This window comes from Mesorhizobium sp. GW821-FHT04C10 (assembly GCF_059420305.1).
Window position 1 is genome coordinate 792,961 of the sequence record NZ_JBWKTL010000001.1, and the last position, 57,671, is coordinate 850,631.

The following is a 57,671-nucleotide window of genomic DNA, read 5'->3' on the forward strand; positions in this document are numbered from 1 at the left end:
GCGCGATCGGCAAGCTCGGTCGCCTCGACCGGGCCAGCCTCGCTCAGCACGCGCAGCACACGCCACTGCTGTTCGGTCACGTCATGGGCCGCAAGCATTGGACGAAACCGCGCCATCACCGCTTCGCGGGCGCGCAGAAGCGCCATCGGCAAGGAACGACGGGAGTTTTCCGGCAGCAAGTGACGTTTTCTCCAATGCTGACTGCGACCAGCGGCAGGCTTTGCCAGCAGGCTGTTCTCAAAGCCCGTCACCGTCATCCCGTATCGTCGCCTCAGGCAGGATGCAAGGTTTGACCTCGGCGACTTCACTTGTACTTAATGCGTTAATTACAGCAAGTGAAGCTCCCCTACATGCGCCGACGCTTTTCGAGATTGTGCGTGCCGTCGATGCGGGCGTCGTCCACATCAACACCTATGCCCACAGGATCGCAGCGCGGTACCGCCGCGGTCGGTTCGGTGGTGTCCTGTGCTCCCTTCCCTGGAATTTTTGAGAGAATATTCCCGGCTTCGCCGAGAACAGCGAAACACGTTCTTTGATAAAACCGATAGAATTTCTGAGGATGTGACCAAGCCTGGGTAATCCGCCTTGGCACCATGACTTCACAACCGCAGAGATCAATCATGTCCAACGTCAACAACACTTTGCCATCTTCCCTTTGGTCAATCATCAACCGGCGCGGTGGCCTGGCTCTGCTGTTCGCATCAGCCGTCGCGGTCGGCGGCCTGATGGCGCCGCATGCGGCCTTCGCCGAAGACAAGAAATCGATCAAGGTCGGCATCATCAGCGGCGAGGACGAGGATGTCTGGCGCGTCGTGGTCGCCCAGGCGGCCGAAAAGGGCCTGACCGTCGAGACCGTGGTGTTCAACGACTACACCCAGCCCAACGAAGCGCTGGAGCGCGGCGAAATCGACGCCAACGCCTTCCAGCACCAGCCCTATCTCGACAACCAGATCAAGACGCAAGGCTATCATATCGTGCGTGTCGGCTACACCGGCGTCTGGCCGATCGGCCTCTATTCGAAGAAGTACACGAAAGTCGCCGACCTGCCCGAGGGCGCGGTCATCGGCGTGCCGAACGACCCGTCCAACGAAGGCCGGGCGCTGCGCGTTCTGCAGAACGAGGGCGTGATCAAGCTGAAGGACGGCACCGGCATTCTGGCCACGACCGCCGACATCGCCGAGAATGCGAAGAAGGTCGAGATCAAGGAACTTGACGCCGGCATCGTCGGCCGCTCGGTCGAGGATCTCGATGCCGCCGTGGTCAACACCGACTGGGCGCTGAAAAGCGGCCTGACGCCGGAAAACCGCATCGCCCAGGAGCCGATATCCGACAATCCGTACCGCAACTTCATCGCGGTCAAGGTCGGCAATGAGAACGAAGCCTGGGTGAAGACCCTGGTGGCTTCCTACCAGAACGACGCGGTCAAGGCCGAATTCGACAAGGTCTACAAGGGAACCGGCCTCAGCGCCTATTGATCGCCGGACGTCCAGTTCGAGAGCAAAAGCGGTCCGCGCTTGAGCGCGGGCCGCAATTGCGTTTTGCGATGGCGAGAACAGGGAACCGCATGAACCAGCATATCACGGCGTCCGGGGAGATCGCCGATCCGACCCACGCCCGACCCGACGCGCTACAGGACGTGGTGCGCCTTGTCGATTTGAAGCGCCGCTTTGGCGCCACCGCGGCGCTCGACGGTATCTCGCTGACGGTGCGCAAGGGCGAGATCCTCGGCATTATCGGCCGCAGCGGCGCCGGCAAATCGACGCTGATCCGCTGCCTGAACGGGCTGGAGCGGCCGGACTCCGGCGAGGTGTTCATCGAGGGCCGCGAAATCAGCCGGCTCGGCGAACGCGACCTGCAGCCGCTGCGGCGGCGTATCGGCATGATCTTCCAGCATTTCAACCTGCTGTCGGCCAAGACCGTGGAGGACAATGTCGCGCTGCCGCTGAAGATCGAGGGCCGGCCGAAGGCCGAGCGTCTGGCAAGGGCGGCGGAGCTGCTTGAACTTGTCGGCCTGTCGGACAAGGCCAAGGCCTATCCAGCATCGCTGTCGGGCGGCCAGAAGCAGCGCGTCGGCATTGCCCGGGCGCTGGCCGCGCGGCCGGCGCTGTTGTTGTCGGATGAAGCGACCTCGGCCCTCGACCCGGAGACGACGCGCTCCATTCTCGCGCTGCTGAAAGACATCAACCGGAAACTTGGCCTGACCATCCTGTTGATCACCCACGAGATGGAGGTGATCCGCTCCATCGCCGACCGCGTGGCGGTGATCGATGCCGGGCGCATCGTCGAGGACGGGCGGGTGTGGTCGGTGTTCGCCGAGCCGCGGTCCAACGTCACACGCAGCCTGCTTGGCGCCATCCGACCGCAATTGCCGGCGGAGTTGTCGGCGCGCCTGCTGCCGGCGGCCGGCGCAGAGACGATCCTGCGTGTCGATGTGGCTGGCGAGGTCGCGCGTGGACCATTGCTGTCCGACCTTGCCACTTCTGTTCCGGGCTCCTTCCGCCTCGTCCATGGCGGCATCGACCATATCCAGCAGCAGCCCGTCGGCACGCTGTTCCTCTCTGTTCCCGGCAGCGACGCAAGCCACCTCGCTGAAATCATCACATTCCTGAAATCCCGCCAGGCGCGGGTGGAGGTGCTTGGCCATGTCGCCGATCCTGTTTGAGCTTCTGCTGCGATCTATCTGGGAAACGGTGCTGATGACGGCCGCCTCCGGCCTTATCTCGCTGGTCTTCGGCCTGCCGCTCGGGCTGGCACTGATCGCCACCGAACGCGGCGGCATCGCCGAAAGCCTGTGGGTCAATCGCGTGCTCGGCGCCGTCATCAACGGCTTCCGCTCGGTGCCATTCATCATCCTCCTGGTGGCGCTGATCCCGCTGACGCGGCTGATCGTCGGCACCTCGATCGGCACCTGGGCGGCCATCGTGCCGCTGTCGATCGCCGCCACACCCTATTATGCGCGCATCGCCGAAGTGTCGCTGCGCGAGGTCGATCACGGCCTGATCGAGGCGGCGCGCGCCATGGGCGGCAACCGCTGGACGATCATCCGCGAGGTGCTGGTGCCCGAGGCGCTCCCCGGCATCGTCGCCGGCTTCACGGTGACGCTGGTGACGCTGATCGGCGCCTCGGCCATGGCCGGCGCCATCGGCGCCGGGGGCCTCGGCGACCTCGCCATCCGCTACGGCTATCAGCGCTTCGAGACGTCGGTGATGATCGCCGTGGTCATCGTGCTGATCATCCTGGTGTGCGGCATCCAGTGGGCGGGTGATCGTCTAGTGGCGCGGCTGGACCGGCGGGGGTGACGTACAGGCCAGCGAATGTGACGCCTGTGTCGCGGCGTTCGGCCGAAGACGTTCAGTAGTTGTCGAGGTCCTCGTCGGAGCGCGGCCCGGGACTATTCTCATCGAGACCGGTCGCTGCGCTGTAGGCCTTCCAAATCGCTGAGGCGTATGCCTCGGCTATACTGAACAAGAAGCGACCCAGACGGAATCCAGGCCACTTCAAGAGCCCCTTCTTGAGAGTCCCGCCTGCCTTTCCCAGAAACTCTGCGACGACCGACATTGGTGTTTCCTCTCAGATGTTGTTTAGTTGCGAGAGGCAGCATCGAATTCGAGGCGTGAGACGGCTGTGAAAAGCTCGTGAATATCGCGAAAAAGCTGAAATTCAGAGTACATCGTGATGAGTCTGGCGCGGCTCGATCTCCTGGGTGGCTTTCATCTGACGTTCCCGCAGGGGAAAACCTTGGAGGTGGCCGCCAAGAAGAACAGAGCACTTCTAGGCATTCTCGCCGTGGCGCCGAACCAGGAGGCGACGCGTCACAAGCTGGCCGCTCTTCTATGGAGCGATCGAGGTGAGGAACAGGCAAGGGACAGCCTGCGGCAGGCCCTGGCCGCTATCCGCAGGGACCTTGCCGGATTGGGAGCGGATGCCTTGGCCCTGGTCGGGGATCGTGTCGCGCTCAATCCGAAATTCTTCACCGTCGACGTGACTGAATTCGTGGCTGCATCCGCGAGCCGGGACACGGCTGAGCTGCGGCGGGCTGCCACCCTCTATGCCGGCTCTTTTCTTGATGGGTTGAGCACGTTCGACAACGCTTTCGAGGATTGGCTTCGCGAAGTCCGTGCGGGCCTGTCCTTGCGGGCAATCGATGTGTTCCAAGCTTTGGCAGAATCGGAGAGCGGCAGCGAGCGCGTTGCAATTTGCGAACGGCTGGTTGCTCTTGATCCGCTGCGGGAGCCGTCGCATGTCGCGTTGATGCGGGCGCATATCGCCTTGGGTCAGGCCGCGCTCGCCATCAAGCAGTATGAGACGTGCAAATTGTTGCTGAAGCGCGAACTGAACCTGGAGCCAGGTGACGAGCTTCGGCTATTGCGCAGGAGCATGGACGAGACGTCCAAACCGCAGAACGGTGGCGCATCAAGCCGCGGGCCAGTCGTTGCGGTCCTAGCATTCGACAATATGAGCAGCGACCCCAATCAGGAATATTTCAGCGACGGGGTCACCGAGGACATCATCACCGAACTGGGGCGATTCGGCGAACTTCATCTCATAGCCCGCAATTCCTCCTTCGTGTTCAAGGGAAAGGTTGTCGACGCCGTCTCCATCGCGAAAGAGTTGTCCGTCGACTATCTGCTTCGGGGCAGCATTCGCCGTGCCGGCGACAGGGTCAGGATCTCATCGCAACTCATAGAGGCCAGATCCGGCAATCAAATCTGGGCCGATCGATTCGATCGGGAGCTGACGGATATTTTTGAGCTTCAGGAAGACATCGCCAGAAGTGTCGCCATCACCGTCGTCGGCACAATCCGAACTTCGGGTGTGGAGAAGATACGGCGCCTTCCGATCACCCAGCTCGATGCCTACGATCTGTATCTTCAGGCTCGCGTTCGGATGGTTCGCTATGACACCACTCTGGAAGCAGAGCCCTATCTTGCCAGGGCGATTGAGCTCGACCCGAATGTCGCTACCATCCATGCGATGATGGCGACCGTGCTCACAAGCAAATGGCTGCTCGAGGGGGACGGGAACACGCTCAAGATCGCTCTTGCCCACGGTCGGCGTGCTCTAAAACTTGAGCCGAAACAGGCATGGAGCCATACAGCGGTGGGTCACACGCTCATCTTCATGGGACAATTGGAGGAGGCGTTGCTGCATCTCGAGCAAGGTGTGAACCTCAATCCGAATGAAACCCGGGCGAGAGCAATACGGGGCTTGTGCTGGAGCTATCTCGGTCGGCATGAGGAAGCTTTGTCCGACCTGGACGTCTGTATCGCCCGTGATCCCCTGAATTACGATTGGTTCTGGGATCTACGCGGACAGGTTCTCCTGGTTCTCGGACGGTATCCTGAGGCGATAGCCTCCTACCGGAATCTCAATTCCTATGCATTTTGGGCCTATGCGTTTCTGGCGGTCTGTCATTTGAGAATGGGTGACGGGCATCTCGCCGCTCAAGCAGCCAGACAGTGCCTGGCGGCAAGGCCCGGTGCGACCGTAAGCACCATCTTGATCGATCCCTATCGTGACCCGAAGATCCTGGAGGATCTTCGAAGAGACCTGCTTGCCGTCGGTATACCCGATGGATGAGGTCGATCTTCCGATAAGCAGCACTAGCCTCTCAACCTAACCCCTTCCGGGTCAAAGAAGGGGATCGGCGCCACGACCGCGCGGGTCGGCTTGCCATCGATATCGACGCTGAGTTCAGTGCCGATGGCCGTGAAGGGTAGCCGCAGATGCGCCGTCGCCAGTACCTTGCCAAGGGAATAGCCGTGGTCGCTGTAGGTGACGATGCCGGCATCCTCGCCTTCGGCCAGTACACGCGCATCTGTCGCGGCCGGTCTGTCGCCGTCCAGGATCAGGCCGGTCCAGCGTTCGTCGAGGCCCTTGTCGCGGATTTTGAGCAGCGCCTCGCGGCCGACGAAATCGCCCTTGTCGAACTTGATCCAGCGATCGAGGCCGACATGGAACGGTGTGCGGCTTTCATCCATGTCGATGCCATGCGCCGGATAGGCCTTTTCCAGGCCAAGCGTGAACATCGCCAGCACGCCATAGGGTTGCAGGCCGAAGTCGGCTCCTGTCCGCATCAGCACGTCCCAGACAGAGACCGCCTCGTCGGCCGGGACAAACAATTCGAAGCCGAGTTCACCGGTCACGCCGGTGCGCGAGATCAGCACCTTTGTCTCGCCGACGCGCCCCGAGGTGAACGCCCAGCGCTTCAGGCCGTCCAGATCGGCATCGGAGACCAGCGCCTTCAACAATTCGCGCGAGCGTGGACCCTGGATGGTCGGGAAGGCGATCGCGGCGGTGATGTCGGTGACATAGGCCTTGCGCCCCTCGGCATGGTGCTGCAGCCAGGGCAGCATCTTCAGGCGGTTGACCGAGCCGGTGACCAGCATGAAATGCTCCGGTCCCAGCCTGAACACGGTGAGGTCGTCCATGATGCCGCCATCCTCGCGGCAGACCGTGGAGTAACGGACCTGGCCCGGTTTCATCGCGGCCGCGTCGTTGACGATGACATGGTAGACCAGCGCCTCGGCGTCCGGCCCCTTGATATCCATCTTGCCCATGGTGCTGAGGTCTTGCACGCCGACATTCTTGCGGGTGTTCAAATGCTCGTCGGCGATGCCGGAATAGTATTTGGCCGAGATGAAATCACCGCCGACCCGGCCCATGGTCGCGCCCAGCCCGACGATGCTGCTGTAGAAAGGGGAACGCCGCTCAGCCAAGGATATCTCCATCGTTCATAAAAAATCGGCAGCGCCGGGTGGCGCCGCCGAGGTCGATTGGTGCCGGGATTAACTCCCGTAGACGTCGAACGAAAAGTACTTGTCGTTGATTTCCTTGTACTTTCCGTTGGCGCGCAGCGCGTCGATGGCGGTGTTGAACTTGTCGGCCAGTTCCTTGTTGCCCTTCTGCAGCGCGATGCCGACGCCGGGTCCGTGAATGGCCGGATCGGCCGTCAGCGTGCCGAGCAGCTTGCAGCAGGCGCCGTCCGGTTTCTTCAGCCATTCGGTCAGGATGATCGAGCCGTCCATCATCGCATCAAGCCGGCCATTGGCCATGTCGGTGCGGGCATCGTCGCCGGTCGGGTAGGCCTTGACGGTCGAGCCCGAATATTTCTGCTCGGCGAATTTCTGGTGGATGGTCGCGGTCTGCACGCCGAGCGCCTTGCCTTTCAGATCGTCCGGCGAGGTGCCCGCAATGGTGGAATCCTTCGGCACGGCGATGGCCGGCGGCGTCTGGTAGTATTTGTGGGTGAACTCGACCTTCTCGGCCCGTTCCGGCGTGATGGTGATGTTGATGATGGCATCGAACTTGCCGGCCTGCAGCGCGGGAATAGAGCCGTCGAAATCCTGCACGGTGAATTCGCACTCGACCTTCATTTCGGCGCACAGCGCCTTGCCGAGATCGATGTCGAAGCCGCCCAGCGTGCCGTCGGCGCTGGCGTAGTTGAAGGGCGGATAAGCGCCCTCGGTGCCGATCCTGAGCTTCTTGTCCTGCGCGGAAGCAGCCCCGGCAGCAAGGGTAAGGGCGACGGAAGCGGCAAGCACGAAACGACCGAAAAGACGCATGTTCCAGATCTCCGTTGACTGCGGAAGTCTACGGGCTTTCGTGCAACCGGCGGTGACGGAAACGACATGTGCTGCGGCGATCACGGCGCTGTGACCGCTCTGCGCCATGGCGTGTGGCGGTGTTTAGCCGGCGCGCTGCCTGTCCGTGGCCTTGCGGTCAATTGTCAGACCGTCCGCCGACAGGACCACGCCGAATTTTTGGGCGGCTTCCTCAGAGGTGTAGTACCCCAGCGCCACGTCGCGCTGCACCTGATCGGCGTCACGCTCGCGCGGATCGCCATAACCGCCACCGCCCGGGGTGCCGACGCGCACGCGGTCGCCGGCCTTGAGCGGGATGTCCTGCTCCTTGGAGAGATGCGGCGGCACATGTTCCTCGCCATTGCGGAAGACGGTCACCGTGTTGACCGCGCCATCCCCACCGCCGAGCGCGCCTTGCGGGCCGAAGCGGCCGTGATCCATGACGAAGGAGGCCCGCGCGTCGCCGCGCAGGATCTCGACCTCGTAGGCGAGGCCGAAACCGCCGCGATGCCTGCCGGCGCCGCCGGAGCCTTCGCGCAAGGCATAGTGGCGATAGAGCACGGGAAAAGCCTGCTCCATGATCTCGACCGGCGGCGATTTGGAAATGCCGATGGTCGAGCAGCCATTGGTCAGGCCGTCATGGCCGGAATTGCCGCCATAGCCGCCGCCGGAAATCTGATACATGACGTAATCGCGGCCACGCACGGGATCGTTGCCGCCAAGCGCGAAATTGCCGCTGGAGCCGGCGGGGGCAGCCGTCACCTTGTCCGGCAGCGCCTGCACCAGGGCCGCGAACACCGCCTCGGCGATCCGCTGCGAGACTTCCGCCGCACAGCCAGAGACCGGGCGCGGGTATCTCGCGTCGAGGAAGGTGCCTTCCGGCCGCTTGACGATCAAGGGTTCGAAGGCGCCGGCGCTGATCGGCACATCCGGGAAGATGTGACGCATGGCGAGATAGACCGAGGACAGTGTCGTCGCCAGCACGCTGTTCATCGGCCCGGCGCAGGGCTTTGACGAACCGGCGAAATCGAAGGTCAGCGTATCGCCCTGCTTTTCGACGGCGAGCGCGATGGTCAGCGGTTCGTTGACCACCCCGTCGGAATCGACAAAGGCTTGGGAATGATAGGTGCCATCCGGAATGGCCGCTATGTTGGCGCGCATCTGCTCGGCGGCGCGGCGGCGCAGTTCGGCGATCGCCTCGACAACGGTTTCGTCACCGTAACGATCCAGGATTCCATTGAGCCTGTCCTGGCCGATCAGCAGCGCCGCGGCCTGCGCCCTGATGTCGCCGATGCGCTGGTCGGCGACGCGGATGTTGGAGCAGATGATGGCGTAGATCTCGGGATCGAGCACGCCCTTCTTGAACAGTTTTACCGGCGGCAGCCGCAGGCCTTCCTGTTCGACCGCCGTGGCGGAGGCGGAAAAACCGCCCGGCACCGAGCCGCCAATATCGGGCCAGTGGCCGGTGTTGGACAGCCAGCAGAAGATTTTTCCGCCCCGGTAGACCGGCATGACGAAGCGCACATCCATCAGGTGCGTGCCGCCGAGATAGGGGTCGTTGACGATGTAGATGTCTCCCGGCTCCGGCGCCAGGCAGCGGCCATCGGCGATCATCTCGATCACCGTTTTGGTCGAATACTGCATGACGCCGACGAACACCGGCAGGCCCTGGCTGCCCTGTGCAATCAGCGAACCGTCGACCGCCGAATAGATGCCGTCGGAGCGGTCATTGGCCTCGGCGATGACCGGGGAGAAGGCGGCGCGGGAAAAAGTCAGGTCCATCTCGTCGCAGACCTGCTGCAAGGCGGCCTGGAGAACCGAAAGCGTGATGGCGTCGAGCTTTGCCATATCCATGTCAGGCATCTCAGGCCTCGCCAATGTCGATGATGATGTTGCCGTCGGCATCCGAACGGGCGCGATCGCCGGGTTCAAGCACGGTCGTGGCGTCCATCTGTTCGAGGATCGCCGGGCCTTGGATAACCGCATCGAGCGGCAGTTTTTCCCTGATATAGACCGGCGTGTCGTGCCAGCGCCCGGCATACCAGACCGGGCGGATCTCACGCCGTGCCTCGTCGAGCGTCTTTGCGCGCCCCGCCGGATCGATCAGGCGCGACAGGTCGATCGCGGGGCGCACGCCTGTCACCGAGGTGTTGAGGTTGACGAGGTTGGCGCGGATCTCCGGCAACTCGACCTTGAAGCGGGCAAAATAGGCCTTTTCGAACAGGGCCTGCAGCTCTTTGCGGCTCACTGTCGAGGACGGCAGCGGCACGTTGATGATGTGGGTCTGGCCGACGAACTGCATGTCGGCGGAATGGGTGACGCGGATCGTCTCCGGCTTGACCGCTTCCTTGCCGATCAGCTCCTCGCCTTCGTTTCGATGCCGTTCCAATATTTGGTAAAGCTGGGTTTCATCAAGCACGGCCACGGGCTGGTTGACGGTGTTGACGAAGTCGTGGCGCAGGTCCGCGACGACGCAGCCGAGCGCGTTGGTGATGCCGGGGCGCGCCGGCACCAGCACCTTGGGCAGGCCGAGTTCGCGCGCCAGCGCCGTGGCGTGCAGCGGACCGGCGCCGCCGAAAGCGAACAGCGCGAAATCGCGCGGGTCATGGCCCCGCGAAACCGACACCATGCGGATGGCGCCGGCCATCTTCATGTTGCCGAGCCTGAGCACCGCGCCCGCCGCCTCGACGCCGGACAGGCCCGTCGCCTTGCCGATCCTCTCTTCGAAGATGCCGGTGACGCGCTCCACGGTGACCGGGTTTTCGACGGCCAGCAGTTTCTTCGGCGCCAGCCGGCCGAGCACCAGATTGGCGTCGGTGATGGTCGGTTCCAGGCCGCCGCGGCCGTAACAGATCGGGCCGGGATTGGCGCCGGCGCTTTCCGGGCCGATCTGGATCAGGCCAGCGGCATCGACGCGCGCGATCGAACCGCCGCCGGCTCCCACCGTGTGCACCGCCACCATCGGCACGTGGATCGGCATGGCATATTCGATCTCGATCTCGTTCGAGACCGCCGGCTCGGCGTTGCGGATCAGCGCCACGTCGGTCGAGGTGCCGCCCATGTCGTAGGTGACGAGGTTTTCGAAGCCGGCGCGCTTGCCCGTATAGGCAGCGGCAATCACCCCGGAGGCCGGACCTGACATGACGGTCTTGGCCGATTCACGTGTGACGAAGCGGGCCGAGATCATGCCGCCATTGCCGTTCATGATCAGGAAGTCGCGGGCATAGCCCTTGGCGGCCAGTTCCTTGCGCAGCCGCTCGACATAGCGCTCGAGGATCGGCTGCACCGAGGCGTTCACGGAGGCGGTGACGCCGCGCTCGAATTCGCGCGCTTCCGACAGCAGCGCATGACCCGTGGTGATGTAGCCATTCGGCCAGAGCTCGGCGGCGATCTCGGCGGCGCGCCGCTCATGCGAAGGGTTGGCGTAGGCGTGCAGGAAATGGATGACGAGGGATTCGCAGCCGGCCGCGATCAGCGTCTTCACCGCTTCACGCATCCCGGCCTCGTCGAGCGGCGTGCGCACCGTACCCGAAGCCTCGACGCGCTCCGACACTTCGAGCCTGAGATTGCGCGGGATGACGGGAACGAAGGTGCCGGTCATGCCATAGGGTTGCGGCCGTGTGCGCCGGCCAAGCTCGATCACGTCGCGAAAACCGCGTGTGGTGATCATGCCGGTCCTGGCCAGCCGGCGTTCGAGCACCGCATTGGTGGTGGTGGTGGTGCCATGCACGATGAGGTCGATGCCGCCGATCGGAAATCCGGTGGCGCCGAGTGCCGAAACCACGCCGAACGCCTGGTTGTCGACCGTGGTCGGGGTCTTAGCGATGTGCACCTTGCCGCCGTGCTTGCCGTCGATCAGAAGCAGGTCGGTGAAGGTTCCGCCGACATCGATGCCGGCCACGACGCTGCCCAGGGAATCCGGCGGCTGCACCGAAAAATTCTCTTTCATTGTCGAAACCCGAAATGCTGGGACTACGGATACGGCACAGTTTGGAAAGGTGTTTCGCGACGGTATCTTGACGCAAATATCGTTTGTATACTAATAAATTCCGGACACAAGAGCTTACCGCCTTGGAGTGTGCGAGCAGCACGCCGGAACCTGAACGGTTCGGGCGCGCAGGAAAAGGTTTGGCGCCCGCGTCCCCGATTGGGCCAGAAAGTTGGATTTGATGAACACCACATCCGCCTTCAACACCGCCGGCGCCCGCCCGCTTCAGTTTCCGATTCCGGCCAATGTCTATGCCGAAACCGTCGTCTCGGTGAAACACTACACCGACCGGCTGTTCTCGTTCCGCATCACCCGACCGCAGTCGCTGCGCTTCCGTTCCGGCGAGTTCGTCATGATCGGCCTGCCCAATGCCGAGAAGCCGGTGTTCCGCGCCTATTCGGTGGCAAGCCCGGCCTGGGACGAAGAGCTGGAATTCTTCTCGATCAAGGTGCCGGACGGCCCGCTGACCTCGGAACTGCAGAAGATCCAGGTCGGCGATACAGTCATCATGCGCCAGAAGTCGACCGGCACGCTGGTGGTCGATGCGCTGACGCCCGCCAAGCGGCTGTTCATGATCTCGACCGGCACCGGCATCGCGCCCTTCGCCAGCCTGCTGCGCGATCCCGACACCTACGAGAAATTCGATCAGCTGATCCTGACCCACACCTGCCGCGACAATGCCGAACTCACCTACGGCCAGGAGTTGGTGGCGGCGCTGGAAAGCGACCCGCTGATCGGCGAACTGACCGCCGGGCGCGTGACGCTCTACAATTCGACGACCCGCGAAGAGTCGGCCTGCATGGGCCGCATCACCGCGCTGATCGGCTCCGGCAAATTCTACGCCGACCTCGGCATTGAGAAGCTCAATCCCGAGACCGACCGCATCATGATCTGCGGCTCGATGCATATGCTGAAGGACGTCAAGGAACTTGCCGAAAGTCTCGGCTTCCAGGAAGGTTCGCTCAGCCATCCCGCGACTTTCGTCGTCGAGCGCGCCTTCGTCGGCTGAGGCCTGCTGCCCCCTTTCCTTCCAGGCGAACGCCTGATCTGGGATGCCCTGCTGGGACAGGTCGGACCGCTCGATCCCGACCGAAGGCACCGAAATCGCGCGCCTGTCAGCGCATACCGTCATATCTGATTTCAGGCCAGGCACGGTCGTGCCGGGAACGGCAATGTCGACGTCCGCCGCGTCGACCGGGCCCGCATGGCCGTGTGCGGTTGAGGCGCTCCTCGAGCCCTGGCTCGGACGGACCCTGGAAGTCACTTTATTGCGATGCAGCATTCAAGGCGGCCTCACGCATCCTTGAATGCCGCAGCGCAACATGACCGACTTGTAACCTGACAGGGCCGGGCCATCGGGACTACTGTCCCGGTGATCGACGCGGTCGGTCCTAACCTCCCAACCATCCTGAAAAGGCTTGATATTCTTGCCAGCCAGGTGGACGGCACCATGAGCATTTCATCAACACAGCAAACCAGTCGCAAACGGCCGAAGCGCTCCCGGAGCATCGTCCTGTTGACCACACTCCTCCTGCTCGCCGGCGGCTACGGCCTATGGCGCAGCCACGCCGACGGCGTGGCAAGAGCAGCCACCCAAACGGCGCAACCCTCGCCCAGGGTCCCGGTCACCGTGGCCACGGCAGAGAAGACCGATTTCCCGCTTTATCTCTATGGGCTCGGCACGGTGACGCCGCTGAACAACGTCAGCATCTCGAGCCGCGTCGCCGGCGTCGTCAACCAGGTTCCGGTCGAGCAGGGGCAAATGGTCAAGCAGGGCGACCTGCTCGCCGAGATCGACCCTCGTCCCTATCAGGCGGTGCTCGACCAGGCGAAGGCCAAGGAGGCGGAGGACGAAGCGACGCTCAAGAATGCGCAGGTCGTCCTCGATCGCCTGTCCACGCTCCTGAAAAAGACGTTCGAAACCCAGCAGGATGTCGATAACCAGCAGGCTGTCGTCACCACGACCGCCGCCACGATCGAGGGTGACAAGGCAGCGATCGAGGCGGCGCAGCTCAACCTCGATTTCACCCGGATCACGGCGCCGCTGACCGGCAAGACAAGCTTCCGCACCATCGATCCGGGCAACATCGTGCAGGCCGGCCAGAGCCCCGGGCTTTTCACGGTCGTGCAGCTCCAGCCCATCTATGTGTCGTTCACGCAGCCGCAGGACGAGGTTTCGACCATCAACAAGGTTTTCGCGGCCGGCCCGGTTGCGATCGATACGCTTGGCGCGGACATGAAGACCGTGCTGGCGAGCGGCAGACTGGAAGCGATCCAGAACGCGGTCGACCAGGCTTCCGGCACGATTTCGCTCAAGGCGACGTTCACGAACCAGGACAATGCGCTGTGGCCGGGCCTGTCCGTCAACACGCGCATACGCATCGGCACGATGGTGGGCGCGATCGTGGTGCCGGACGAAGCCGTCCAGCACGGCCCTGACGGGCTCTTCGCCTATGCCGTCGGCGACGACGGCAAGGTCCGTCGGCAAGCCGTCAAAACGGGTCCTTCGGACGGCGGGCAAACGGTCGTCACCGACGGCCTCGCCGCCGGACAGCGTGTCGTGGTTGCCGGCCAATACCGGGTGGTCGATGGTGCAAGCGTCGATCCAACGCCGGCTCCTGGCGGCGGACAGGCGCAGAACGGCGCTGCCGGAGGTGCAAGCTGATGGCACAGATCGGTGTTTCCACGCCTTTCATCCGCTATCCCGTCGCCACGTCGCTGTTGATGATCGGCGTGCTGTTCGTCGGCGTGGTCGCCTATCTCAACCTGCCCGTCGCGGCGATGCCGAACGTCGACTTCCCGACGATCCAGGTGTCGACCAGCCTGCCGGGCGCCGACCCGATCACGATCGCATCGTCGGTGACCCAGCCGCTCGAGACGCAGTTCGCGCAGATACCGGGCATTGCCGAAATGACATCGAGCAGCCTGTCCGGCTCGAGCCAGGTCACCCTGCAATTCGCGCTCGACGTCGATATCGCATCGGCCGCCGGGCTGGTGCAGTCGGCCATCAACGCCGCCGGCGGACAGCTGCCGAAGAACCTCCCCAATCCACCCACCTACAGGGAGGTCAACCCGACCGATTCGCCGATCATGCTGATCGGCGCAAGTTCGACCGACTTGCCACTGACGACGTTGAGCGACGACGTCTACACCAAGCTGGCGCAAGTGATCAGCCATGTCGACGGCGTCGGCCAGGTGCTGGTCGGCGGCCAGCAGACGCCTTCGATCCGTGTCCAGCTCGATCCCGCCAAGCTCGCGGCAAGGGGCCTGTCGCTGGAAGCGGTGCGCACCCCGCTGTCGATCGGCACGGTGGACCTGCCCAAGGGCAACATCCAGGGCGAAGTGCGCTCCTTCACCATCTTCTCCAACGACCAGATGACGGCGGCCGATGACTGGAACAACGCCATCATCGCCTATCGCGATGGGGCGCCGGTGCGGGTCAAGGATGTCGGCCGGGCCGTGCTCGACGCGCAGGACTACACCCAGGCCGGCTGGACCGACACGACACGCGGCGTCGTGCTCGTCATTTTCAAGGAGCCGGGCGCCAACATCATCGACACGGTCGACAAGATCAAGGCGGAGCTGCCGATGCTGACCGCCTCGATGCCGGCCTCGCTGAAGCTGCAGGTGCTTTCCGACCGCACCCAGACCATCCGCGCCTCGGTGGCGGATGTGCAGTTCACGCTGATGCTCACCATCGGGATGGTGGTGATGGTGATCTTCCTGTTCCTGCGCAATGTCTGGGCGACCGCCATCCCGGCCTTCACCGTGCCGCTGGCGCTGCTTGGCGCATGCGCCCTGATGTGGTCCGCCGGCTACAGCATCGACAATCTGTCGCTGATGGCGTTGACGATCTCGATCGGCTTTGTCGTCGACGACGCCATCGTCATGCTGGAGAACATCGTCCGCTATATCGAGCACGGTGAGAAACCGATGGATGCCGCGATCCGCGGCGCCAGCGAGATCGGCTTCACCATCATGTCGATCTCGATTTCCCTGGTGGCGGTGCTGATCCCGCTGCTCCTGATGAGCGGCATTATCGGCCGCCTGTTCAAGGAGTTCGCGGTGACGCTGGCCATGACCATTCTGGTCTCGGCCTGTGTCTCGCTGACGCTGACGCCGATGCTGGCTTCGCGCTTCATCAAGCCCGCCAACGAGGAACATCACGGCAGGCTCTACCGGTGGAGCGAAAGCGTTTTCGACGGCATGCTGCGCGCCTATGAGCGCGGCCTCGACCGGGCGCTCGGGCATCGTTTCATCACGCTGCTGGTATTCCTGACCTGCGTCGGGCTGACCGGTTATTTCTTCACGCTGGTTCCAAGCGGCTTCTTCCCGCAGCAGGACACCGGCCTGATTTTCGGCCAGGTGATCGCGGGCCAGGACGTCTCCACCGGCCAGATGCAATCCTACATGGCGCAATTTGCCGGGATCGTCTCCAAGGATTCGGCGGTGGCGCATTTCGCGGCATCGACGGGCGGCAATGGCAACACGCAGAACACCGGCCGCATGTTCATCCAGCTGAAGCCGCGTGACGAGCGCGACGTTTCGGCCGACCAGATCATCCGGCGGCTGCAGCCGAAGCTATCGGCCGTCCAGGGCGCGCGCCTGTTCATGCAGGCCTCGCAGGACGTGCGCGTCGGCGGCAAACTGTCGGCCTCGCAATACCAGTATGTGCTGGAAAGCAGCGACCTCGACTCGCTCGATGACTGGGCGCCCAAACTGTTGACGGCCTTGCAGCGCCTGCCCGAATTGCGCGACGTCTCGACCGACCAGATGAGTTCCGGCACGACGCTGACGCTGCAGGTCGATCGCGACCAGGCCGCCCGCTATGGCTTGACGGCGAACGACGTTGACAACACGCTCAACGACGCTTTCGGCCAGCGCCAGATCGCCCAGTACTTCACGCAGCTTTCGACCTACGATGTGATCCTGGAGGTGCTGCCGTCGCTGCGCGGCAACCTGAAGGCGCTCGACCAGATCTATCTGACGACATCGAGCGGGTCGCAGGTGCCGCTCTCGGCCATCGCCAAATGGACGACGAAACCAGTGCAGCCGCTGGTGATCAATCACGAAGGCCAGTTCCCTTCGGTGACGATCAGCTTCAACCTGGCGCCCAACATCGCGCTCGGCCAAGCCACCGCCGCCATCGACAGGGCCGCCGCCGAGATGCGGCTGCCGGCGACTATCCAGACCAACTACACGGGAACGGCACAGGCCTTCCAGCAGTCGCTGTCTTCAGTGCCGGTGCTCATCCTCGGCGCGCTGGTGGTGGTCTATTTGATCCTCGGCATCCTCTATGAAAGCTACGTCCACCCGCTGACCATTCTCTCCACTCTGCCCTCCGCCGGGCTTGGCGCGCTGGGCACGCTGCTCGTCTTCCATATGGAGTTCAACCTGATCGGGCTGATCGGCGTCATCCTGCTCATCGGCATCGTCAAGAAGAACGGCATCATGATGGTGGACTTCGCCATCGCGGCGGAAAGGGACCAGAATCTCAGCTCCCTGGAATCGATCCGCCAGGCCTGCCTGCTGCGCTTCCGGCCGATCATGATGACCACCATGGTCTCGATGCTGGGCGCGCTGCCGCTGATGCTGGAGAACGGCACCGGGGCGGAAATCCGCCAGCCGCTCGGTTACACAATGTTCGGCGGGCTGCTTGTCAGCCAGGCGCTGACGCTCTTCACCACGCCGGTGATCTATCTCTACCTCGACGACCTTTCCCATTGGCTCACCTCATTCGGCAAGCATGAGTCGGAGCATGCCGAACCCGAACTTATCGAGGCTGAAATCGGCGTGGCGGCGCGCAAGCTGGCGGCCGAGTAGGCTTGCGTCGGCGCGCGGGCCGACATCCGCTTGTGGCCTCGGTCCAAACGATCGTGTAAGTATCGCCCTAAAGCGCGTCGCGTCGGAACGGATTCGTGCAACGCGCTTTAGGCTTTTGTTTTATGCATGTCGTTCCCCCAAAACCGAGGTCACTTTTGGGCGACATGCATTGAACGAGAAAGGGCAGGAAATGAGCAATACGATCCGCGAAGCCGAGCCCGGCACCAGCGCGTCGAAAGTGACGCCGCTGCCGGCTCGCGCCGCCGCCAACACCCCGATACCGCCGGATCATCGCATCGCGCGCAATCCCGGCATGAAGCTCGATCCCGGCTTCATGGAATCGGTTCGCAGCGTCAACCGCTCGGCACTCGAACGGCGCGTCGCCAGCCTGACCAAGCGGCGCTCGATCAAGGCCGACAACCAAGCGGCCTGGCTGCTGCGCGCCATTGCCTGCATGGACCTGACGACGCTGAATTCCAATGACACCGAGGAGCGGGTGCGCCGGCTCTGCGCCAAGGCGATCAACCCGCTGCGCCGCGACATCGTCGAGGGCCTCGGCATTTCGGGCGAAACCATCCGGCCGGCGGCTGTCTGCGTCTACCATCCCTTCGTCGCTACCGCCGTCGACGCCGTGCGCGGCACCGGCATCCATGTCGCCGCCGTTTCCACGGCCTTTCCGCATGGCCTTGCGCCGCTGTCGACGCGCCTGCAGGAAATCGAGGCTTCGGTGCGCGACGGCGCCGACGAGATCGACGTCGTCATTCCGCGCGGGCTGGTGTTCGGCGCCAAATGGCGGGAGCTCTACAATGAGATCGTGTCGATGCGCGCCGCCTGCGGTGACGCGCATCTGAAGGTCATTCTCGGCACCGGCGACCTCGCCACGCTGCGCAATGTCATGCTGGCCTCGATGGTGGCGATGATGGCGGGCGCCGATTTCATCAAGACCTCGACCGGCAAGGAAAGCGTCAATGCGACGCTGCCGGTTGGCCTCGCCATGGTGCGCGCCATCAGGGCCTATTTCGAGGAGACCGGCTATCTCATCGGCTTCAAGCCAGCCGGCGGCATCTCCACCGCGAAAGCCTCGCTCGACTGGCTGGTGCTGATGAAGGAAGAACTCGGCCGGCCGTGGCTCGAACCCGAGCTGTTCCGCTTCGGCGCGTCGAGCCTGCTGACCGACATCGAGCGCCAGCTGGAGCACCATTTGACCGGGCATTATTCGGCCAATCACCGCCACGCGATGGCTTGAGCACCCACCCCGATCGGCTTTGCCGATCGACCCTCCCTTGGGAGGGTGAAGGAGGCACGATGAACATTCTCGACCGCTATCACGCCATGGACTACGGCCCGGCGCCGGAAGCCCGCAACGAGGCCGATGCATGGCTTGCCGCGCGCGATTTCGGCAAGGCGCTGTTCATCGACGGTGCCTGGAAGGCCGCGTCCGGCGGCAAGACTTTCGAGACCAGCGAGCCGTCTTCCGGCAAGCTGCTGGCCAAGGTTTCGGACGCCAGTGCGGCCGATATCGACGCGGCGGTCGCCGCAGCCACCAAGGCATTGCCGAAATGGAGCGCCAGTTCAGGCTACCAGCGCGCCAAGGTGCTCTACGCGATCGGCCGCGCCATGCAGCGCCACCAGCGCCTGTTCGCCGTGCTGGAGACAATCGACAATGGCAAGCCGATCCGCGAAAGCCGTGACATAGACGTGCCGCTGGCGATCCGCCATTTCATCCATCATGCCGGCTGGGCGCAGGCGCTGGACAAGGACTTTCCGGGCCATAAGGGTGTCGGTGTCGTCGGCCAGATCATCCCGTGGAATTTCCCGCTGCTGATGCTGGCCTGGAAGATTGCGCCGGCGCTTGCCGCCGGCTGCACGGTGGTGCTTAAGCCGGCCGAATTCACGCCATTGACCGCAATTCTGTTCGCCGAGATTTGCGAACGCGCTGGGGTGCCGAAGGGCGTCGTCAACATTGTCCATGGCGGACCCGAAGCGGGGGCTGCCATCGTCAATCATCCCGGCATCCAGAAGATCGCCTTCACCGGCTCCTCGGAGGTCGGCAAGATCATCCGCAAAGCCACGGCGGGATCGGGGAAAAAGCTGTCGCTGGAGCTCGGCGGCAAATCGGCCTTCATCGTCTTCGAGGATGCCGATCTCGACAGCGCCGTGGAAGGTCTGGTCGACGGCATCTGGTTCAACCAGGGCCAGGTCTGCTGCGCCGGTTCGCGGCTGCTGGTGCAGGAGGGCATTGCCGAAGCCCTGATCGCCAAGGTCAAGTCGCGGATGAGCAGGTTGCGCGTCGGCAGTCCGCTCGACAAGAACACCGATATCGGCCCGCTGGTCGACATCACACAGCTCGACCGCGTCAAGGGACTGGTCGCCGAAGGGGCGAAACAGGGCGCCGTCTGCTGGCAGCCGGACGCGGCGCTGCCGTCCTCCGGCTATTACCATCTGCCGACGCTCGCAACCGGTGTTTCGCCGGCTAATATCCTTGCCCAGGAAGAGGTGTTCGGGCCGGTTCTGGCGACCATGACCTTCCGCAACACGGAGGAAGCGATCGAACTCGCCAACAACACGCGCTATGGACTGGCGGCCTCGGTTTGGAGTGAGAACGTCAATCTGGCTTTGCACGTGGCGCCGCAACTGAAGGCCGGCGTCGTCTGGGTCAACGGCACCAACATGTTCGACGCTGCCTGCGGCTTTGGCGGCTACCGCGAGAGCGGCTTTGGCCGCGAGGGCGGGCGCGAAGGCATGTTCGAGTATCTCGCGGCAAAGCTGCCGCTCGGTCCGGTCATCAAGGCCGCGACTGTCTCGGCGCAACCGGTCGAGCAAGCCGACGGCCTGGCCATAGACCGCACGGCGAAGCTCTTCATTGGCGGCAAGCAGGTACGGCCGGACGGCAATTATTCGCTGGCCGTCGCCACCGCCAAGGGCAAGCTGGCCGGCGAGGTCGGGCTCGGCAGCCGCAAGGACATTCGTGACGCGGTTTCGGCCGCACGCGGTGCCAAGGCCTGGCCGGAGGCGACCGCCTATAACCGCTCCCAGGTGCTTTACTATCTTGCCGAGAACCTGTCCGGCCGCACCGATGAGTTCGCCGCACGCCTCGTGCAGCTCACAGGCGTGACGGCCAAGGCGGCGCGCGAGGAGGTCGAGCAGTCGATCGAGCGGTTGTTCCTTTATGCCGGCCTTGCCGACAAGTTCGAGGGCCGCGTCCACCAGCCGCCGGCTCGCGCCGTGACGCTGGCCCTGCACGAGCCGGTCGGCGTCGTCGGCATCGTAGCGCCCGATGCCTCGCCGCTGCTTGGCCTGATCTCGCTCATCGCCCCGGCGCTCGCGATGGGCAACACCGTGGTCGCCGTGCCGTCCGAACGCTATCCGCTGCTCGCCACCGACCTCTATCAGGTGATCGAATATTCCGATGTTCCGGCCGGCGCCATCAACATCGTCACCGGACGCAGCGCCGAGCTTGCCGGCGTGCTGGCCAAGCATGACGATGTCGACGGGCTCTGGGTGTTCGCCGATGCCGAGACCTGCGCCAGGGCGGAAGCCGAGTCCGTCGGCAACCTCAAGCGCGTCTGGAGCGGCAATGGCCGCAGCCTGGACTGGGCATCCGACGAGGCGGCCGGCGATGCTTTCCTGCGCCGCGCCATCGAGGTGAAGAACGTCTGGGTGCCTTACGGCGACTGACATTTCCGTGCTGTCGCAATGGTGATCGCGTTCGGACTTGACGCCCGGACACATGTTCTTTAACGAGAAAAAACATCTTTATCTGTAAACTGACGGCGGCCCAGGCTGCATGGTGATGCCTTACTGGCACACGACGCCGTGGCAGGACGCCGGTAAATTCGGATGATCCAGAGGAGCGAGGAGAAAAGCATGGCGGATCTGGCAGGCAAGGTCGTTGTCATCACGGCGGCGGCACAAGGCATCGGCAAGGCGAGCGCACTGGCCTTCGCCAAGGCTGGAGCCACCGTCCATGCCACCGACATCAACGAGGTGCTGCTCGCCGAACTCGCCAAGACGTCCGGGATCAAGACCCGCAAGCTGGATGTGCTGAACGACGAGGCCGTCAATACGGCCTTTGCCGAGATCGGCCGCGTCGACGTGCTGTTCAACTGCGCCGGCTTCGTCCATTCCGGATCGATCCTCGAGATGAAGGATGGCGATCTCGATTTCGCGCTGAACCTCAATGTCCGCGCCATGGTTCGCACCATCCGCGCCGTGCTGCCCGGCATGCTGGAGCGCGGCGATGGCGCCATCATCAACATGGCCTCGCTGGCGAGCTCGACCAAGGGCGTGCCGAACCGGTTCGTCTACGGCCTGAGCAAGGCCGCGGTCATCGGCCTGACCAAGGCGGTCGCCGCCGATTATGTCGGCAAGGGCATACGCTGCAACGCCATCTGCCCCGGCACGGTCGAAAGCCCGTCGCTGCAGGACCGCATGCATGCGCAGGGCGACTATGAGGCCGCCCGCGCCGCCTTCATCGCCCGCCAGCCGATGGGCCGGCTCGGCACGCCGGAGGAGATCGCCGACCTCGCCGTCTATCTGGCCGGCGCGACCTATACGTCCGGGCAGGCCTACAATATCGACGGCGGCTGGTCGATCTAGCGCAATCAAGCAGGCGGTCGGCAAGCGGAGAATCGCGGCGCTTATCGAGATCGGGAAGTCTGAAAATCCGGCTCGCGGACCCGTTCAACAGATGTCCGCGCTTGCCGGTTCTCAGGTCGATGGGTAGGGTCCGCCGGGCTCCTCAAGGAAGCCATCGCCTCGGCGGAGAATTTGCAAAAGGCCGCGAGGCCGCAACCAGGAGAAGGATTTAGATGAAACTGCTGCGCTATGGCGAGGTGGGGAGCGAACGTCCCGGCCTGCTCGATGCGGATGGGACGATCCGCGATCTCTCCGCCCATGTCGCCGACATTGCCGGCACGGTGCTGCATCCGGCCTCGCTGGAGATGCTGGGCAAGCTCGATGCAAAGTCGCTGCCGGCGGTTTCCGGCAAGCCGCGCCTCGGGGCCTGCGTCGCCGGCACCGGCAAGTTCATCTGCATCGGCCTCAACTATTCCGACCACGCCGCCGAAACCGGCGCCACGGTACCGCCGGAACCGATCATCTTCATGAAGGCAAGCTCGGCCATTGTCGGGCCGGACGACGACGTGCTGATCCCGCGCGGTTCGGTGAAGACCGACTGGGAAGTCGAACTCGCCGTGGTCATCGGCAAAACGGCAAAATATGTCAGCGAAGCCGATGCGCTCGATTATGTCGCCGGCTATTGCGTCGCCCACGACGTCTCCGAGCGCGCCTTCCAGGCCGAACGCCAGGGCCAGTGGACCAAGGGCAAGAGCTGCGACACGTTCGGCCCGACCGGCCCGTGGCTGGTGACCAAGGACGAAGTCGCGGACCCGCAGAACCTCAAGATGTGGCTGACCGTCAACGGCAAGACCATGCAGGACGGCTCGACCAAGACCATGGTCTATGGCGTCAAATATCTGGTGTCCTATCTCAGCCAGTTCATGTCGCTGCATCCCGGCGACATCATTTCGACAGGCACGCCGCCCGGCGTCGGCCTCGGCATGAAGCCGCCGGTGTTCCTGAAGGCGGGCGATGTGGTGGAACTGGGCATCGAGGGCCTGGGCCAGCAGAAGCAGACGTTCAAGGCTGATTTGTAGCCGCGGCAGTTCTTCCCCTTCTCCCCTTGTGGGAGAAGGTGGCCTCGCGAAGCGAGGTCGGATGAGGGGTGCGCGAAGGATCTCTGCTTGCAGAAGTCAAGCGCCTGAAGTCTTTCGGCCTTTTCACGCCTCACTCCGCTGGAAGACCCCTCATCCGTCTCGGCGCTACGCGCCGATCCACCTTCTCCCACAAGGGGAGAAGGTAAGAGGCGTTGGCGCCAGATTACTTCAGCACCTTCCCATCAGCGCCAAACCGATAGGTCTTGGCCGGATCCGGCGTCGCATAGAGCGTCGCGCCCGGCTCGGCGTCGTAGACGCCGAAAATCCGCACCGTGATCAGCCCGGCCTTCTCGCAGTCGAGATAGAGATTGGTGTCGGCGCCGAGATGCTCGGCATGCACCACCGTGCCCTTCCAGGCGCCCGATTTCGGATCGACGGTCAGATGCTCCGGCCGAACGCCGATGGTCTTGGCCGTTTCGCCGAGGCGGGCGCCGTCGATGAAATTCATCTTCGGCGAGCCGATGAAGCCGGCGACGAACTCATTTGCCGGCGCATTGTAGAGCTCCATCGGGCCACCGATCTGCTCGATCCTGCCGGCGTTCAGCACCACAATCTTGTCGGCCAATGTCATTGCCTCGACCTGGTCGTGGGTGACGTAGATCATCGTCGCCTTCAGCCGGCGGTGCAGCTGCGCGATCTCCAGCCGGGTGTTGACGCGCAGCGCGGCATCGAGGTTCGACAGCGGCTCGTCGAAGAGGAACAGCTTGGGCTCCCGCACCACGGCGCGGCCGATGGCTACGCGCTGGCGCTGGCCGCCGGAGAGTTCGGCCGGCCGCCGCTCCAGATAGGGCTCAAGCGACAGCATCGATGAGGCGATGCCGATGCGGCGGTCGATCTCGGCCGCGGGTGTGCCGGCCTGCTTGAGGCCAAGGCCCATATTGTTCTTCACCGTCAGATGCGGGTAGAGCGCATAGGTCTGGAACACCATGGCGATGCCGCGCTTGGCCGGTGGCGTGACTGACACATCCTCGCCGTCGATCAACACCCGGCCGGAGGTCGAATCCTCCAGCCCGGCGATGACCCGAAGCAAGGTCGACTTGCCGCAGCCCGACGGGCCGACAAAGACGACGAATTCGCCATCGGTCACTTCGAGGTCGATGCCCTTCAGCACCTCGACCGGCCCGAAGGCCTTCTTCACATTCTCGATCTTCAGCGAACCCACGGCTTCGTTCCTGTCGTTAGAGTTTGACGGCTATGCCGCTGCGCACGCTGTCGTCGGCGGCAAGGCAGACGGCGAGCGACTTCACCGCGTCGTCCATGTGTTTGGTGAGATCCAGATCCTCGCGGATCGCCTTCAGCACGAAGGCCTGTTCGAGATCGCAGAGGTCCTGGTGGCCGGGTTCGCCTTCCATCGACAGCATCTCGTCGGCTTTGGCGAACTTGCCGTCCGGGCCGGTCGCCGCACTGTGCAGGCGAATGGTCGAGGTCTTGGTGTGGGTGTCGATGTCGTCCGACTTCACACCTTCCTTCATGACGATCGACACACAGCCCTTCGGCGAAATGACGTCCTTCACGAAGAAGGCGGTCTCCGAAATCATCGGGCCCCAGCCGGCTTCGTACCAGCCGACCGAGCCGTCATCGAACAGAACCTGCAGATGGCCGTAATTATACATCGACGGCGCCACCTCCTCGGTCAGCCGCACGCCCATGCCGCGCACCTCGACCGGCCTGGCGTCGGTGATCTGCAGCATGACGTCGAGATAGTGGACGCCGCAGTCCACGATCGGCGAGGTCGTCTGCATCAGCTGCTTGTGCGTCTCCCAGGTGTGGCCCGAAGACTGCTGGTTGAGGTTCATGCGGAACACGTAGGGGCCGCCGAGCTTGCGCGCCTCGGCGATCAGCCTGATCCAGGACGGGTGATGGCGCAGGATGTAGCCGATCACCAGTTTCCTGCCGTTGGCTTGTGCCGCCGCGACGACGCGTTTGGCGTCGGCCACCGTCGTTGCCAGCGGCTTTTCGACAAAGACGTGGCAGCCGGCCTCGAACGCCTTCACCGCATAGTCGGCATGGCTGTCGGAATAGGTGGCGATGCAGGCGACATCGGGCTTTTCATCGCGCAGCGCCTCGTCGAAGGAACGCCTGATGCCATAGCCCGACAGCCCGTCCGGCAGCGGCACGTCGGAACGGTTGATCAGCGCAGCGATCTCGAAGCCCGGATTGGTGTGATAGGCCAGCGCATGGCTGCGGCCCATATTGCCGAGCCCGGCGACGACGACGCGAAGAGGTTTTTCCAAACTCACTTGACGGCTCCGGAGGTGATGCCGCGGATCAATTGCCGCGAGAAAATGACGTAGAGGATCAGCACCGGCATGATCGCCAGCGAAAGTGCTGCCAGGATGGCGTTCCAGTTGGTGACGAACTGGCCGAGGAAGAGCTGCGCGCCGAGCGTCACCGTCTTGGTCTCCTCCGACGGCGCCAGGATCAGCGGGAACCACAGATCGTTCCAGATCGGGATCATGGTGAAGACGCCGACGGTCGCCATGGACGGCCGCACCAGCGGCAGCACCAGGCGGAAGAAGATGGTGTATTCGGACAGGCCGTCGATACGGCCGGCATTCTTCAGGTCGTCGGAGACCTGCTTCATGAATTCCGACAGGATGAAGACGGCGAGCGGCAGGCCTTGCGCGGTGTAGACCAGGATCAGCGCCGTCAGCGTGTTGACCAGCCCGCTCGCCACCATCAACTGGAGGATGGCGACGGTGCCGAGCCGGATCGGTATCATGATGCCGAGCGCGAGATAGAGCCCCATGAGCGAATTGCCGCGGAAGCGGTATTCCGACAGGGCGAAGGCTGCCATGGCGCCGAACAACAGCACGAAGAACAGCGAGGCGACGGTGACGACAAGGCTGTTCTGGAAATAGTGGATGAAGTCGCCCTGGCCGATCACCGTGGTGTAGCCGATCAGGTCGAAGGTTTTCGGCGTCGGCGGCGTCAGCGGCGCGCCGAAGATGCCGGCGCGGGACTTGAACGAATTCATGATCACCAGGATCACCGGAAACAGCGCGATCGCCGTGTAGGTCAAAAGGATCGCGTGGGCGCCGATGGTGCGGGGCAGCGAACGGGTGGCGGTGCTCATCTCCTGGCCCCTCAGAACTGGTAGCGACGCAGGCGCGTCTGGACGAGGAAGAGGTAGACGCAGACGCCGCCGAGGATGATCAGGAACATCATCGTGGCGATCGCGGCGCCCATGTTGGGATCGCCGACCTGCAGCTGGAAACCGAAGAAGGCGCGGTAGAGGAAGGTGCCGAGAATATCGGTCGAATAGTTCGGCCCGGCGAGCGCCCCTTGCGCGGTGTAGATCAGGTCGAAGGCGTTGAAATTGCCGACGAAAGTGAGGATCGAGATGATGCCGATCGACGGCAGGATCAGCGGCAGCTTGATCTTCCAGAACTGCGACAGGCCGGTGATGCCGTCGCATTCGGCCGCCTCGATCACCTCGTCGGGAATCGACAGCAGCGCCGCATAGATCAGCATCATCGGGATGCCGACGAACTGCCACACCGAGATCAGGCTGAGCGCGGTCAGCGCGTATTGCTCCTTGCCGAGCCAGGGCGTGAACAGGCTTTTCAGGCCAACCAGGTCCAGCATGTGCGGCGCCACGCCCCACAGCGGCGACAGGATCAGCTTCCAGGCAAAGCCGACGATCACGAAGGACAGGATGGTCGGCACGAAGATCGCCGTGCGGTAGAAGGCCGCGAACCGAAGTTTCGGGCTGGATAGAAGTGCGGCCAGCATGACGCCGATCGGGTTCTGCACCAGCATGTGGATCATGAAGAACCAGGTGTTGTTCCTCAGCGCGTTCCAGAAACCCACCGACCAGTTGGGATCGCCGAACAAGGTGCGGAAATTGTCCAGTCCGACGAAGATCTGGTGCTGCTCGATGTTGCGGAACAGCGACAGCTGCAGCGTTCCGGCGAGCGGCAGGATCATGATCGCCGTGTAGACGAGCACGGCCGGCGCCAGGAAGACGGCGATGTGCCAGCGAAACGGTCTTTTCGGTCGTATTTCTGCGGCCATGAGTTCGGTTCCCGCCGTCTCTCGGTTCCAGACGATGTTGATGCTAGAGCGGTTCACCGTTTTACGGAAACGCCGAACCGCTCTATCTTTTTTGCACGCAATTCCGGACGGAAAACCGCTTCACACTTTTCCTGGAATTGCTCTAGATGATGCCTCGATGCACGGCCCATCCATCCTTGCCCGATACGGCAAGAACAAAGGCCTGCGACTGATCAGCTAGCCTTCCCAAGGAGATCAAGGGTAAGGCCGCGAGGCGGTGCCGACAATCGCTATTCGAACAGGCGCACCCTGGGAACCAGGATAGTCCGGAACCGGCCAGGCATGCGCCCAGCCGGCTCCGTTGCCTGAGCTCTTACTTCGCCGGCTTGTACCAGCTGTCGAGGCCGGCCTGCAGCTTCTTGGCCGCGTCTTCCGGCGTGACGGTGCCGTTGATGACGTTGGCTGACTGGACCCAGGTCTCGTTCTCGAGGTTCGGCGTGCCGCGCGACAGGATCTGGTAGGTCGAGCGGATCGTCGACTTGCACTTGCCGCGCCAGGAAACGAATTCCTGCGCCAGCGGGTCTTCCATCTTCACCGGCGACGAGTTCAGGCTGAAGAAGCCCGGCAGCGCGTTGGCGTAGATGGTGGCGAAATCCGGCGAAGCCACCCAGGACAGGAAGGTCTTGGCCGCGTCCGCATGCTTGGAAGCCGCATTCAGGCCCATGCCGATATCGGTATGGTCGGAGATGTAGCAGGTGTCGCCGGCCTTCTCGACCGGCGGCGGGAAGGCGCCCATCTTGAACTGGGCCTGGGTGTTGAACAGGCCGATCTCCCACGAGCCGGCCGGGTAGATGGCGGCGCGGCCGAGCGTGAACAGGTTCTGGCTGTCCGGATAGGTCTGCGCCTCGAAGCCGTCGCCCAGATAGGGCTTCCACTTGGCCAGTTCCTCGAAGGGCGCGACCCATTCCTTGTCGGTCAGCTTCTGCGTGCCCTTGATCAGCGCCGCGCGGCCGTCCTCGCCCTTCCAGTAGTTGGGGCCGATGTTCTGGTAGCCCATGGTCGCGGCTTCCCAGAGATCCTTGGTGCCCATCGCCATCGGGATGTAGGTGCCGTCGGCCTTGATCTTGTCGAGCGCGGCGAAGAACTCGTCGCGGGTCTCCGGCACTTTGATGCCGAGCTTGTCGAAGGCGTCCTTGTTGTAGATGAAGCCGTGGATGACCGAGGCCATCGGCACGCAGAAGCTCGCCTTGCCGTCATCGGTCTGCCAGGCGGACTTGGCCACCGGCGAGAAGTTTTCCATGCCGGGCAGCGCGCTGAGGTCGGCGAGGTTGCCCTTCTTGAACAGTTCGAGCGACTTGTCGAACGGGCGGCAGGTGATCAGGTCGCCGGCCGATCCGGCGGCGAGCTTGGCGCCGAGCGCGGCGTCATATTCGGTCGGAGCCGATGGTGCAAACACCACCTTGATGCCGGGGTTCTTGGCTTCGAAGGCGGGGATCAGCTTGTCCTTCCAGATGGACAGGTCGTCGCCGCGCCAGCTTTCGATGTTGAGCGTTACGTCCTCGGCGTGAGCCAACCCGGCCGAGCCGAGAATGCTGGTGCCCAGAAGCAGTGCCGTCAGTAGTTTCGTTGTCATGCTCAGTCTCCCTGTTGACCTTTTTCAGGTTCGGTTTTGATGAGAACAGGGGCTTTTGGCCCCTTGCTCCCCTCGCAAGCCCGGTTCACCCCGATGGAAAACGGGATGAAACAGGCTCTATTTCTCTGTTCGAGCATGATCTTTTCCGGAAAGCGGTCTCCGCTTTTCGGGATCATGCCCCAACGCGGAAAGGGCCGGCCGCAGTTTCTGGCCAGCCTCTTCCAGTATCTTCTGCGCCGCGGCGGCGCTGTCGGCGCCGGCGGCGAGCAGAATTGCGGTCTTGACCGCGCCGCCGCTTTTCTCGAGCAGCCCGGCCGCTTCGTCCTTGCCGCGCCCGCTGATGGCGGCGACGATGCTCGCGGCGCGGTCGCGCAGCTTGATGTTGTCGGCCATCAGATTGACCATGTAGCCGTCATGGACATGGCCAAGATGAACAGCGGTCAGGGTCGAGAGCATGTTGAGCGCGATCTTCTGGGCGGTGCCGGCGCCCATGCGCGTCGAGCCGGCGATCACTTCCGGCGGCGTTTCGAGCAGGATTGCGGTTTCGGCCTGGCGAAGCAGGGCCGAGTCCCGGTTGTTGGCGATGCCGATGGTGGCCGCACCGCGACGGGCGGCTTCTTCGATCGCGCGCACCGCGTATGGCGTGGTGCCGCTGGCGGAAAGCGCGATCAGGCAATCGCCGGCGCCAATACCGGCATTGGCGACAGCCGTCGCGGCCTCCTCGACATCATCCTCGGGGCCGCCCGCCAGCGTCCTGAAAGCCTCATCGCCGCCGGCGACCAGGATGGCGATGCGGTCGCGCTGGATGCCGAAGGTGCCGGGCAGTTCCAGCGCATCGGCCAGCGCCATCAGGCCGGAACTGCCGGCCGCGGCATAGGCAAGCTTGCCGCCGCCGCTCAATCGGCCCGCAATAATCTCGGCTGCCTTGGCGATGGCGGGAATGGCATTGCGGACGGCTTTCGCGGCTTCGATCTGCGCATCGGCCAGCGAAACAAGGATGGCTTCCGGTGCCTGGATATCCAGCCCCTCGGCATTCCTGTGAAGCGCTTCGGTGCGCGTTTCAGCCATCCGTGTTCCTCCAATACCAGAACAATACCAAAAAAATACCACTTGTCCACACGCATTAACGAATTCGCGGACAGGAAATCGGTGAGCCGACGAAATGTCTAGATTTTTCAATAAAATACGGCTTAATCTTTTTGAAACGGAAATTAAGCCTTGGCTATTGGTATTTTATTGGTATTATCGGCCCGGAGGAGAAATCGCGTGAATTTCGTGCTCGGTATCGATGGCGGCGGCACCAGCTGCAGGGCCGCCCTTGCAACAGCGGACGGTACGGTCGTCGGTCGCGCCAAAAGCGGCGCCGCCAACATTCGCACCGACCTCACCGGGGCGCGGTCGAACATCGTCGATGCCGCGCGGCAGGCTTTCATCGCCGCCGGGCAGGATCCCGAGCTGATTCCGCAGACACCGGCCATCCTCGGCCTTGCCGGCGCCAATGTCGGCACCTACCGGCAGCAGCTCGAAGCGATCCTGCCGTTCAGCACCAGCCGCGTCGAGACCGACGCCGAAATCGCGCTGGAAGGGGCGGTGGGCTCTGGCGACGGGGCCATGGCGATCCTCGGCACCGGCACCGCCTATATGGCCCGCAAGGGCGGCAGGTCACGGGCGATCGGCGGCTGGGGATTTCAGGTCGGCGACCAGGGCAGCGGTGCCCGCATCGGCCGCGATCTGCTCGAACAGACGCTGCTTGCCCATGACGGCGTGCGCGCGGCTTCGCCGCTGACCGACGCGATGATGGCCATCTTCCGCAACAATCCCGAGGACGTGGTGGAATTCACCACCAATGCCAAGCCCGGCGATTTCGGCGGCTTCGCGCCAAAAGTGTTCGAGCACGCCGAGAAGGGCGATACCGTCGCCAACTGGATCGTCGACAAGGCGGTCAGCGATGTCGAGGCTTCGCTCGGCGCGCTCGGCCTTTCCGACGACGCGCCGCTTTGCCTGCTCGGCGGGCTGGCGCCGCTCTACGCGCCACGGCTGTCGCCACGTTACCGGACGCTGCTCAAGCCGCCGCTCGACGATGCGCTGGGCGGTGCCGTGCAGATGGCGGTCAGGCTTTTCGCCAAGCCAGTGGAGGCGGCCCGATGAGCGATGCCGCCGACCAGATTTTCGCCACGCTGAGACAATCGTCGCAAAGCGGCGCGCCGCTCTACCTGCAGCTCAGGAAAAGCATCGAGGATGCGGTCAACCGTGGCCTGATCGGACCCGGCGACGCGCTGCCCTCCGAGCGCGACATCGCCACCAAGGCCGACATTTCGCGGGTCACCGTGCGCAAGGCGGTGCAGGATCTGGTCAAGGGCGGCATTCTTGTGCAGCGCCATGGCTCGGGCACTTTCGTGGCGCCACGCATGGAGCGCGTCGAGCAATCGCTGTCGCGGCTGACCTCCTTCACCGAGGACATGGCGCGACGCGGCATGGCGGTGCGCTCGGCCTGGCTCGACCGCGGCCTCTATGCGCCCTCGCCCGACGAGATGATGGTGCTCGGCCTGTCGTCGAACGAACTGGTGGCGCGCGTGGCGCGCCTGCGCATCGCCAACGACACGCCGCTGGCGATCGAACGCGCCTCGCTGTCGGCCAGCGTGCTGCCCGACCCGGCGGGCATCGGCTCCTCGCTCTATGCGGCGCTGCAACTGACCGGCAATCGCCCGGTTCGGGCGGTACAGCGCATCTCGGCCGCCAATCTCGGCGACGGCGATGCGCGCCTGCTGGAAGTGCCGCCGGGTATTGCCGGCCTGCATATCGAACGCATTTCCTACCTGGCGAGCGGCAAGGTGATCGAGTTCACCCGCTCCATCTACCGGGGCGACGCCTATGATTTCGTCGCCGAACTGCGGCTGACAGGGCCGAGCGAAGAGGGCCGACCATGACCTCCAACACCACACATATGCAGCGCGAGATCGAGGAGATCCCGCAGGCCGTCGCCCGACTGCTGGACGGTTCAGGCGCCATGCTCGCCGAGGCCGGGCGCGGCATCCGGGAACGCGACCCGCATTTTGTCGTCACCGTGGCGCGCGGTTCGTCCGACCATGCCGCGACCTTCATGAAATATGCCGTCGAACTGACCGCGGGCCTTGCCGTCGCCTCGGTCGGTCCGTCCATTGCCTCGATCTACGGCCGCAAGCTTAGGCTCGACGGCTCAGCCTGCCTGGCGATCTCGCAGTCAGGCAAGAGCCCCGACATCGTCGCCATGGCCGAGACCGCACGCGCCGGCGGCGCGCTGACCATCGCCGTCACCAACACCGCCGATTCGCCGCTGGCGCGGGCCTCGGACTATGCGATCGACATCCTGGCCGGCCCCGAGCGCAGCGTCGCGGCGACCAAGACCTTCGTCAATTCCGCTGTCGCCGGTCTCGCCCTGATGGCGCATTCCACCGGCGACGAGGCGCTTCTCAAGGCACTTGCCGGCTTGCCCGAGCATTTCGGCAAGGCGATCGTCTGCGACTGGATGAGCGTGCTCTCCGAAACCATCGAGAAGCAGAAATCGCTGTTCATCCTCGGCCGAGGACCGTCGGCGGCGATGGCCAACGAGGCGGCGCTGAAATTCAAGGAGACCTGCGGCATGCATGCCGAGGCCTATAGCGCGGCCGAAGTCATGCACGGCCCGCTGGCGCTGATCGGCCCCGACTTTCCGGTGCTGGCGCTGGCCGCGCGCGATGCGTCAGAGCCCTCAATCGCGGAGGCGGCCGACGGCCTGGCGGCCAAGGGGGCGCCGGTGTTCGTCACATCAGCTCTTGCCAACCGCGCCACGCGCCTGCCGCATGTCGCCACCGGACACCCGCTGACCGATCCGCTAACGCTGATCGTCTCGTTCTACGTGTTCGTCGAGGCTTTCGCGCGCCACCGCGGCCTCGACCCCGACACGCCGCGCAACCTTCGCAAGGTGACGGAGACCGTATGAGCGACCGTTTTGCCCTGACAGGCGCCCGCATTTTCGACGGCGACAACTGGCATGAAGGCTCGGCGCTCGTCGTGCGCGACGGTCTTGTCGAGGCCGTAGTGCGCCAAGGGGCCCTATCCTCGGACGTCCGTGTCGTCGACGCCGGCGGCGGTATGCTGGTGCCGGGCTTTGTCGACATCCAGGTCAATGGCGGCGGCGGCGTCATGCTCAACGACCACCCCGATGTCGCCTCGATCGAAACCATCTGCCGGGCGCACGCGCCATTCGGCACGACGGCGCTGCTGGCGACGCTGATCACCGACACGCCCGCGATCACCGCCGCCGCCATCGCTGCCGGCGAAGCAGCAGCGCTGCAAAAGGTGCCAGGCTTCCTCGGCCTGCATCTCGAGGGCCCGCACCTGTCGGTCGCGCGCAAGGGCGCGCATGATCCGGCGCTGATCCGGCCGATGACGGATGCCGACCAGGCGATGCTGATCGCGGCGCGGCAGAAGCTGCCGGTGCTGCTGACCACGGTCGCGCCGGAATCCGTCGAACCGGCGCGGGTCGCGGCATTGGCGAAGGCCGGCGTCGTCGTGAGCCTCGGCCATTCGGATACCAGCTATTTCAAGGCAAAAACCTTCGCCGAGGCGGGCGCCAGCGTGGTCACCCACCTGTTCAACGCCATGAGCCAGATCGGCAACCGCGAGCCTGGACTGGCGGGCACGGCGATCGACGTCGGCACCTTGTCCGCCGGGCTCATCGCCGACGGCATCCACGTTCATCCCGCGACCATCCGGATCGCGCTCGATGCCAAACAGGGACCGGGCAAGATCGTGCTGGTCACCGACGCCATGGCGACGATCGGCACTGACATGACCTCGTTCACGCTCAACGGCCGCACCATCTACCGCAAGGACGGGAGTCTCAGGCTTGCCGACGGAACGCTGGCGGGCGCCGATCTCGACATGATTTCGGCGATCCGGTTCATGCACCGCGTCGTCGGCGTCGAACTCACGGAAGCCCTGCGCATGGCCTCGCTCTACCCGGCGCAGGCGATCGGCCAGTCGCATCGGCTTGGCCGATTTGCCAATGGCACGGCGGCGGATGTCGTTGCACTGTCCGACGATCTTGGCATAGGACGCGTCTGGATCGGCGGCAACAAGGTGTTCGAGGCCGGCGCTCCACGCTGAGAGCAAGGCCATGCAGACGATCGATTGTGTCGTCGCCGGAGCAGGCGTCGTCGGGCTTGCCATCGCCAGGGCGCTTGCCTTGTCCGGGCGCGAGGTGGTCGTGGTCGAACAGGCCGAGGCGATCGGTACCGTCACCAGTTCGCGCAACTCCGAAGTCATCCATGCCGGTCTTTATTATGCACCGGGAAGCCTGAAGGCCCGGCTCTGCGTCGAAGGGCGGCGGCTTCTCTATGCCTACTGCGCCGAGCACGCCGTCGCCCATGCGCGCACCGGCAAGCTGATCGTTGCCAGCGAGCCCAGCCAGATGGACGGGTTGCGGAAGATCGAGGCCAATGCCCGACGCTGCGGGGTAGACGATCTCCGGTTCCTGACGCGCGGCGAAGCCGGGAGCCTGGAACCGGCGCTGGCATGCGCGGGCGCGCTGTTGTCGCCGTCGACCGGCATTGTCGACAGCCATGCGCTGATGCTGTCGTTGCGCGGCGACGCCGAGGCGGCCGGCGCGTCCTTTGCTTTCCTCACCACTGTCGCCGGAGCGACGATCCAGGCCGGCGGGATCCGGATCGAAACGCGCGATGCCAATGGCGAGACCTTCGCCCTGGAGGCGGCCACCTTCGTCAATGCCGCGGGTCTCGATGCGCCGGCCGTGGCCGGCCGGATCGACGGCTTCCCAGGGAATCTCATCCCCCGACAGTGGCTCGCACGCGGGAATTATTTCGCCCTTCCAGGCCGATCGCCGTTTTCGCGGCTGATCTATCCGGTTCCGGTCGAAGGTGGCCTTGGTGTCCATCTGACGCTCGATCTGAGCGGCAGTGCGCGTTTTGGGCCTGATGTCGAATGGATCGAGCGCGTGGATTATACAGTCGATCCCGGCCGAGGCGCTGCCTTCTACGAGGCGATCCGGCGTTATTGGCCTGATCTTGCCGACGGTGCCCTGCAACCGGCCTATGCCGGCGTCAGGCCGAAGCTATCCGGCCCGGGTCAGGCGGCTGCCGATTTCATGATCCAGGGGCCGGCCGATCACGGCGCTGGGCGGATCGTCAATCTCTTCGGCATAGAGAGCCCCGGCCTGACCGCGGGCCTGGCGATCGCCGACCATGTCGTGGGGCTGCTGCATACGCGATTATAAGCGCCGCCGGGAATTCGTCCGCTCAGGCTGATGTCATGAAACCTTTTGATTTCGAGGTCGTTGTCGGGGCGTATGTCCGAGGCGAAACCCAGATCGAGACCGACCGACGGCATAAAGCCGCGCGCCGCCCCGAAGCGGCGACGGCAAAAGCCGCGCGACGAGAACCCGCGCGCGGAGGAGGCGAGCAAAAAGAAGCCAGGCGACAAGAAGGCACCGATCGTCGAAGCGGCCGCGCCCGATATCGCCGGCGAAGCTCCGCCGCCGGAAGCCGTCGAACCCAACCCGGAGTTGACGCCCGAGGAAGCAGAACAGGCGCGCAAGAAATACCTGCTGAAGCGTTTCTGGATCAGCGGGCGCGGCTATTGGGGACGGCATGGCGACAGGCTCGGCTGGCCATTGTCGGTCGGGCTGCTGATCCTGATCGTCGTCAATGTCGGCTTCCAGTACGGGATCAATGTCTGGAACCGCTCGATCTTCGACGCCATCGAGAAGCGCGACGCCCATACCGTCTATTTCCTCAGCGCCGTGTTCGTGCCGCTGGTGCTAGGCAGCATCAGCCTTGTCGTCGCGCAGGTCTGGCTGCGCATGACCATGCAGCGCCGCTGGCGCGCCTGGCTGACGACCTCGGTGATAGCGCGCTGGCTCGCCAACGGCCGCTATTATCAGCTGAACCTCGTCAAGGGCGACCACCAGAACCCGGAGGCGCGCCTGTCTGAAGATCTGCGGGTCGCCACCGAGTCACCCGTCGATTTCGTCGCCGGCGTGATTGTCGCCACCCTGTCGGCCTCGACCTTCATCGTGGTGCTGTGGACGATCGGCGGCGCCTTGAGCTTCCCGCTAGGCGGCTCGACCATCACCGTGCCCGGCTTCCTCGTCATCACCGCGGTGATCTATGCCGCGATCACCTCCACCTCGATGTTCGCCATCGGCCGCGATTTCGTGCGGCTGTCCGAGGAGAAGAACCAGACGGAAGCCGAATTCCGCTACGTGCTGACGCGCGTGCGCGAAAACGGCGAGAGCATCGCCCTGCTCGGGGGCGAGGAAGAGGAACGCAGCGGCATCGACAGAACCTTTGCCGGCGTGCTGAAGCGCTGGGCGCAACTGACCGGCCAGCACATGCGCACGGCATTAGTGTCGCAGGGCTCGAGCCTGTTCGCGCCTGTCGTGCCGGTCCTGCTCTGTGCGCCAAAGTTCCTCGAAGGGTCGATGTCGCTCGGCCAGGTCATGCAGGCGGCATCCGCCTTCGCCATCGTGCAGAGCGCGTTCGGCTGGCTGGTCGACAATTATCCGCGCCTCGCCGACTGGAACGCCTCCGCGCGCCGCATCGCTTCGCTGATGATGTCGCTCGACGGGCTGGAACGTGCCGAGCAGAGCGACGAGCTCGGGCGCATCAAGCGTGGCGAGACCAAGGGCGACGCCATGCTCAGCCTCGACGATCTCTCGGTGACGCTCGACGACGGCACGTCCGTGGTCAAGGAGACGGAGGTCGCCGTCGAACCGGGCGAGCGGGTGCTGGTCTCAGGCGAATCCGGTTCGGGCAAGTCTACGCTGGTGCGGGCGATCGCCGGCCTGTGGCCATGGGGGAGCGGCAGCGTCAATTTCCATCCCGACAGGCGGTTGTTCATGCTGCCGCAACGGCCCTACATCCCGTCCGGCACGCTGCGCCGGGTGGTCGCCTACCCCGCGGCCGCCAACAAGTGGAAGCTCGACCAGATCAAGGCCGCCCTCGACAAGGTTGGCCTTGGCCACCTCGCCGGCCGGATCAAGGAGGAAGCGCCCTGGGACCAGACCTTGTCGGGTGGCGAAAAGCAGCGGGTCGCCTTCGCGCGGCTCTTGCTGCATCGCCCCGACATCGTCGTCCTGGACGAGGCGACCTCGGCGCTGGACGAAAAGAGCCAGGACCAGATGATGGCAACGGTGATCCGCGAATTGCCTGAAGTCACGATCCTCAGCGTGGCGCATCGCGCCGAACTGGAAGCCTTCCACACCCGCAAGATCACGCTCGAGCGGCACAAGGGCGGCGCGAAACTTGTCAGGGACATCGACCTCGTGCCGCGCAACCGCAAACGCGGCCTGCTCACGCGCGCCTTGTGGGGCTCGGGCACGACGACCGAAAAGCCGCGCAAGGCGAAGTAACGGCGCGCGCCCGCCACTACGATGCGTAGAGGTCCTTGTACGTGTCGCGCAGAATATTCTTCTGCACTTTGCCCATGGTGTTGCGCGGCAATTCGTCGACGAAGATCACCTGCTTCGGGTGCTTGTACCTGGCCAGGCGACCGGCGATGGCACTGAGAATTTCGGCCCCGGTGATCCGCGATGCCGGCGCCCGCACGACGACGGCCGTGACCCCTTCGCCGAAATCCGGATGGGTGACGCCGATGACGGCGCTTTCGCTCACTCCATCAAGCGCGTCGATCTCGCTTTCGAGCTCCTTCGGATAGATGTTGTAGCCGCCCGAGATGATCAGGTCCTTGCCGCGGCCGACGATATGGACATAACCGTCGGCGTCGACCATGCCGAGATCGCCCGTGATGAAGAAGCCGTCGGCGCGGAATTCCGCCTTGGTCTTTTCCGGCATGCGCCAGTAGCCGCCAAACACGTTCGGACCCTTGACCTCGATCATGCCGACCTCGCCTTGGGCCAGCGGCTTGCCGCTATCGGGATCCGTGATGCGCAGCGACACGCCGGGCAGCGGGAAGCCGACCGTGCCGGCGCGCCGTTCGCCCTCATAGGGGTTGGACGTGTTCATGTTGGTCTCGGTCATGCCGTAGCGTTCGAGGATGGCGTGGCCGGTGCGCTCGCGCCAGGCCTTGTGCGTATCAGCCAGCAGCGGCGCCGAGCCGGACACGAACAGGCGGATGTTCTTCGCCGCCTCGCGGTCCAGCCCGTCCTGCTGCAGCAGCCTGGTATAGAAGGTCGGCACGCCCATCAGCGCCGTGGCGCGCGGCAGCAGTGAGACGATGCGGGCCGGATCGAATTTCTGCTCGAACAGCATCGAGGCGCCGGCCATCAGGATGACATTGGTTGCGACGAACAGGCCATGCGTGTGGAAGATCGGCAGCGCATGGATCAGCACATCGCCTGAGGTGAAGCGCCATTGGTCGACCAGCACACGCGCATTCGACGCCAGGTTTCCGTGGCTGAGCATGGCGCCTTTCGAACGGCCGGTCGTTCCCGACGTGTAGAGGATCGCCGCGAGATCGTCCTCGCCGCGCTCGACATCATGGAAATCGGAGGATTGCCGCGATGCCTGGTCCGTCAGCGATCCCAGGCCAGTGCGGTCGAGCGTGACCACGACGGCACCGGATGGCGCGGCCATCCGCTCGATATCCGCCGATTTCGCCGGATCGCAGACGATGACCCGAGGCGCTGCATCCTCGAAGAAATATCCAAGCTCGGTCAGCGTGTAGGCCGTGTTGAGGGGCAGGAAGACGGCACCGGCGCGCACGCAGGCGAGATAGAGCAGCATCGCCTCCGGGCTCTTCTCGACCTGCACCGCGATCCGGTCGCCGGGCTCGACATCCAATTGCAGCAGCGCGTGCGAGAGCTGCGCCGACCGCGCCAGCATGTCGCCATAGCTGAGCGAGCGCCCATCGTCGGTTTCCATCAACAGGCGCCCGGGCGCCGGCATCCGGGACCGGAACGCATCGAACAGATGATTGGTCATGAAATTTTCCTGCTGTGATGGCAATGGCGGCGCCGGCAGTGCCCTTTGGGCGCGCAGAGTTCGCGTTTCCGGTCCATGTCGTCAAGACCGCAACGGCGGTCGGGCGCGTCACATCGGCCGAAAAAGCCGCGAACGATGGCAACAAGCTCCGTCAAGGGAAATGATCGTTACCGCCGAGCGCGCTCGACCGAAGCGGCGGGTTTTGAGACTTCGCCTTGCTTGAAGCGCTCCATGCATATGGAAGCGGTCAGCTGGTAATGATCGATCAAAGCCTGGACGGCGCCGTCGGCATTGCCGTCCAGCGCGTATTCGGCGATCCGCCGGTGTTCCCCGAAATCGTCGCGCTGGATGCCCTCGCCGTCAGTGGCCATTTGCCGGTAGCGATAAGCGTGATCGGAAAGCTGATCGCAGAAACCCACCAGCCAGTGCGACCGGCAGGCCGAGATCAGCACACGGTGGAAGGTGCGGTGCAATTTTTCCCAGTCCGGATCGAGCGACAAGAGATTTTGCGGCGAATGTCGTGAGGCGCGACCCAGGCGATGCAGCGCCAGCACCAGTTGTTCCTCCCAGTCGGTGGTGCGGTGGGCAATGGATTCGCGAAGCGCGCGTTCCTCGAGCCAACAGCGGGTGCGCGTCAGTTCCTCGAGCTCCGTCGCGCTGACCGGCATGATGAAAAAGCCACGCTGATCGTGACGGCCAAGGAGTCCCTCGGAGGCAAGACGATTAAGGGCTTCACGGACAGGGGAGGCACCGGCGCCATACTTGGCAACAACCCACTCGACCCGCAGTTTGCTTTCGGCTTCCAGAGCGCCGCCAAGAAGATCATCCCGCAATTGGTGATAGACCGTACTGGCAAGCGTACTCTTGGGTCCTGTGCCGTCGTCGTTGAGGTTGGCAGCGCCGTATGTCAAATTCGACTCCTTGTCCCCATGTCTGTCTGGGCAATTCGAGTCCGAAAAGAATCCTTCCGTACATGTACCCTACAGTGCCTTCGTCAAGAGGCTCAAGCACAAGATGCCATCCTAGTACTTAAGCACGAAGGAATATGACGCTATCCGCCGTCTGATCGGGGAATTCGCGCGCCTCTGCAACCAATGGAAACTTAACATGTTTTGTATGCACGCAGGATTATCTGTTTCTTGTGTGCCCGTGCGAGCATCTTTTCTGCCGCGCGCAAAAATAACGCGCGGCTGTGCCCGCTCATCCCTCCTGTGCAGATCTGATTCGGGCGGAACCGGGCTCCTGAAGAACCGTGTCCGCGCAAAAGCTGCCGGCCAGCCGGCCTGTTGGATTTGAGGCGGGATGATTGTGGTGCGTTCGAGCAATCCGGAGCGGTGCGCCGTTTCCTTGAAACGGTCAACCGCCCTAGCCGGCGGCGTTGTCGGCCGCTGTCCTGATCGCCTCGATGTTGGCACGGTACGCCTCGACGCTGCCGCCCTTGAAGATCGCTGCGCCGGCCACCAGCACATCGGCCCCTGCTGACGTGACCAAAGGGGCCGTTTCGGGCGAAACGCCGCCGTCGATCTCGATGCGGATCGGCCGGTCGCCGATCAGCGCCTTGACCCTTCTCACCTTGTCGACGATCCCCGGGATGAAGGCCTGGCCGCCGAACCCCGGATTGACGGTCATGATCAGGATCAGGTCGAGCCGGTCGAGCACATATTCGATCATCGTTTCCGGTGTCGCCGGATTGAGCGAAACGCCGGCCTTCTTGCCGAGGTTCCTGATGGTCTGCAGCGAGCGGTCGAGATGCGGCCCGGCCTCCGCATGCACCGTCATGCCATCACAGCCGGCCTCGGCGAAGGCGGCGAGATAGGGATCGGCCGGAGCGATCATCAGATGGCAGTCGAAAAAGGCCTTGGTGCGGTTGCGGATCGCCTTGATCACCGGCGGACCGAAGGTGATGTTGGGGACGAAATGGCCATCCATGACATCGAGATGGATCCAATCGGCGCCAGCAGCGGCGACGGCTTCGACCTCGTCGCCAAGCTTCGAAAAGTCCGAAGCCAGCACCGATGGTGCGATCAAGGTCTTCTTGCTCATCTCGCGGCCTTTCCGGGCGCCCTTTTCATACCGTTCACCCTGGATCGACTGCCTAATGCCCGGCGGGTGACTTGTCGAGGGTGCAGGCACGGGGGCTCCACAGGCTTGGGTGGCGTTGCGCCATCTCCGATCCTGCCGCAGCCAATTCCCCGCTTGCCGGGACATGATGAAGAAACCCGCCGGATTGCTCCGGCGGGTTCAAGGTCTGGCGTCGAGCAGACGGCTACTGCTGCTGGAGCTTCAGGATCCTGTTTGGTGCCGGTTCCTGCTGCTGTTCAGCCTGCGGCAGGCGCCGTGGCAGAACCTGCTGCAGCAGCAGGCCCGGATTGAGCTCCAGCGACGGCTGTCCGCGCATCGGCCGGCAGTTGGGATAGCGTCCAACCGTGCCTTCCGGGCAGCGCCTCTTGAAGATCGGCTGGCACTGACCATTGATCATCTGCGAGCCCGGTGCGCATTCCGTCTGTTGCCTGGGCTTGCGGCATGCGCCGTCGATCACCTCGGTCCCACGCGGGCAGACACACTCGCCGCGCTTGTTGTGGACCTGGCCGCGTATGTCGCACTGCTCCATCTGCGGCTGCTTGCGCCGGCAGGCATTGCCTTGCACCTCGGTACCCCGCGGGCAGACGCAATCGCCGTTGGCATCGTGCACCTGGCCACGGATGGTGCACTGGTCGGGCCTCGGCCGGACCGGACGGCAGGCGCCGTTGCGCACCTCGGTGCCTTGCGGACAGACGCAATCGCCATCGGCATTGCGTATCTGGCCGGGGATGCGGCACTGCTGAGGCTTCGGCCGGGCCGGGCGGCAGGCGCCGTTACGCACCTCGGTGCCTTGCGGGCAGACGCAATCGCCGTTGGCATCGTGGATCTGGCCACGGATGGTGCACTGCTCGGGCTTCGGCCGGATCGGCCGGCAGGCGCCGTTGCGAACCTCGGTCCCTTGCGGGCAGATGCAGTCGCCATCGGCATCGTGGACCTGGCCACGGATGGTGCACTGCTCGGGCTTGTCGGTCCTGACGCAGGCGCCGTTCTCCAGCGCCGTGCCGCGCGGGCAGATGCAGCGCCCGTCCTCGGTGCGGATCTGGCCTTCGAGCAGCACGCAGCGCGGCGGCACGGGAAGCGGCAGAAGGTTGGTGCCCCCGCCGGTGCACTGGCCATTGCGAAAGGTGGTGCCTTCCGGGCAGACGCAGCGGCCGGCGTCGTTCATGACGAAGCCCGGCGAGCACTGGTTCTTCACCTCATGCGTGATGGTGAAGGGATGGCACGCATAGGCCTTGCCGCGATCGCCCTGCACATTGGTCTGGTCGCCGCCAAGCACGTCGCCGCCGCCCTGCACCCGCGTGTCGGGAGACAGGACGCCAACGCAGTTCTGGCCATTGACGTTGCCCTGCAGATTGGCAAGGCGCCCGTCGTCGGGAATGATCACGGTGACATGATGCGACTGGCTTTCGCCGGCGCCGAGCGTCAGGTTGGCGATGCAGGAGGCCGGCAGTGTGATCGGCTCCGGCGAGCAGCCGAAGGGCGGATCGATCGAGGTGATCGCAACGCCGTCCAGCCGGCCGAGCCCTTCCACGCCGATCGCATCACCGATGCGAACCGGGCCGGAGAAGGGGCTCGTCCCGTCATTGGATATGGTGATGTTGAACGAGCAGGGCTGGCCGAGCCGGCATTCGCGGTCGCCGGTCTTCTCGACACGGATGGTCGAGGAGCCGCCGCCCTTGGCGCAGGCCTGGCCGATCGGGTAGACGACATCGTCGCCTTGCGCCGGCCCATAGGAGCCGCGCGCGCAGTTCTCGAACTCGCCATTGGCCGAGACCGTCACGTCGAAGTGGCGGCTGGTTCCGGGTGCCATGACGGCACCGGGAATCTGGCACGACAGCGTGTTGGCCGGAACCGGTCCGCACGCCCATTCCGCGCCGTCTGGAGTGACGGTCTGGATCTGGACGGGCGCGCCGCCCGACACCAGCGTGGCGGCATCGTTGACCCGCACCGGACCGGTGGGGGCCGCGGTGCCGGCGTTGGAGACGGTGATGCGGCAAGAGACGGCCGCCGCACCGGCCAGCGAGCCGTTGCACACCTTGGTGATGCGCAGGCCGGGCTGGCCACCATTGGGACGACGGATGCGTTCCTTGGCGCAGGCCTTGTTGTTGGTGAGGTCGACCTCACCGGGAATGGCCTTCACCTCGGCGCAGTTCTCGACCGTGTCGGACCGGTAATCGGCCGGCATGACCGCCTTGACGAAGATCGGCGTCGAGGCGCCCGCGGGCAGCGCGATGCCGGGATTGTCGCAGCGGAACTGGCCGGGGCCGTTCGGGCCGCATGTCCAGGGCGGGCTCGGCCCGAAGGTCGAGGAGGCCGGTGCGCCGCCGGGATAGTTGTCGATCACCGTCAGTGGCCCGTTATAGGTCGAGGTGCCGTTGTTGATGATGTCGATCACGAAGAAACAGACGCCGTCGGCCGTGCAGATTTCGGTGCGGGCACGCTTCTTCAGGATCAGGTCGACCTTCTTCTCGACCGGCGGCTGGCAGTCGCGGTCACGATCGCCGCGGCGGCAGATCGGGATCGAGGCGCAGCCACGGTCGTTCGACTGGCTGCCGAACAACGGCTTGCCGCTGGCGGCATAGTTGTAGGTCGCGCAGTTGCGCAGCGCACTGCCTTGCCAGCCCCCCGCCGGCCTGAAGCCGAGCTTGAGGTCGACAAAGGCCCCCGGATTGAGCGTGGTCACCGGATAGGTGCAGGTCATCGGGGTGGTGCCGGGCACGCAGACCCAGGGCGGATTGGGCCCTGAGCTCAGCGTCGAGCCGGCCGGCAGCGTCACTTCGTCCAGCACGATCTTGCCGTTGTAGGGCGCGGTGCCGACATTGGTGACCCTGATGGTGAAGTCGCAGCCGCCGGCCATGGTGCAGCGCGCGACATCGGCGCGTTTCTCGACCTTGAGGTCCGGCTCCTTGTCCCTGGGCGGGCACCGCTGGTCACGCGGGATGACGATGTCGATGGTCTGCGTGCAGCACAGGCCCCAGCCCTCCTTCGGTCCGGCATAGGTCTCGATGCCGGTGACGATGAGGTGGATGACGTCGCCGGGCGATGCACCGACGATCTTCCAGTCGAGCACACCGCCGCCCGGAGGCACCAGCTGCGTGTCGGGGATGATGGTGATGCCAGGCGTGGTGGTCGATACCTGCACCCACTTGCCGCCCATCTCCGGGCCGACCGGCATGTGGTAGATGAAGGCGCCACCGCCGGGCACGCAATCGACCGTGCCGCGTTCCACCTTGAAGCATTCCTTGCCGGGAGGCGGTGGCGGCGGTTCGCACTTGGTGACATCGATCTTGATCGAGGTCTTCACGCCGGTCTTGTAGTCGCCATCGTCAGGCTTGCTCGGATCCTGCGACGGGATGATGGTCCCGGTGCCGGCTCCGTTGCTCACCTTGATCAGGCCCTGATTGTCGACGATCGTCGGCGCGGGAAACGCCGCATGGTCGATCCTGGCCGTGATCTGGAAATTGATGACGCGTTCGTTGGCGGCCCCGGCGCCGTCGAGATCGGCGGCGGAGAGCCGGAAGTCGGACACCGTTGCCGTATCATTGGGACCCGCCGTATTGCTGATCGTTGCGGCCGGCAGTGGTCCGCCGGAGGAATCCGTGCCGTCGCCGGACACGTTGACGTTGACGATCGAAAGGCCGTGCGGAAGCTGGTCCTTGAACTCGATCTTGAGTTTCCTCAGCAAGTCCACAAGGCCCGGATCGGCAAAGCCCTGCGGGTCACCGCGCAGGCCGAAGCTCAGGGAGTAAACGACATAGTCGCAGCCTCTCTGGGTGCCTTTCTTGGTAAAGAACGGCACGACCCGTTCCGGCCTCGGATTGACGACGCGCGAATTGTCGAGGTCGAGCCTCAGTTCCGGTGTGACCGGAGCGGCGTCTTCCGCGTGGCTTGCGAGAGGGGTGAGCATGGCGACCGCGATACCGGCCGCCATCAGCCAGCGCGCGCCGCGCCTGGCGTATGACAGGGGTTTCATGATCGTCTCCATGACGGTTGAGTTGTCCTGCGCGAGCGGGGAGAGTGCGAGATTGTTCATCTTCCCCTCCTCAACGTTCGCAGCTGACGGCTGGGGTGCGGAGCGGCAAGGTCATCTTGCAGCAAGGGTAGTAGCCACCCTTATCCTTGTCGGACTTCCTGTAGAAGCAAAGTCCAACGTCCACTCTGTCGCCCGGATAGTGGCCGGTGATGTTGATCGTGTACGGCTTGCCGGGCGCATGCGACATGGGTGTGGTCACCCCGACGCCTGGCGTCCTGGACTGGGCCTTGATCGAATCGCCGCCGAAGCCGGCATGGTCATGGAGATAGAGATCGGCCTCGAGGCCCGAAGGCGTGCAGTAATACTGGACGTCTTCAACATCGAGACAGGGAGGCAGGTTGCCGGGCGGTGGGAAGTCCGGCGGGTAGAAGGGTGGCAGATAGCCGCCCGGGATTTCTTCATAATAGCCGGCGCGGCCCTCGCAGGGGTGCCAGACGGCGACGTCGCCGACATGACCTTCCACTTCGGGATCCTCGAAATAGCCGTCGAAATCGACGAACCAGGAGCCGAAGGGCGGCACGTTGGCCGGTTTGACCAGGTCCTTGGGCGTGATCTGCACGCCATGCACGGCGAGCGGGCCGCCAGCGGCGAGCTGTTCGGCGAGCGTCGGATTGTCGCGCAATTTGTCGCCGGTGTTGACCAGCGTCTGCGTGCAGACCGAAGTGTCGAGATTGCCGTCGGCGTCATAGCCATATTGCAGGTCGAGGCCGCCGGCCGACTGCCGGTTGCCCTGCGGGAAGCCGACCGCGTATTCCTGCGGCACTTCCACCCAGACCGATTCCGTTGCCGGATCGTCCGGATTTTCTCTGAAGTAGCGGATGACCTCGCCCTTGCCGGAATCGGCGAACCGGCTGTAGTCGTAGCGGTTCTCGATCGGGCCGCGCTGGGCGAGATATATGAAGCCGCTGTTGTCGAAGGCGATGTCGGTGACGGCGTAGTCCTTGTCGGCCTTGACCGTCAGCTCCCAGCGCGGGTCGCCGGCAAACGTGCCGTCTCGGGCGATGCCGACCGACCAGATCTCCGATTTTTCGCCGACCGAGTAATAGAGCCGGCCGCCATGATACGAAACGGCCCAGACACGGCGCTCGTCCTGGGTGTAGCCCCAGGTCTCGGGGTCCTCCGTGTCGAAGGCCGCGCCCTGTATGTCCATCACCGCACCATCGTCGGCGACGGGAGCCAGGCCATGCGCCGGCCGCCCGGCGACGCCATGATCGTAGGTGTCGATCAGCCTGCCATTGGCGTCTATGCGATGGATCAGGCCGGTGTCGAGGTCGGAGGCGAAGAACTGGCGGTGGTTGGGATCGAAGGTGATATTGCCGATGCCGGGACCGCTGTTGGTGTCGATGTCGGCGAATTTGGCGACCTGGCCGGTGATACCGTCGATCTTCCAGATGGTGCCCGGCCCGCCACCATTTTCGGTGCCGAACTGGCCATCCATGAAGGTCGCGCCTGCCGTGCCGCGGCGCTGCCGCTCCGGCCTGCCATCCTTGTCGGCGTCCGGCGTGACGATCTCGATGCCGTGCAGCGAGGTGGCCGCGGCATAAAGGTTGGGAATGCCCGACGGGACACCATCGCGCACGCCGTCATCATAGGTGAGGCCGAACACCTCGCCGATCTGGCCTGCCGTCACCTCGAAAGGCGGCGGCGTGAAGACGAGCTGGCCCGAGGCTGGGCCACCCAGGTGCGAAACGTCGAACACGCGCAAGGTGGCGCGCGTGGTGTCGATGAAGGTTTCGTCGACCGGATCGACGCCGGGCGGCAGGCCCTCATCGAAATTGGGAATGACGGTGCCGGGAAAGCCGGTGACCGCCATCGAGCCTGGATAGATGATCTGGGTGTCCTGCGCCCGGGCGGCGCCGCCGAGCCAGAGGCCGGCGGTCAGGGCGAATGCAAGAACGCCGCCGGTTGTCGTGATCAGGCGGCGCAAACGGCTGGCGCGAGAAGACACTGACACGCCGTGATCGCGAGACATAGAACTCCCCCCGAAGTCTACGGGAGGAATCTCCGGCTGCGCCGCGCAAATCAGGGCAGGGCGCGGCGGTCCGGCACGTTCTTCCCTGATCGAATTGTCTGCTTTCCTCTTCATTACGATACGCCTGCTCTTACCTAGGGTCAACGGAATCAGCGGAAAGCCCAGCGCGTCGACCCCGTCCCGAAGGCGGTGATCGCGCCGAGTTCCTGTTGTTCCGGGAGACCGCGGAGCCTCTCGGTTGCTGGTCATGGGGACTTCCTTTCCGGGCCGCACCATGCGGCACCTGGACGTCAGTCGTGGACGGAGGTGGAAAGGTTCATGGAAGCCTTGCGCAGAATGCTTGCGCCCGATGCCGCCTGTTCTTATATACGCGCCAAGCCGTCCGGCGCCGGGACACCGGTTGCCGAACGGGATTTCTTGTGAACAGGGGCTTTCGTCGGAACGCCTTCACGGGTCCTGAAAGCCTGCTTAGCGGAGAGACTAGAAAAATGGCAAAAGTAATCGGTATCGATCTCGGCACCACAAATTCCTGTATCGCCATCATGGATGGCAAGGAGCCTAAGGTGATCGAGAATGCGGAAGGCGCACGCACGACGCCTTCCATCGTCGCCATCTCGGGCGACGGCGAACGTCTGGTCGGCCAGCCGGCCAAGCGCCAGGCGGTCACCAATCCTGAAAATACCATCTTCGCGGTCAAGCGCCTGATCGGCCGCCGCTATGACGATCCGGTGACGGAGAAGGACAAGAAGCTTGTCCCCTACAAGATCGTCAAGGGCGACAATGGCGATGCCTGGGTCGAGGCCGGCGGCAAGAAGCAGTCGCCCTCGCAGATCTCGGCCATGATCCTGCAGAAGATGAAGGAAACGGCGGAAGCCTATCTCGGCGAAAAGGTCGAGAAGGCGGTCATCACCGTTCCGGCCTACTTCAACGACGCCCAGCGCCAGGCGACCAAGGATGCCGGCAAGATCGCCGGCCTCGAAGTGCTGCGCATCATCAACGAGCCGACGGCGGCAGCGCTTGCCTACGGCCTCGACAAGAAGGACGGCAAGACCATTGCCGTTTATGACCTTGGCGGCGGCACGTTCGACATTTCGGTGCTCGAAATCGGCGACGGCGTGTTCGAGGTGAAGTCGACCAATGGCGACACCTTCCTCGGCGGCGAGGATTTCGACATGCGCCTGGTGGAGTACCTGGCGGCCGAGTTCAAGAAGGAACAAGGCATCGACCTGAAGAACGACAAGCTGGCCCTGCAGCGCCTCAAGGAAGCGGCTGAAAAGGCCAAGATCGAGCTGTCCTCGACGACGCAGACCGAAATCAACCTGCCCTTCATCACCGCCGACGCGACCGGGCCGAAGCACCTGACGCTGAAGCTGACGCGCGCCAAGTTCGAAAGCCTGGTCGAGGATCTCGTCCAGCGCACCATCGAGCCCTGCAAGGCGGCGCTCAAGGATGCCGGCCTGAAGGCCGGCGAGATCGACGAAGTGGTCCTGGTCGGCGGCATGACCCGCATGCCCAAGATCCAGGAGATCGTGAAGCAGTTCTTCGGCAAGGAGCCGCACAAGGGCGTCAACCCGGATGAGGTCGTCGCACTCGGCGCCGCCATCCAGGCCGGCGTGCTGCAGGGCGACGTCAAGGACGTGCTGCTGCTCGACGTGACGCCGCTGTCGCTCGGCATCGAGACGCTGGGTGGCGTGTTCACACGGCTGATCGAGCGCAACACCACGATCCCGACCAAGAAGAGCCAGGTGTTCTCGACCGCCGAGGATTCGCAGTCGGCGGTGACCATCCGGGTCTTCCAGGGCGAGCGTGAAATGGCGGCCGACAACAAGGCGCTTGGCCAGTTCGACCTGGTCGGCATTCCGCCGGCGCCGCGCGGCGTGCCGCAGATCGAGGTCACCTTCGACATCGACGCCAACGGCATCGTCAACGTTTCGGCCAAGGACAAGGGCACCGGCAAGGAGCACCAGATCCGTATCCAGGCTTCTGGCGGTCTTTCGGACGCCGACATCGAGAAGATGGTCAAGGACGCCGAGGCCAATGCCGAGACGGACAAGAAGCGTCGCGCCGTGGTCGAGGCCCGCAACCAGGCCGAGGCGCTGGTGCATTCTTCCGAGAAGTCGCTGAAGGAATATGGCGACAAGGTCTCGGAAGCCGAACGCACGGCGATATCGGATGCGATCGCGGCGCTGAAGACCGCGGCCGAGGGCGACGACGCGGCCGACATCGAGGCCAAGAGCCAGGCACTTGCCGAAGCTTCGATGAAGCTTGGTCAGGCCATGTACGAGGCCTCGCAGAAGGAAGCGGCGGAAGCCGACGCCAAGGCGGACGCCGCCAAGGACTCCGACGTGGTCGATGCCGATTTCGAGGAAATCGACGAGGACGACGACAAGAAGAAGTCGGCCTGAGCCGCCCGACGGCAAAAATAGAGCGGAAAGCCCGGCGTAAAGCCGGGCTTTTTTGCAACCCTTGCCGAAAAAGTGCGAGGCCTTGCCGAAAAAACGACAGAAAAGCCCGGACAGGCGCATGCCAGCACTGGCATCCGGGCGGCACCGATCCTAAATCGAGACAACGTGCCGGCAAACGACGCAACAATGCATCAAGACGTTGAGCATCCGGACAGCGGGAAAAAATGAAAGCTGATTTCTACGAAACGCTGGGCGTGCAAAAGGGCGCCGACGAGAAGGAGCTCAAGAGCGCTTTCCGCAAGCTCGCCATGCAGTTCCATCCCGACCGCAACCCCGGCGATCATTCCTGCGAGCACAAGTTCAAGGAAATCAACGAAGCCTACGAGACGCTGAAGGACCCGCAGAAGCGCGCGGCCTATGACCGCTTCGGTCACGCCGCCTTCGAGCAGGGCGGCATGAATGGCGGCGCGCAAGGCTTTGGCGCCGGCGGCTTCGCCGACATCTTCGAGGATATTTTCGGCGACATGATGGGCGGGCGCCAGCGCCGCTCGTCGGGTGGCCGCGAGCGCGGTGCCGACCTGCGCTACAACATGGAAATCTCGCTGGAAGAGGCCTTCGCGGGAAAAACCGCGCAGATTCGCGTGCCGGCCTCGATCTCCTGCTCGGAATGCTCAGGCAGCGGCGCCAAGCCCGGCACCCAGCCTGTCACCTGCTCGATGTGCCACGGCCACGGCAAGGTGCGCGCCACGCAAGGCTTTTTCTCGATCGAGCGCACCTGCCCGCAATGCCAGGGCCGCGGCCAGACCATCAAGGATCCATGCCCGAAATGCGCCGGCCAGGGCCGCGTCACCGAGGAGCGCTCGCTGTCGGTCAACATTCCGGCCGGCATCGAGGACGGCACCCGCATCCGCCTGGCCAATGAGGGCGAGGCCGGCCTGCGCGGCGGGCCTTCGGGCGACCTCTATATTTTCCTGGCGGTGAAGCCGCACGAATTCTTCCAGCGCGATGGCGCCGATCTCTATTGCAAGGTGCCGATCTCAATGACGACGGCAGCCCTTGGCGGCTCCTTCGAGGTGACGACGCTGGACGGCAGCCAGACCAAGGTTAAGGTGCCCGAAGGCACCCAGAACGGGCGTCAGTTCCGGCTCAAGGGCAAGGGCATGCCGGTGCTGCGCCAGCCCAATGTCGGCGATCTCTATATCCAGACCGCGGTCGAGACGCCGCAGAACCTTACCCGCCGCCAGCGTGAGTTGCTGGAGGAGTTCGAACAGCTCTCCTCGCAGGAGAATTCGCCCCAATCGAGCGGGTTTTTCGCCCGCATGAAGGATTTCTTCGAATCCTTCGGCGAGCGTTGATCGAGCAGAAATGGCGCGTGGTCGGATGAAACGCGCCGAATCCCGAAGCGCGACGAAATCTATCTTATCCACGACATGCGTCTTGCCGTACCTTGCCTTGCGTCAACCAGGTGTTAAGTAGCTTGCGGGGAGCGTTGAGGAGAGCTTGCATGACACGTGGTCACGGACTGCGGAAGGCGCTTGCCGAGAAGTTCGACGACGAACTCAAATTCTTCAAGGGCTGGATCGACAAACCGAAGACGGTCGGCTCGATCGTTCCGACCAGCTCGATCACCGCGCGCAAGATGGCCTCGATCGTCAATCCCAGGTCCGGCCTGCCGGTGCTCGAGGTCGGCCCCGGAACCGGTGTCATCACCCGCGCCATCCTCGCCCAGGGCGTGCGGCCCGAAAACCTCTACGCGGTCGAATACAACACCGATTTCGTCCGCCACCTGCGCCGCCTCTACCCCGGCGTCAACGTCATCGAAGGCGATGCCTTCAACCTCAACGCCACGCTTGGCGAGAGGAGCGGGATGATCTTCGATTCCGTCGTTTCCGGCGTGCCGTTGCTCAACTTCCCTGTCGCCCAGCGCATTGCCTATATTGAGAGCCTGCTTGACCGTATTCCCGCCGGGCGTCCGATCGTGCAGCTGACCTATGGCCCGATGTCGCCGATCCCGGCCGGGCGTGGCGACTATACCGTCAAGCATTTCGATTTCATCATCCGCAACATCCCGCCGACGCAGCTGTGGATCTATCGAAGGGAAGCGCATTAGGTTCCTCGGGTGGAGCCGTTCGAGGATCACTAGCGCTGGCTGCAGACCTTGGCGATTGGCAGAGACATCAATCACTTCGTCATCCACGGGCGAAGCAAGGAGCGAAGCGACGCGGCGCAGACCCGAGGATCCATGCCGCGACTCCCGGGCAGCCGCTGCGGTGCAGAATTCTCCTCCGCTGCACTCCACGGCCAAGGTCACGGCATGGATCCCAGGGTCTTCGCGACGGAGCTTCGCTCCTGCTTCGCCCGGGGATGACGAAGTTGGCGTTGATTTGCTCGTACCTTGGCTGTACCTGTCCGGGAACAAGGATGGCCAATGGCAGTGATCGCGAGAATCCTCGTCTTCGCCGGCTCGAACCGGACGGGCGCCTATAGCGGCAGGACCGCCGACGTGGCGCAGAAGGAACTTGCGGTGCAAGGCGCCGAGGTGACCCGCATTTCGCTCGCCGATTACCCCCTGCCGATCCTCGACGAGGACCTTGAGAAGGAAAAGGGCGTTCCGGAAAACGCCGTCAAGCTCGGCCGTCTGATCGCCGCGCATGACGGGCTGCTGATCGCCACGCCGGAATATAATGGCTCGATCCCGCCGCTGCTCAAGAACACGATCGATTGGGTTAGCCGCGTGCGCCGCGATGGTGGCCGGCCGGTCAGACCGCTTGCCGGCAAGGTGGCCGCCCTCTGTTCCTCCTCCAACGGACACTTCGCCGGCATCCGCTGCATCAATCATCTGCGCGCCGTGCTGGTGCGCTGCCAGATGGAGGTGGTGACGCCGGAATGCTCGGTGCCCGACGGCGACGACGCCTTCGCGGAAGGCGGCAATTTTCGTGACGAGAGACTGCACAAATCGATGGAGCATCTATGCCGCACGCTGATCGAAACCTCGCGCATGCTGTCCACGCGGATCGAGGCGTGATCGCCGCAACCATGCAGACCCAACCCATGCAGGCCAAATCCATGCAGGAAAGACTGATCGTTGGTCTCGACGTGCCGACCGTGAGGGAAGCCGAGCAGGCGGTGCGCGAACTCGACGGCGTCGTCTCCTTCTACAAGATCGGCTATCAGCTGGCCTTCGCCGGCGGATTGGACTTCGCCAGGGAACTGGCCAGCGGCGGCACCAGGATCTTCCTCGACATGAAGCTGCTCGACATCGACCACACCGTGGCCAAGGGCGTCGAGAACATCGTCAAGATGGGCATGACCATGCTGACCATCCACGCCTATCCGAAGGCAATGCGCGCGGCGGTGGAGGCGGCACTCGGCAGCGACCTTTGCCTGCTCGCCGTCAGCGTGCTGACCTCGATGGACGAGCAGGACATGATCGATGTCGGCTATGAATATGATCCGCACACGCTGGTGCTCAGGCGCTCGGAACAGGCGCTGCACGCCGGCATGGGCGGCATCGTCTGCTCGGCCGCCGAAGCTGAAGCCGTGCGCCGCATCGTCGGGCCGGACATGGCAGTGGTGACGCCCGGCATCCGGCCGGCGGGCAGCGACCATGGCGACCAGAAACGCGTGGTGACGCCGGCGCAGGCGATCCGCAACGGTGCCAGCCATCTTGTTGTGGCTCGGCCGATCGTCGCGGCGGCCAACCGACGCGAGGCGGCCGAAGCCATTCTGGAAGAAATGCGCTCGGCCTGAGGACCAGCTCCAAGCTCCGCCCCGGCGGCGGCGCTTTCCACGCTTCCGATGCTCCCCCGCTTTGGGTACGCTGCGCCTGTCACCCTGCGGTGACCGAAGAACACCACGAGCCGTTTCGGAGCGATTCTTAAGACCGGTCCTCGCTTGACGGACAGAAACTCGGAGAAAAAGCATGCCCAAGGGATATTGGATCGCCCGCGTCGATGTGCGCGATGCCGAAGGCTACAAGGACTACGTCGCCGCTTCAAAGCTGGCCTTCGACCGGTTCGGCGCCAAATTCCTGGCGCGCGGCGGCGCGCATGAAAAGGCCGAAGGGCCAGGGCGCGGACGCAACGTGATCATCGAATTCGAATCGCTCGCGGTCGCGCATGACTGCTATCACTCGCCCGAATACCAGCGCGCCGTCGCCATCCGCCAGAAGGTCGCCGACGGCGAGATCGTGCTGGTCGAAGGCATCTGAGGCCCCGTCCCGTCAGACTGGGAGCCGGGAATGGTCCCGGCGAAACCGTGAAGGCGCGCCGTGCTTGGCCCAAGGGCGGGGCCCACCCCGAAGCCCACACGTCATCCGTGGCCATCCGGCAATCGAGGTCAGCGTCCGAATAGCCTCGTCGAGCACGGCGAGGCGGGAACGACTGCGGATTGACATGCAGGTATTTACCTGCATATTATGACCTCACAACAGATTGAGACCGATGGACGCCGACAAGGTTTTCAAAGCGCTGGGCGACCCGACACGCAGAAGGCTGCTTGACCTTCTCTGCGAGAAGAACGGGCAGACGCTCGGCCAGCTTTGCGAGCATCTGGACATGGCAAGGCAATCCGCCACTCAGCACATCGACCTCCTGGAGGCGGCCAATCTGGTGAGCACGGTCAAGCGCGGCCGCGAGAAGCTGCACTTCATCAACCCGGTGCCGCTGCACGAAGTCTACGAGCGCTGGGTGCGAAAATTCGAACGGCAGCGGCTCAGCCTGCTGCACGACCTGAAACAAGAACTCGAAGGAGAGGGCCAATGACCCGAGAGACGACCAGTTTTGTCTACGTGACCTACATCCGCTCGACGCCGCAAAAAGTGTTCGAGGCCATAACCAGGCCCGACATCGCACGGCGCTACTGGGGTCACGAGAACGTCTCGGACTGGAAGGCGGGATCGAAATGGGAGCACATCCGCGCCAATGACGAGCGCACCGTCGAACTGGTCGGCAAGGTCGTCGAAATCGAGCCTCCGACCCGTCTGGTGATGACTTGGGCGAACGCCTCGCAGGCCGGCGACCCGTCGAAATACAGCCGGGTGACGTTCGGCATCGAGGAATACGACACCATGGTGCGGCTGACCGTCACCCATGACGAACTCGAAGCCGGCAGCGGCATGGCGAAAGGCATCAGCCAGGGCTGGCCGGCCGTGCTGTCCAGCCTGAAATCCTTCCTCGAAACCGGCAGCGGCATCGACCTTTTCGCCAAGCCGAAATCGGCCTGACGTGCTGCGATATCGTGCCGACCAGGCCAGCGGAGAACGACAATGACCAAGCGCTATAGAGGCGGCTGCGCGTGCGGCGCGATCCGCTATGAGACCAGCGGCGAGCCGATCTTCCAGAACCATTGCCAATGCCGCGATTGCCAGAGGCGCGCGGGCACGGGCCACGGATCCTATCTGACCTTCGGCCGGCGCGCCGATATGGCGATTACCGGCGACGCGAGCACCTGGCGGCTGGCCGCTGACAGCGGCAACGAAAAGGTCCACGCCTTCTGCCCGACCTGCGGAACACCGGTCTACCTGACATTCGTCGCCATGCCGGAATTGATCGCCGTTCCCGCGGCCAGCCTCGACGACCCCGGCGATTTCAAGCCGCAGGCCGTCACCTACACGATCCGCGGCCAAGGCTGGGATGTCGTCGATCCTTCCTTGCAGGCATTCGAGCGAATGCCCGCGGGATAGCCCGGTACAGTCCGGCTAGAGCAATTCCAGGAAAAGTGTGTAACGGTTTTCCGTCCGGAATTGCGTAAAAACAAATAGTTAGAGCGGTTCTGCGATTCCGTGAAACGCTGAACCGCTCTAAGTCACCGTCGAATGCTCGTCGCTGGCCAGCGCTTCCGCCTGGTGGCGATGCCCGAGCGTTTCGTAGCCGACGACGGTGACGGCCGGCGCCAGCATCAGGATGACAAGGCAGATCGCCATATCGACGCCGGCAAGCGCGGCGAGGATGGCGAGCGCCACGACCGCCGCCGTCGCGACCAGCAGCCAGATGTGGAACGGGTCGAAGCGCCTGACGAGATAGGTGTAGAGCGCATAGATCGCCGCCAGGAAGACACTGACGGGAATCGCGGTGGCAAGCAGCGTCGCAAGCGGGCCGACATGCGCCTTGTGCTCGATGAAATAGGCCGCGACATGCAGGCCGGCGCCGGTCGCGACGATGGCGGTGACGATCAGCATCTGGCCATAGCCCCAGACGAAAGCGCGGTTGCGGTGGGCGTGCAATATCGGCGCGGAGGGCAGCATGTAATAGACCCACCACATGCCGAAGGTGAGCCCGGTGCCGGCGATGCAGACCAGGGCCGCGTCCAGGGACCAGCCCTGTTCCTCAACCACGGCCGACAGGCTCGCGAGCGTGCCGACAACCCCTTCCCCCAGCGCGATGATGGCGAACAGGCTGTAACGCTCGGCCATGTGGTGCGCATGCCACGGCGTGCCGCCATCCCTGCGTTCGGCAATCACCGGCCCCGCCAACTCGATGAGGCCGAGGATGACGGCCAGTATGATGCTGGTGCCGACCGGGAAATCGACAACGATCTGCACCACCCAGCCGATCTGGGCAACCGCGATTGCCTTGACATAGGTAAGGCAGGCGCGGCGCCGGGCGGGATCCTGTCTCGCGGCGCGTAGCCACTGGAAGATCATGGCCAACCGCATGATCACATAGCCCAGCACCATCACCGAATTGTCGAGATGCTCGCCGTGCTCGATGGAAGCGAACATGCGCGGCAGGCCGACGGCCAGCACCAGCACGCCAATCATCTGCACCATGGTGACGAGGCGGAAGCCCCAATCGTCGGTGTCATAGGCCGACGAGAACCAGGAGAAGTTGATCCAGGCCCAGCAGATGGCGAAGCTGGCGAAAGCAAAGCCGAGCAAGGCCGAGGCGTAATGGCCTTCGGCCAGTGCGTGGGCTAGCTGCGAGGAGGCAAAGCTGAACGCCGTCACGAAGGTCAGATCGAACAGAAGTTCGAGCGGGGTGGCGACTCGATGCCCTTCATGCGGATCGCGCCCGGTCATGCGCCTGATGTGATGGTGCAGGGTTTCAGGGATGACAGGCGTGGTTATCATTGCGCGGCCTTGGCAAGAGTAAGTTGTCAAGCCGACACTAAGGGCAGAGCGGGACGCGTCAAGGCGTGCAGCCCGAACCGCACGCCGCCTAGTTCGGCGGTTCCGGCAGTGCCGTCTATTTCAGGCGTTTCTCGTCGATCAGCCGGCTCGCCGCGGTTTCGGCCATGGCGTCGGCAAGCTCCAGACCCCACTGCTGGCGGCAGTAGGCGCGGAAATCGAAGCAGGGCAGGCCGGGGCAGACCTCGAATTCGATCAGATGAACGGTATCATCCGCCTCGACGCGCAGGTCGACGGAAAACACATCGCGCAAACCAAGCCCGCTGATCAGCCGCCCGGCGATCGCACGAATCCTGGCATCGGCGACCGGTTGAAGGTCGGCGACGGCAACCAGTTCCGGTTCGACGTATTGTCCTGCCGCCTTCGCGGCCTCGCCGGTTTCACCGTAGAGCGCCAGACTGTCCGCCATGGTCTGGAAATCGCCGCCTGAATCGACAAAGGCAATGCCAAGCGCTTCGATGCCGGTTTCCGGCGTCAGGCCGAGGAAGCTGGCGCGCACGTTGCGGCCGGCAACATAGGGCTGGACGACGACGTCGTCACGATAGGCGGTAAAGACGCGCCGGCTAAGCTCCAGCGCGTGACCGAGATCCGCCGCATGCGAATCCGGCCAGATGCCGATCTTGGCGCCGAGCCGGTTTGGCTTGACGAACCAGCCGGCGGTGGATGCCGGCGGCTCGACCAGCCATTTACCATCCCGTGCAAGGCCGGCCTGCGGCATCGGCAGGCCGAGCGCGCCGAGCACGGCGCCGGAGCGGAACTTGTCCTGGCAGAGCGCGAACAACGAATCGTCGGCGCCGATGGTCCTCAATCCCTTGAGCCTGGCCAGCGCGGGAGCGGCGCCGCCACGGAAATAGGCGACGCCGTCCGACAGCGTCCAGATCAGCGTGTTCTCCGCATCCCCGCCGTCAAGCGCTTGGGCGGCATCGTCGAGTGCCACCGGCGTGAAGGCCAGACCGCGCGCCTCGCAGGCAGCGGCAAGCGCACCGAATTCAGGGGCAATATCCGTCGACTGCGCCAGGTAGGACGAGATTTCGGCGGCGCGCTCCTGCGGGTGGCCGTCGGCGATCAATCGGTCGAAGCAGGCCTTTTCCGGCTCGTAGACAAGGATCAGCTTTGGCTTGTGGCTCGACATCGATGAACGGTTCCTGGAGCATGATGCCGAAAAGCGTGGAGCGGCTTTCGGACGACACCATGCTCTATCTCTTTGATTTAGAGACGGATTCAGATTTCAGGTCGAATCAACCTGAAATCATCCGGCTCTGGCGGTGCGATCGCCTACCATGGCATGGCCAATGCAAACGGCTTTCGCGAAACCGACCCAGGCCGGACGCCTGCGTGACAGCATCGCCGGGAGCGGCGCCGATCGCCCAATCTGTTCAGGCTATCAGCACGC

General features: G+C 64.1%; 47 protein-coding genes (2 of these 47 only partly in view). 26 read left to right on the forward strand and 21 right to left on the reverse strand.

Annotated features, from left to right (window positions below):
• On the reverse strand, positions 1–146 hold the start of the coding sequence (hpaR, locus tag AC07UC_RS03755) for a homoprotocatechuate degradation operon regulator HpaR (RefSeq protein ID WP_494908887.1). Its footprint begins 250 nt before the window's first position; the window shows 146 of its 396 coding nt (coding positions 1–146); it begins with the start codon at positions 144–146; its stop codon lies off the left edge, out of view.
• Positions 147–346: 200 nt separating this feature from the next.
• Positions 347–622, reverse strand: a complete 276-nt coding sequence (locus AC07UC_RS03760; protein WP_140770834.1) for a hypothetical protein — start codon at positions 620–622, stop codon at positions 347–349.
• Here AC07UC_RS03760 and AC07UC_RS03765 point away from each other — a divergent pair.
• The 3 genes from AC07UC_RS03765 to AC07UC_RS03775 all read left to right on the forward strand — a co-directional run bounded on the left by AC07UC_RS03765 (position 621) and on the right by AC07UC_RS03775 (position 3,299).
• The gene (locus AC07UC_RS03765) at positions 621–1,475 is read left to right on the forward strand and encodes a MetQ/NlpA family lipoprotein (protein WP_494904107.1); all 855 of its coding nucleotides are present in this window, start codon (positions 621–623) and stop codon (positions 1,473–1,475) included. The two genes, AC07UC_RS03760 and AC07UC_RS03765, sit on opposite strands and share 2 nt — an antisense overlap.
• Positions 1,476–1,564: 89 nt before the next feature.
• Positions 1,565–2,662 carry a methionine ABC transporter ATP-binding protein gene (locus AC07UC_RS03770; protein ID WP_494904109.1) on the forward strand — a complete coding sequence of 366 codons (1,098 nt, stop codon included), beginning with the start codon at positions 1,565–1,567 and terminating at the stop codon, positions 2,660–2,662.
• Complete coding sequence (locus AC07UC_RS03775; RefSeq protein ID WP_202325122.1) at positions 2,643–3,299, forward strand: methionine ABC transporter permease; 657 nt, start codon at positions 2,643–2,645, stop codon at positions 3,297–3,299. The genes AC07UC_RS03770 and AC07UC_RS03775 overlap by 20 nt, the downstream gene beginning before the upstream one ends.
• Positions 3,300–3,351: 52 nt before the next feature.
• Here AC07UC_RS03775 and AC07UC_RS03780 read toward each other — a convergent pair whose 3' ends face one another.
• The gene (locus AC07UC_RS03780) at positions 3,352–3,558 is read right to left on the reverse strand and encodes a hypothetical protein (RefSeq protein WP_494904111.1); all 207 of its coding nucleotides are present in this window, start codon (positions 3,556–3,558) and stop codon (positions 3,352–3,354) included.
• 117 nt (positions 3,559–3,675) lie between these two features.
• Between AC07UC_RS03780 and AC07UC_RS03785 the strand changes: the two genes are divergently transcribed.
• On the forward strand, positions 3,676–5,580 hold the full coding sequence (locus AC07UC_RS03785) for a BTAD domain-containing putative transcriptional regulator (RefSeq protein WP_494908888.1): 1,905 nt from the start codon (positions 3,676–3,678) through the stop codon (positions 5,578–5,580).
• A 23-nt stretch (positions 5,581–5,603) separates the two neighbouring features.
• On the opposite strand, the gene AC07UC_RS03790 is transcribed toward AC07UC_RS03785, so the two are convergent.
• The 4 genes from AC07UC_RS03790 to AC07UC_RS03805 form a co-directional block, all read right to left on the reverse strand.
• A complete protein-coding gene (locus AC07UC_RS03790; protein ID WP_494904112.1) occupies positions 5,604–6,719 on the reverse strand; it encodes an aminomethyl transferase family protein in 1,116 nt (371 codons plus the stop codon).
• A gap of 69 nt (positions 6,720–6,788) precedes the next feature.
• Positions 6,789–7,565 (reverse strand): ABC transporter substrate-binding protein, encoded by a 777-nt coding sequence (locus AC07UC_RS03795; protein ID WP_494904113.1) that lies wholly within the window; start codon positions 7,563–7,565, stop codon positions 6,789–6,791.
• 123 nt (positions 7,566–7,688) lie between these two features.
• On the reverse strand, positions 7,689–9,431 hold the full coding sequence (locus AC07UC_RS03800) for a hydantoinase B/oxoprolinase family protein (RefSeq protein ID WP_494908889.1): 1,743 nt from the start codon (positions 9,429–9,431) through the stop codon (positions 7,689–7,691).
• A gap of 16 nt (positions 9,432–9,447) precedes the next feature.
• The gene (locus tag AC07UC_RS03805) at positions 9,448–11,532 is read right to left on the reverse strand and encodes a hydantoinase/oxoprolinase family protein (protein WP_494904114.1); all 2,085 of its coding nucleotides are present in this window, start codon (positions 11,530–11,532) and stop codon (positions 9,448–9,450) included.
• Positions 11,533–11,752: 220 nt separating this feature from the next.
• Between AC07UC_RS03805 and AC07UC_RS03810 the strand changes: the two genes are divergently transcribed.
• The 7 genes from AC07UC_RS03810 (at position 11,753) to AC07UC_RS03840 (ending at position 23,051) form a co-directional block, all read left to right on the forward strand.
• Positions 11,753–12,580: a ferredoxin--NADP reductase gene (locus tag AC07UC_RS03810; RefSeq protein ID WP_056573788.1), complete on the forward strand. Its 828-nt coding sequence runs from the start codon at positions 11,753–11,755 to the stop codon at positions 12,578–12,580.
• Between the two features lie 507 nt (positions 12,581–13,087).
• Positions 13,088–14,236, forward strand: a complete 1,149-nt coding sequence (locus tag AC07UC_RS03815; RefSeq protein WP_494904115.1) for an efflux RND transporter periplasmic adaptor subunit — start codon at positions 13,088–13,090, stop codon at positions 14,234–14,236.
• Positions 14,236–17,394: an efflux RND transporter permease subunit gene (locus AC07UC_RS03820; protein WP_494904116.1), complete on the forward strand. Its 3,159-nt coding sequence runs from the start codon at positions 14,236–14,238 to the stop codon at positions 17,392–17,394. Before AC07UC_RS03815 ends, AC07UC_RS03820 begins: the two co-directional genes overlap by 1 nt.
• A 190-nt stretch (positions 17,395–17,584) precedes the next feature.
• Complete coding sequence (deoC, locus tag AC07UC_RS03825) at positions 17,585–18,640, forward strand: deoxyribose-phosphate aldolase (RefSeq protein WP_494904117.1); 1,056 nt, start codon at positions 17,585–17,587, stop codon at positions 18,638–18,640.
• A gap of 59 nt (positions 18,641–18,699) precedes the next feature.
• Positions 18,700–21,072 (forward strand): aldehyde dehydrogenase family protein, encoded by a 2,373-nt coding sequence (locus tag AC07UC_RS03830; RefSeq protein WP_494904119.1) that lies wholly within the window; start codon positions 18,700–18,702, stop codon positions 21,070–21,072.
• Positions 21,073–21,261: 189 nt separating this feature from the next.
• Positions 21,262–21,993, forward strand: a complete 732-nt coding sequence (locus tag AC07UC_RS03835) for an SDR family oxidoreductase (protein ID WP_140770858.1) — start codon at positions 21,262–21,264, stop codon at positions 21,991–21,993.
• 212 nt (positions 21,994–22,205) lie between these two features.
• Entirely contained in the window at positions 22,206–23,051 is an 846-nt protein-coding gene (locus AC07UC_RS03840) for a fumarylacetoacetate hydrolase family protein (RefSeq protein ID WP_494904121.1), read from the forward strand.
• Between the two features lie 223 nt (positions 23,052–23,274).
• Here the strand turns inward: AC07UC_RS03840 and AC07UC_RS03845 are convergent, their stop codons facing one another.
• The 6 genes from AC07UC_RS03845 to AC07UC_RS03870 all read right to left on the reverse strand — a co-directional run bounded on the left by AC07UC_RS03845 (position 23,275) and on the right by AC07UC_RS03870 (position 29,808).
• A complete protein-coding gene (locus tag AC07UC_RS03845; protein WP_056573804.1) occupies positions 23,275–24,273 on the reverse strand; it encodes an ABC transporter ATP-binding protein in 999 nt (332 codons plus the stop codon).
• A gap of 16 nt (positions 24,274–24,289) precedes the next feature.
• Complete coding sequence (locus AC07UC_RS03850) at positions 24,290–25,351, reverse strand: Gfo/Idh/MocA family protein (RefSeq protein ID WP_494904124.1); 1,062 nt, start codon at positions 25,349–25,351, stop codon at positions 24,290–24,292.
• Positions 25,348–26,187 (reverse strand): carbohydrate ABC transporter permease, encoded by an 840-nt coding sequence (locus AC07UC_RS03855; RefSeq protein WP_494904126.1) that lies wholly within the window; start codon positions 26,185–26,187, stop codon positions 25,348–25,350. Before AC07UC_RS03855 ends, AC07UC_RS03850 begins: the two co-directional genes overlap by 4 nt.
• A gap of 11 nt (positions 26,188–26,198) precedes the next feature.
• Positions 26,199–27,128, reverse strand: a complete 930-nt coding sequence (locus AC07UC_RS03860) for a carbohydrate ABC transporter permease (RefSeq protein WP_140770862.1) — start codon at positions 27,126–27,128, stop codon at positions 26,199–26,201.
• A 352-nt stretch (positions 27,129–27,480) separates the two neighbouring features.
• On the reverse strand, positions 27,481–28,740 hold the full coding sequence (locus AC07UC_RS03865; protein ID WP_494904128.1) for an ABC transporter substrate-binding protein: 1,260 nt from the start codon (positions 28,738–28,740) through the stop codon (positions 27,481–27,483).
• A 117-nt stretch (positions 28,741–28,857) separates the two neighbouring features.
• Complete coding sequence (locus AC07UC_RS03870; RefSeq protein WP_494904130.1) at positions 28,858–29,808, reverse strand: N-acetylmuramic acid 6-phosphate etherase; 951 nt, start codon at positions 29,806–29,808, stop codon at positions 28,858–28,860.
• 198 nt (positions 29,809–30,006) lie between these two features.
• On the opposite strand from AC07UC_RS03870, the gene AC07UC_RS03875 reads away from it, so the two are divergent.
• From AC07UC_RS03875 to AC07UC_RS03900, 6 genes are all read left to right on the forward strand, one after another.
• Complete coding sequence (locus tag AC07UC_RS03875; protein ID WP_494904132.1) at positions 30,007–30,888, forward strand: glucosamine kinase nucleotide-binding domain-containing protein; 882 nt, start codon at positions 30,007–30,009, stop codon at positions 30,886–30,888.
• The gene (locus tag AC07UC_RS03880) at positions 30,885–31,667 is read left to right on the forward strand and encodes a GntR family transcriptional regulator (protein ID WP_140770869.1); all 783 of its coding nucleotides are present in this window, start codon (positions 30,885–30,887) and stop codon (positions 31,665–31,667) included. The genes AC07UC_RS03875 and AC07UC_RS03880 overlap by 4 nt, the downstream gene beginning before the upstream one ends.
• A complete protein-coding gene (locus AC07UC_RS03885) occupies positions 31,664–32,698 on the forward strand; it encodes an SIS domain-containing protein (RefSeq protein WP_494904134.1) in 1,035 nt (344 codons plus the stop codon). Before AC07UC_RS03880 ends, AC07UC_RS03885 begins: the two co-directional genes overlap by 4 nt.
• Entirely contained in the window at positions 32,695–33,867 is a 1,173-nt protein-coding gene (gene nagA, locus AC07UC_RS03890; protein ID WP_494904136.1) for an N-acetylglucosamine-6-phosphate deacetylase, read from the forward strand. The genes AC07UC_RS03885 and nagA overlap by 4 nt, the downstream gene beginning before the upstream one ends.
• Before the next feature lie 10 nt (positions 33,868–33,877).
• Positions 33,878–34,993 carry an NAD(P)/FAD-dependent oxidoreductase gene (locus AC07UC_RS03895; RefSeq protein ID WP_494904138.1) on the forward strand — a complete coding sequence of 372 codons (1,116 nt, stop codon included), beginning with the start codon at positions 33,878–33,880 and terminating at the stop codon, positions 34,991–34,993.
• Between the two features lie 72 nt (positions 34,994–35,065).
• On the forward strand, positions 35,066–37,129 hold the full coding sequence (locus AC07UC_RS03900) for an ABC transporter ATP-binding protein/permease (RefSeq protein WP_494904140.1): 2,064 nt from the start codon (positions 35,066–35,068) through the stop codon (positions 37,127–37,129).
• A 16-nt stretch (positions 37,130–37,145) separates the two neighbouring features.
• Here the strand turns inward: AC07UC_RS03900 and AC07UC_RS03905 are convergent, their stop codons facing one another.
• The 5 genes from AC07UC_RS03905 to AC07UC_RS03925 all read right to left on the reverse strand — a co-directional run bounded on the left by AC07UC_RS03905 (position 37,146) and on the right by AC07UC_RS03925 (position 47,023).
• A complete protein-coding gene (locus tag AC07UC_RS03905; RefSeq protein WP_494904142.1) occupies positions 37,146–38,660 on the reverse strand; it encodes a malonate--CoA ligase in 1,515 nt (504 codons plus the stop codon).
• A 167-nt stretch (positions 38,661–38,827) separates the two neighbouring features.
• Positions 38,828–39,571 (reverse strand): GntR family transcriptional regulator, encoded by a 744-nt coding sequence (locus AC07UC_RS03910; RefSeq protein WP_140770883.1) that lies wholly within the window; start codon positions 39,569–39,571, stop codon positions 38,828–38,830.
• 454 nt (positions 39,572–40,025) lie between these two features.
• Positions 40,026–40,703, reverse strand: coding sequence for a ribulose-phosphate 3-epimerase (gene rpe / locus AC07UC_RS03915; RefSeq protein WP_140770885.1), 678 nt, complete (start codon positions 40,701–40,703; stop codon positions 40,026–40,028).
• Positions 40,704–40,926: 223 nt separating this feature from the next.
• Positions 40,927–44,775, reverse strand: a complete 3,849-nt coding sequence (locus AC07UC_RS03920) for a DUF7929 domain-containing protein (protein WP_494904145.1) — start codon at positions 44,773–44,775, stop codon at positions 40,927–40,929.
• Between the two features lie 10 nt (positions 44,776–44,785).
• A complete protein-coding gene (locus AC07UC_RS03925) occupies positions 44,786–47,023 on the reverse strand; it encodes an NHL repeat-containing protein (RefSeq protein WP_494904147.1) in 2,238 nt (745 codons plus the stop codon).
• Between the two features lie 212 nt (positions 47,024–47,235).
• Here AC07UC_RS03925 and dnaK point away from each other — a divergent pair, with 212 nt between their 5' ends.
• From dnaK to AC07UC_RS03970, 9 genes are all read left to right on the forward strand, one after another.
• Complete coding sequence (gene dnaK / locus AC07UC_RS03930; protein WP_056573851.1) at positions 47,236–49,152, forward strand: molecular chaperone DnaK; 1,917 nt, start codon at positions 47,236–47,238, stop codon at positions 49,150–49,152.
• Positions 49,153–49,376: 224 nt separating this feature from the next.
• Positions 49,377–50,507, forward strand: coding sequence for a molecular chaperone DnaJ (gene dnaJ / locus AC07UC_RS03935; protein ID WP_202325144.1), 1,131 nt, complete (start codon positions 49,377–49,379; stop codon positions 50,505–50,507).
• A gap of 149 nt (positions 50,508–50,656) precedes the next feature.
• A complete protein-coding gene (gene pmtA / locus AC07UC_RS03940) occupies positions 50,657–51,262 on the forward strand; it encodes a phospholipid N-methyltransferase PmtA (RefSeq protein WP_140770892.1) in 606 nt (201 codons plus the stop codon).
• Between the two features lie 318 nt (positions 51,263–51,580).
• On the forward strand, positions 51,581–52,177 hold the full coding sequence (locus tag AC07UC_RS03945) for an NADPH-dependent FMN reductase (protein ID WP_140770896.1): 597 nt from the start codon (positions 51,581–51,583) through the stop codon (positions 52,175–52,177).
• Between the two features lie 26 nt (positions 52,178–52,203).
• On the forward strand, positions 52,204–52,902 hold the full coding sequence (pyrF, locus tag AC07UC_RS03950) for an orotidine-5'-phosphate decarboxylase (protein ID WP_494908890.1): 699 nt from the start codon (positions 52,204–52,206) through the stop codon (positions 52,900–52,902).
• 172 nt (positions 52,903–53,074) lie between these two features.
• The gene (locus AC07UC_RS03955) at positions 53,075–53,362 is read left to right on the forward strand and encodes a DUF1330 domain-containing protein (protein ID WP_056573865.1); all 288 of its coding nucleotides are present in this window, start codon (positions 53,075–53,077) and stop codon (positions 53,360–53,362) included.
• A 232-nt stretch (positions 53,363–53,594) separates the two neighbouring features.
• A complete protein-coding gene (locus AC07UC_RS03960) occupies positions 53,595–53,915 on the forward strand; it encodes an ArsR/SmtB family transcription factor (protein WP_056573871.1) in 321 nt (106 codons plus the stop codon).
• Entirely contained in the window at positions 53,912–54,376 is a 465-nt protein-coding gene (locus AC07UC_RS03965) for an SRPBCC family protein (RefSeq protein ID WP_494904151.1), read from the forward strand. The genes AC07UC_RS03960 and AC07UC_RS03965 overlap by 4 nt, the downstream gene beginning before the upstream one ends.
• 42 nt (positions 54,377–54,418) lie before the next feature.
• The gene (locus AC07UC_RS03970) at positions 54,419–54,835 is read left to right on the forward strand and encodes a GFA family protein (protein WP_494904153.1); all 417 of its coding nucleotides are present in this window, start codon (positions 54,419–54,421) and stop codon (positions 54,833–54,835) included.
• A 117-nt stretch (positions 54,836–54,952) separates the two neighbouring features.
• On the opposite strand, the gene AC07UC_RS03975 is transcribed toward AC07UC_RS03970, so the two are convergent.
• The 3 genes from AC07UC_RS03975 to AC07UC_RS03985 all read right to left on the reverse strand — a co-directional run.
• Positions 54,953–56,221: a low temperature requirement protein A gene (locus AC07UC_RS03975; RefSeq protein ID WP_494904155.1), complete on the reverse strand. Its 1,269-nt coding sequence runs from the start codon at positions 56,219–56,221 to the stop codon at positions 54,953–54,955.
• Positions 56,222–56,336: 115 nt separating this feature from the next.
• On the reverse strand, positions 56,337–57,410 hold the full coding sequence (locus tag AC07UC_RS03980) for a D-alanine--D-alanine ligase family protein (protein ID WP_494904157.1): 1,074 nt from the start codon (positions 57,408–57,410) through the stop codon (positions 56,337–56,339).
• A 244-nt stretch (positions 57,411–57,654) separates the two neighbouring features.
• A protein-coding gene (locus AC07UC_RS03985; protein WP_494904159.1) for an SMP-30/gluconolactonase/LRE family protein crosses the window boundary here: on the reverse strand, positions 57,655–57,671 show its 3' portion. 865 nt of this gene lie beyond the right edge of the window; the window shows 17 of its 882 coding nt (coding positions 866–882); its start codon lies beyond the right edge, outside the window; the stop codon is at positions 57,655–57,657.

What these genes read in the sequence shown, in the direction of transcription:
- AC07UC_RS03765 (WP_494904107.1), top strand. Translation starts at nt 621, where the DNA reads ATGTCCAACGTCAACAACACTTTGCCATCTTCCCTTTGGTCAATCATC.
- AC07UC_RS03760 (WP_140770834.1), bottom strand. Translation starts at nt 622, where the DNA reads ATGATTGATCTCTGCGGTTGTGAAGTCATGGTGCCAAGGCGGATTACC.
- AC07UC_RS03770 (WP_494904109.1), top strand. Translation starts at nt 1,565, where the DNA reads ATGAACCAGCATATCACGGCGTCCGGGGAGATCGCCGATCCGACCCAC.
- AC07UC_RS03775 (WP_202325122.1), top strand. Translation starts at nt 2,643, where the DNA reads ATGTCGCCGATCCTGTTTGAGCTTCTGCTGCGATCTATCTGGGAAACG.
- AC07UC_RS03780 (WP_494904111.1), bottom strand. Translation starts at nt 3,558, where the DNA reads ATGTCGGTCGTCGCAGAGTTTCTGGGAAAGGCAGGCGGGACTCTCAAG.
- AC07UC_RS03785 (WP_494908888.1), top strand. Translation starts at nt 3,676, where the DNA reads ATGAGTCTGGCGCGGCTCGATCTCCTGGGTGGCTTTCATCTGACGTTC.
- AC07UC_RS03795 (WP_494904113.1), bottom strand. Translation starts at nt 7,565, where the DNA reads ATGCGTCTTTTCGGTCGTTTCGTGCTTGCCGCTTCCGTCGCCCTTACC.
- AC07UC_RS03800 (WP_494908889.1), bottom strand. Translation starts at nt 9,431, where the DNA reads ATGGCAAAGCTCGACGCCATCACGCTTTCGGTTCTCCAGGCCGCCTTG.
- AC07UC_RS03805 (WP_494904114.1), bottom strand. Translation starts at nt 11,532, where the DNA reads ATGAAAGAGAATTTTTCGGTGCAGCCGCCGGATTCCCTGGGCAGCGTC.
- AC07UC_RS03810 (WP_056573788.1), top strand. Translation starts at nt 11,753, where the DNA reads ATGAACACCACATCCGCCTTCAACACCGCCGGCGCCCGCCCGCTTCAG.
- AC07UC_RS03820 (WP_494904116.1), top strand. Translation starts at nt 14,236, where the DNA reads ATGGCACAGATCGGTGTTTCCACGCCTTTCATCCGCTATCCCGTCGCC.
- deoC (WP_494904117.1), top strand. Translation starts at nt 17,585, where the DNA reads ATGAGCAATACGATCCGCGAAGCCGAGCCCGGCACCAGCGCGTCGAAA.
- AC07UC_RS03830 (WP_494904119.1), top strand. Translation starts at nt 18,700, where the DNA reads ATGAACATTCTCGACCGCTATCACGCCATGGACTACGGCCCGGCGCCG.
- AC07UC_RS03835 (WP_140770858.1), top strand. Translation starts at nt 21,262, where the DNA reads ATGGCGGATCTGGCAGGCAAGGTCGTTGTCATCACGGCGGCGGCACAA.
- AC07UC_RS03840 (WP_494904121.1), top strand. Translation starts at nt 22,206, where the DNA reads ATGAAACTGCTGCGCTATGGCGAGGTGGGGAGCGAACGTCCCGGCCTG.
- AC07UC_RS03855 (WP_494904126.1), bottom strand. Translation starts at nt 26,187, where the DNA reads ATGAGCACCGCCACCCGTTCGCTGCCCCGCACCATCGGCGCCCACGCG.
- AC07UC_RS03860 (WP_140770862.1), bottom strand. Translation starts at nt 27,128, where the DNA reads ATGGCCGCAGAAATACGACCGAAAAGACCGTTTCGCTGGCACATCGCC.
- AC07UC_RS03865 (WP_494904128.1), bottom strand. Translation starts at nt 28,740, where the DNA reads ATGACAACGAAACTACTGACGGCACTGCTTCTGGGCACCAGCATTCTC.
- AC07UC_RS03870 (WP_494904130.1), bottom strand. Translation starts at nt 29,808, where the DNA reads ATGGCTGAAACGCGCACCGAAGCGCTTCACAGGAATGCCGAGGGGCTG.
- AC07UC_RS03880 (WP_140770869.1), top strand. Translation starts at nt 30,885, where the DNA reads ATGAGCGATGCCGCCGACCAGATTTTCGCCACGCTGAGACAATCGTCG.
- AC07UC_RS03885 (WP_494904134.1), top strand. Translation starts at nt 31,664, where the DNA reads ATGACCTCCAACACCACACATATGCAGCGCGAGATCGAGGAGATCCCG.
- nagA (WP_494904136.1), top strand. Translation starts at nt 32,695, where the DNA reads ATGAGCGACCGTTTTGCCCTGACAGGCGCCCGCATTTTCGACGGCGAC.
- AC07UC_RS03895 (WP_494904138.1), top strand. Translation starts at nt 33,878, where the DNA reads ATGCAGACGATCGATTGTGTCGTCGCCGGAGCAGGCGTCGTCGGGCTT.
- AC07UC_RS03900 (WP_494904140.1), top strand. Translation starts at nt 35,066, where the DNA reads ATGTCCGAGGCGAAACCCAGATCGAGACCGACCGACGGCATAAAGCCG.
- AC07UC_RS03905 (WP_494904142.1), bottom strand. Translation starts at nt 38,660, where the DNA reads ATGACCAATCATCTGTTCGATGCGTTCCGGTCCCGGATGCCGGCGCCC.
- rpe (WP_140770885.1), bottom strand. Translation starts at nt 40,703, where the DNA reads ATGAGCAAGAAGACCTTGATCGCACCATCGGTGCTGGCTTCGGACTTT.
- AC07UC_RS03920 (WP_494904145.1), bottom strand. Translation starts at nt 44,775, where the DNA reads ATGAACAATCTCGCACTCTCCCCGCTCGCGCAGGACAACTCAACCGTC.
- AC07UC_RS03925 (WP_494904147.1), bottom strand. Translation starts at nt 47,023, where the DNA reads ATGGTGCGGCCCGGAAAGGAAGTCCCCATGACCAGCAACCGAGAGGCT.
- dnaK (WP_056573851.1), top strand. Translation starts at nt 47,236, where the DNA reads ATGGCAAAAGTAATCGGTATCGATCTCGGCACCACAAATTCCTGTATC.
- dnaJ (WP_202325144.1), top strand. Translation starts at nt 49,377, where the DNA reads ATGAAAGCTGATTTCTACGAAACGCTGGGCGTGCAAAAGGGCGCCGAC.
- pmtA (WP_140770892.1), top strand. Translation starts at nt 50,657, where the DNA reads ATGACACGTGGTCACGGACTGCGGAAGGCGCTTGCCGAGAAGTTCGAC.
- AC07UC_RS03945 (WP_140770896.1), top strand. Translation starts at nt 51,581, where the DNA reads ATGGCAGTGATCGCGAGAATCCTCGTCTTCGCCGGCTCGAACCGGACG.
- pyrF (WP_494908890.1), top strand. Translation starts at nt 52,204, where the DNA reads ATGCAGGCCAAATCCATGCAGGAAAGACTGATCGTTGGTCTCGACGTG.
- AC07UC_RS03955 (WP_056573865.1), top strand. Translation starts at nt 53,075, where the DNA reads ATGCCCAAGGGATATTGGATCGCCCGCGTCGATGTGCGCGATGCCGAA.
- AC07UC_RS03960 (WP_056573871.1), top strand. Translation starts at nt 53,595, where the DNA reads ATGGACGCCGACAAGGTTTTCAAAGCGCTGGGCGACCCGACACGCAGA.
- AC07UC_RS03965 (WP_494904151.1), top strand. Translation starts at nt 53,912, where the DNA reads ATGACCCGAGAGACGACCAGTTTTGTCTACGTGACCTACATCCGCTCG.
- AC07UC_RS03970 (WP_494904153.1), top strand. Translation starts at nt 54,419, where the DNA reads ATGACCAAGCGCTATAGAGGCGGCTGCGCGTGCGGCGCGATCCGCTAT.
- AC07UC_RS03975 (WP_494904155.1), bottom strand. Translation starts at nt 56,221, where the DNA reads ATGATAACCACGCCTGTCATCCCTGAAACCCTGCACCATCACATCAGG.
- AC07UC_RS03980 (WP_494904157.1), bottom strand. Translation starts at nt 57,410, where the DNA reads ATGTCGAGCCACAAGCCAAAGCTGATCCTTGTCTACGAGCCGGAAAAG.